38 protein-coding genes, 1 tRNA gene and 1 pseudogene are annotated in these 40,763 nt (G+C 72.0%); 23 read left to right on the forward strand and 17 right to left on the reverse strand.

The features are described from left to right. Positions 1-139: 139 nt before the first annotated feature. Together ABD296_RS35715 and ABD296_RS35720 are read right to left on the reverse strand one after the other, a co-directional pair. Positions 140-958: an S-methyl-5'-thioadenosine phosphorylase gene (locus ABD296_RS35715; RefSeq protein ID WP_344277791.1), complete on the reverse strand. Its 819-nt coding sequence runs from the start codon at positions 956-958 to the stop codon at positions 140-142. A 131-nt stretch (positions 959-1,089) separates the two neighbouring features. Further along, on the reverse strand, positions 1,090-3,219 hold the full coding sequence (locus ABD296_RS35720; protein ID WP_344277794.1) for an MMPL family transporter: 2,130 nt from the start codon (positions 3,217-3,219) through the stop codon (positions 1,090-1,092). Positions 3,220-3,471: 252 nt separating this feature from the next. Here ABD296_RS35720 and ABD296_RS50700 point away from each other — a divergent pair, with 252 nt between their 5' ends. After that, entirely contained in the window at positions 3,472-3,690 is a 219-nt protein-coding gene (locus tag ABD296_RS50700; protein ID WP_407061553.1) for a hypothetical protein, read from the forward strand. Positions 3,691-3,704: 14 nt separating this feature from the next. Here the strand turns inward: ABD296_RS50700 and ABD296_RS50705 are convergent. From ABD296_RS50705 to ABD296_RS35740, 4 genes and pseudogenes are all read right to left on the reverse strand, one after another. Further along, positions 3,705-3,890 (reverse strand): annotated as a pseudogene (locus tag ABD296_RS50705) (FmdB family zinc ribbon protein); the annotation flags it as partial. A 116-nt stretch (positions 3,891-4,006) separates the two neighbouring features. Further along, the gene (locus ABD296_RS35730; protein ID WP_344277799.1) at positions 4,007-5,494 is read right to left on the reverse strand and encodes a potassium/proton antiporter; all 1,488 of its coding nucleotides are present in this window, start codon (positions 5,492-5,494) and stop codon (positions 4,007-4,009) included. Positions 5,495-5,597: 103 nt separating this feature from the next. Continuing rightward, positions 5,598-6,587: a 2-hydroxyacid dehydrogenase gene (locus ABD296_RS35735; RefSeq protein WP_344277801.1), complete on the reverse strand. Its 990-nt coding sequence runs from the start codon at positions 6,585-6,587 to the stop codon at positions 5,598-5,600. A gap of 229 nt (positions 6,588-6,816) precedes the next feature. After that, positions 6,817-7,398, reverse strand: coding sequence for a 5-formyltetrahydrofolate cyclo-ligase (locus ABD296_RS35740; RefSeq protein ID WP_344277804.1), 582 nt, complete (start codon positions 7,396-7,398; stop codon positions 6,817-6,819). 33 nt (positions 7,399-7,431) lie between these two features. On the opposite strand from ABD296_RS35740, the gene galU reads away from it, so the two are divergent. From galU to ABD296_RS35760, 4 genes are read left to right on the forward strand one after another with little or no spacing between them, the layout of a single operon-like run. Next, entirely contained in the window at positions 7,432-8,367 is a 936-nt protein-coding gene (gene galU / locus ABD296_RS35745; RefSeq protein WP_344277807.1) for a UTP--glucose-1-phosphate uridylyltransferase GalU, read from the forward strand. A 40-nt stretch (positions 8,368-8,407) separates the two neighbouring features. Beyond that, positions 8,408-9,613 (forward strand): molybdotransferase-like divisome protein Glp, encoded by a 1,206-nt coding sequence (gene glp / locus ABD296_RS35750; RefSeq protein ID WP_344277810.1) that lies wholly within the window; start codon positions 8,408-8,410, stop codon positions 9,611-9,613. Continuing rightward, positions 9,610-10,089, forward strand: coding sequence for a cyclic pyranopterin monophosphate synthase MoaC (moaC, locus tag ABD296_RS35755; protein WP_344277812.1), 480 nt, complete (start codon positions 9,610-9,612; stop codon positions 10,087-10,089). The genes glp and moaC overlap by 4 nt, the downstream gene beginning before the upstream one ends. Before the next feature lie 8 nt (positions 10,090-10,097). Next, the gene (locus ABD296_RS35760) at positions 10,098-10,577 is read left to right on the forward strand and encodes a MogA/MoaB family molybdenum cofactor biosynthesis protein (protein ID WP_344277814.1); all 480 of its coding nucleotides are present in this window, start codon (positions 10,098-10,100) and stop codon (positions 10,575-10,577) included. A 37-nt stretch (positions 10,578-10,614) separates the two neighbouring features. Here the strand turns inward: ABD296_RS35760 and ABD296_RS35765 are convergent, their stop codons facing one another. Then, positions 10,615-11,400, reverse strand: a complete 786-nt coding sequence (locus tag ABD296_RS35765; RefSeq protein ID WP_344277817.1) for a DeoR/GlpR family DNA-binding transcription regulator — start codon at positions 11,398-11,400, stop codon at positions 10,615-10,617. A gap of 138 nt (positions 11,401-11,538) precedes the next feature. Here ABD296_RS35765 and ABD296_RS35770 point away from each other — a divergent pair, with 138 nt between their 5' ends. The 6 genes from ABD296_RS35770 (at position 11,539) to ABD296_RS35795 (ending at position 16,057) form a co-directional block, all read left to right on the forward strand. Continuing rightward, the gene (locus tag ABD296_RS35770) at positions 11,539-12,438 is read left to right on the forward strand and encodes an SIS domain-containing protein (RefSeq protein ID WP_344277820.1); all 900 of its coding nucleotides are present in this window, start codon (positions 11,539-11,541) and stop codon (positions 12,436-12,438) included. Next, on the forward strand, positions 12,435-13,541 hold the full coding sequence (gene nagA / locus ABD296_RS35775; RefSeq protein ID WP_344277823.1) for an N-acetylglucosamine-6-phosphate deacetylase: 1,107 nt from the start codon (positions 12,435-12,437) through the stop codon (positions 13,539-13,541). Before ABD296_RS35770 ends, nagA begins: the two co-directional genes overlap by 4 nt. Positions 13,542-13,617: 76 nt before the next feature. Further along, the gene (locus ABD296_RS35780; protein WP_344277895.1) at positions 13,618-14,238 is read left to right on the forward strand and encodes a GNAT family N-acetyltransferase; all 621 of its coding nucleotides are present in this window, start codon (positions 13,618-13,620) and stop codon (positions 14,236-14,238) included. Between the two features lie 224 nt (positions 14,239-14,462). Further along, positions 14,463-15,005, forward strand: coding sequence for a divisome protein SepX/GlpR (gene sepX, locus ABD296_RS35785; RefSeq protein ID WP_344277825.1), 543 nt, complete (start codon positions 14,463-14,465; stop codon positions 15,003-15,005). A 51-nt stretch (positions 15,006-15,056) separates the two neighbouring features. Beyond that, positions 15,057-15,130, forward strand: a tRNA-Ala gene (locus ABD296_RS35790). Between the two features lie 324 nt (positions 15,131-15,454). Continuing rightward, positions 15,455-16,057 carry a helix-turn-helix domain-containing protein gene (locus ABD296_RS35795; protein WP_344277828.1) on the forward strand — a complete coding sequence of 201 codons (603 nt, stop codon included), beginning with the start codon at positions 15,455-15,457 and terminating at the stop codon, positions 16,055-16,057. A gap of 196 nt (positions 16,058-16,253) precedes the next feature. Here ABD296_RS35795 and ABD296_RS35800 read toward each other — a convergent pair whose 3' ends face one another. Further along, positions 16,254-16,442, reverse strand: coding sequence for a TetR family transcriptional regulator C-terminal domain-containing protein (locus tag ABD296_RS35800; RefSeq protein WP_407061552.1), 189 nt, complete (start codon positions 16,440-16,442; stop codon positions 16,254-16,256). Positions 16,443-16,639: 197 nt separating this feature from the next. Between ABD296_RS35800 and ABD296_RS35805 the strand changes: the two genes are divergently transcribed. Beyond that, a complete protein-coding gene (locus tag ABD296_RS35805; protein ID WP_344277834.1) occupies positions 16,640-16,981 on the forward strand; it encodes an MFS transporter in 342 nt (113 codons plus the stop codon). A gap of 106 nt (positions 16,982-17,087) precedes the next feature. On the opposite strand, the gene ABD296_RS35810 is transcribed toward ABD296_RS35805, so the two are convergent. Together ABD296_RS35810 and ABD296_RS35815 are read right to left on the reverse strand one after the other, a co-directional pair. Continuing rightward, positions 17,088-18,923, reverse strand: coding sequence for a right-handed parallel beta-helix repeat-containing protein (locus ABD296_RS35810; RefSeq protein WP_344277837.1), 1,836 nt, complete (start codon positions 18,921-18,923; stop codon positions 17,088-17,090). Positions 18,924-18,984: 61 nt separating this feature from the next. Next, the gene (locus tag ABD296_RS35815; RefSeq protein WP_344277840.1) at positions 18,985-21,411 is read right to left on the reverse strand and encodes a glycoside hydrolase family 3 C-terminal domain-containing protein; all 2,427 of its coding nucleotides are present in this window, start codon (positions 21,409-21,411) and stop codon (positions 18,985-18,987) included. A 362-nt stretch (positions 21,412-21,773) separates the two neighbouring features. On the opposite strand from ABD296_RS35815, the gene ABD296_RS35820 reads away from it, so the two are divergent. Next, entirely contained in the window at positions 21,774-22,391 is a 618-nt protein-coding gene (locus tag ABD296_RS35820; RefSeq protein WP_344277843.1) for a TetR/AcrR family transcriptional regulator, read from the forward strand. 4 nt (positions 22,392-22,395) lie between these two features. On the opposite strand, the gene ABD296_RS35825 is transcribed toward ABD296_RS35820, so the two are convergent. Continuing rightward, on the reverse strand, positions 22,396-23,364 hold the full coding sequence (locus ABD296_RS35825; RefSeq protein WP_344277846.1) for a LacI family DNA-binding transcriptional regulator: 969 nt from the start codon (positions 23,362-23,364) through the stop codon (positions 22,396-22,398). A 253-nt stretch (positions 23,365-23,617) separates the two neighbouring features. Between ABD296_RS35825 and ABD296_RS35830 the strand changes: the two genes are divergently transcribed. After that, positions 23,618-25,885 (forward strand): glycoside hydrolase family 3 C-terminal domain-containing protein, encoded by a 2,268-nt coding sequence (locus tag ABD296_RS35830; RefSeq protein WP_344277849.1) that lies wholly within the window; start codon positions 23,618-23,620, stop codon positions 25,883-25,885. 29 nt (positions 25,886-25,914) lie between these two features. Here the strand turns inward: ABD296_RS35830 and ABD296_RS35835 are convergent, their stop codons facing one another. Next, positions 25,915-26,934: a phosphotransferase family protein gene (locus tag ABD296_RS35835; RefSeq protein ID WP_344277852.1), complete on the reverse strand. Its 1,020-nt coding sequence runs from the start codon at positions 26,932-26,934 to the stop codon at positions 25,915-25,917. After that, complete coding sequence (locus ABD296_RS35840) at positions 26,931-28,232, reverse strand: acyl-CoA dehydrogenase family protein (RefSeq protein ID WP_344277855.1); 1,302 nt, start codon at positions 28,230-28,232, stop codon at positions 26,931-26,933. The genes ABD296_RS35835 and ABD296_RS35840 overlap by 4 nt, the downstream gene beginning before the upstream one ends. 135 nt (positions 28,233-28,367) lie before the next feature. Here ABD296_RS35840 and ABD296_RS35845 point away from each other — a divergent pair, with 135 nt between their 5' ends. Both ABD296_RS35845 and ABD296_RS35850 read left to right on the forward strand, forming a co-directional pair. Next, positions 28,368-29,141: an SDR family NAD(P)-dependent oxidoreductase gene (locus ABD296_RS35845; RefSeq protein WP_344277858.1), complete on the forward strand. Its 774-nt coding sequence runs from the start codon at positions 28,368-28,370 to the stop codon at positions 29,139-29,141. After that, positions 29,141-29,797, forward strand: coding sequence for a TetR/AcrR family transcriptional regulator (locus ABD296_RS35850; protein ID WP_344277861.1), 657 nt, complete (start codon positions 29,141-29,143; stop codon positions 29,795-29,797). Before ABD296_RS35845 ends, ABD296_RS35850 begins: the two co-directional genes overlap by 1 nt. A gap of 33 nt (positions 29,798-29,830) precedes the next feature. Here the strand turns inward: ABD296_RS35850 and ABD296_RS35855 are convergent, their stop codons facing one another. Continuing rightward, on the reverse strand, positions 29,831-30,607 hold the full coding sequence (locus ABD296_RS35855; protein WP_344277864.1) for a VOC family protein: 777 nt from the start codon (positions 30,605-30,607) through the stop codon (positions 29,831-29,833). A 203-nt stretch (positions 30,608-30,810) separates the two neighbouring features. Here ABD296_RS35855 and ABD296_RS35860 point away from each other — a divergent pair, with 203 nt between their 5' ends. The 6 genes from ABD296_RS35860 to ABD296_RS35885 all read left to right on the forward strand — a co-directional run bounded on the left by ABD296_RS35860 (position 30,811) and on the right by ABD296_RS35885 (position 35,443). Continuing rightward, a complete protein-coding gene (locus ABD296_RS35860; protein ID WP_344277868.1) occupies positions 30,811-31,356 on the forward strand; it encodes a GAF domain-containing protein in 546 nt (181 codons plus the stop codon). A gap of 79 nt (positions 31,357-31,435) precedes the next feature. Continuing rightward, positions 31,436-32,131 (forward strand): GAF and ANTAR domain-containing protein, encoded by a 696-nt coding sequence (locus tag ABD296_RS35865; RefSeq protein WP_344277871.1) that lies wholly within the window; start codon positions 31,436-31,438, stop codon positions 32,129-32,131. Between the two features lie 120 nt (positions 32,132-32,251). Beyond that, positions 32,252-32,830 carry an STAS domain-containing protein gene (locus ABD296_RS35870; RefSeq protein WP_344277874.1) on the forward strand — a complete coding sequence of 193 codons (579 nt, stop codon included), beginning with the start codon at positions 32,252-32,254 and terminating at the stop codon, positions 32,828-32,830. 94 nt (positions 32,831-32,924) lie between these two features. Further along, complete coding sequence (locus ABD296_RS35875; protein WP_344277877.1) at positions 32,925-33,932, forward strand: ATP-dependent DNA ligase; 1,008 nt, start codon at positions 32,925-32,927, stop codon at positions 33,930-33,932. Positions 33,933-33,956: 24 nt separating this feature from the next. Then, positions 33,957-34,886, forward strand: coding sequence for an aminotransferase class V-fold PLP-dependent enzyme (locus ABD296_RS35880; protein ID WP_344277880.1), 930 nt, complete (start codon positions 33,957-33,959; stop codon positions 34,884-34,886). Positions 34,887-34,897: 11 nt separating this feature from the next. Beyond that, on the forward strand, positions 34,898-35,443 hold the full coding sequence (locus ABD296_RS35885; protein ID WP_344277883.1) for a YceI family protein: 546 nt from the start codon (positions 34,898-34,900) through the stop codon (positions 35,441-35,443). Positions 35,444-35,464: 21 nt separating this feature from the next. Here the strand turns inward: ABD296_RS35885 and ABD296_RS35890 are convergent, their stop codons facing one another. Beyond that, positions 35,465-36,169 carry a response regulator transcription factor gene (locus ABD296_RS35890; RefSeq protein ID WP_344277898.1) on the reverse strand — a complete coding sequence of 235 codons (705 nt, stop codon included), beginning with the start codon at positions 36,167-36,169 and terminating at the stop codon, positions 35,465-35,467. Positions 36,170-36,331: 162 nt separating this feature from the next. Next, positions 36,332-37,309: a helix-turn-helix transcriptional regulator gene (locus tag ABD296_RS35895; protein WP_344277886.1), complete on the reverse strand. Its 978-nt coding sequence runs from the start codon at positions 37,307-37,309 to the stop codon at positions 36,332-36,334. 97 nt (positions 37,310-37,406) lie between these two features. On the opposite strand from ABD296_RS35895, the gene ABD296_RS35900 reads away from it, so the two are divergent. After that, positions 37,407-37,958 (forward strand): DinB family protein, encoded by a 552-nt coding sequence (locus ABD296_RS35900; RefSeq protein ID WP_344277889.1) that lies wholly within the window; start codon positions 37,407-37,409, stop codon positions 37,956-37,958. A 21-nt stretch (positions 37,959-37,979) separates the two neighbouring features. On the opposite strand, the gene ABD296_RS35905 is transcribed toward ABD296_RS35900, so the two are convergent. After that, the coding region (locus ABD296_RS35905; protein ID WP_344277892.1) for a cation-translocating P-type ATPase at positions 37,980-40,763 on the reverse strand (2,784 nt) is incomplete at its 5' end.

Raw genomic sequence — 40,763 nt, forward strand, 5'->3', positions numbered from 1 at the left:
CCGGCGGGCAGGTCTCGGGCCGCCGCCAGGACGCGGACGGACGGCGCCGCCCCCGGCCGCAGCGCGGTGAGGGCCAGGCCCGCGGCGGCCGCGGCGAACAGCGCCGCCAGCGGTCGCCGCAGCCGGGCCGCTCGTGCGTTCACGGCAGCTCCAGCGGCAGTCGCATGCCGTCCAGGACCGCGGGGCAGGCGCAGCCGCGGTCGGCGGGCAGCGCCTTGACCACGTCGGCGACCACGTCGCGGAGCCGGCCGATGTTCTCGCCGAACACCCGGAGCACCTCGTCCATCGTCACGCCCTCGCCCTCCTCGATGCCGGCGTCGAGGTCGGTGACGAGGCAGAGCGGGGTGTAGCAGAGCGCCAGCTCGCGGGCGAGCACGGCCTCGGGGTGGCCGGTCATCCCGACGAGGGTCCATCCCTGGCCGGCGAACCATTGGGACTCGGCCCGGGTGGAGAAGCGGGGGCCCTCGATGACGACGAGCGTGCCGCCGTCGACGGGCGGCCATCCGGCGGCGTCCGCGGCGTCGACGGCGGTGCGCCGGCCGACCGGGCAGTACGGGTCGGAGAAGGAGACGTGGATCGCGGCGCCCTCGTCGTAGTAGGTCTGCGCGCGCCCGGACGTCCGGTCGACGAGCTGGTCGGGGACGGCGAGCGTGCCGGGCCCGAGGTCGGGGGTCAGGGAGCCGACCGCGCTGGGCGCGAGGACCTGCCGGACGCCCAGCGACCGCAGCGCCCACAGGTTGGCCCGGTAGGGGATCTTGTGGGGCGGGAAGCGGTGGTCGCGGCCGTGCCGGGGGACGAACGCGACGCGGCGCCCGGCGAGCTCGCCGACGGCGATGGCGTCGCTCGGCGGGCCGTAGGGGGTGTCGACGCGCACCTCCTCGACGTCGTCGAGGAAGGAGTAGAAACCGGAACCGCCGATGACCGCGATCTCGGCCGTGGGCTGCGAGTTGGTGGACATGCCGCCGACACTAACCAGCGCCGGGCGCCCGCGGCGGATCCGCCGCCGATTGTGGATAACTTCATGATCGGCGGGCGCGGCGGAGGGGCCCGGCGCTCCGCCGGACCCCTCCCGATCCCGTCCGCCCGGCGTCAGCCGACCCGGTCGAGGACCCTGGACCGGCCCGAGGCCGTCTCGCTCCCGGCGAGCCGGCCCGGCGCCCAGATCCGCCGTCCGAGGTCGTGCGACAGGGCGGGCAGCAGCAGCGACCGGACGATCAGCGTGTCGAACAGGACGCCGAACGCGACGACGAAGCCCATCTCCACCATGGACACCAGCGGCAGCGTCGCCATCGCGCCGAACGTGGCCGCCAGCACCACGCCCGCCGACGTGATGACCCCGCCGGTGACGGTGAGGCCGCGCTGGATGCCGCGCCGCGTGCCGAGGGCCTGCGACTCCTCCCGCACCCGGTGCATGAGGAAGATGTTGTAGTCGACCCCGAGCGCCACCAGGAACGTGAACGCCTGCAGGGGGAACCCGGTGTCGGTGCCCTCGAATCCGAAGCCGTGCCGGAAGATGAGGGCGCACGCGCCGAGCGAGGCCATGAACGACAGGACGACGGTGCCCATCATCAGCAGCGGCGCCACCAGCGCGCGCAGCAGCAGGACGAGGATGACGAAGATCACGCCAAGCACGATCGGGAAGATGACCTTGTTGTCGCGCGCGGAGGCCCGCTTGGTGTCCAGGGACGTTGCGGTGGTGCCGCCCACCTTCGCGTCCGCGGACGGGACGGCGTGCACCGCGTCCCTGAGCCGGTCGATGGTCTGCTCGGCCCCCTTACTGTCCGCAGGGGCCCGCAGGGTCGCCTCGTACATGACGTGCCCGTTCGCGTGGGAGGGCGGGCCGACCTGGGCGATACCCGGGGTGTGCTCCGCCGCCGCGGCAACCTGAGGCGCTGCGGACGCCTTCGCTATGACGACGGCCGGAGAACCGGAACCGGCGGGGTAGTGCCGGGAGACGGCCTCCTGCCCGGCGATCGAGTCGGGGCGTCCGGTGAACTGCCCGGCGTTGGAGAGACCGTCTGCCTTGAGCGAGCCTAGGCCGAAGGTAAGGCCGACAAGGAGGACCCCGGTGGTCAGCCAGATGACGCGCGAGCGCTTGGCCACGAGCGCCGCCACGCGCGACCAGATGCCGTGCTCGGCCTCGTACGCCTCCGGCTCCAGGTACTTGGCGTCGTAGCGCGGGACGAGCGGCCAGAACACCCAGCGGCCGAAGATGACGAGGAGGGCGGGCAGGAGCGTGACCATCGCGGCCAGCGCGGTGAGGACGCCCGCCGCGGCGACCGGGCCGAGCCCGGCGGTGGAGTTCAGGTCGGCGAGCAGCAGGCACAGCAGGCCGACGGCGACGGTGGCGGCGGACGCGATGACGGCGGGCGCGGCGCGGCGCAGTGCGAACGCCATGGCCTCGTGCCGGTCCTCGTGCCGGTGCAGTTCCTCGCGGTAGCGGGCGACGAGCAGCAGGGCGTAGTCGGTGGCGACGCCGAACACCAGCACGGTCATGATGCCGGAGCTCATCCCGTTGACGGTCAGGTCGGCGTACTTGGCCAGCAGGTACACCACCGACTGGGCGAGCCCCAGGGCGAAGACGGCGCTGAGCACCGGGATGAACCACAGCGCCGGGCTGCGGTAGATGATCAGCAGCAGCACGATCACGACGATGCCGGCGGCCATCAGCAGGAACCCGTCGAGGCTCTGGAACACGCCGAACTGGTCGGAGCCGGCGCCCGCGGGCCCGGTGACGTGCGCGGACAGTCCCGGCGGGGCCCGCTTGACGATGTCGCGCGCCTGGTCGACGGCGTCGGTCACGTCGTCGCTGTTGATCGGGACGAGGGTCTCCAGCGCCCGGCCGTCCCTGGCCGGGATCGGGCCCTGCGCCTTCTCGGCGCCCGGGAGGCGCTCGAACGCGGCCACGTCGGCGGCTGCCTTCGCGCGGTCGGCGGCGGTGATGCCGCCGGGACGCTCGTAGACGATGACGGCGAGCATCGTCTCGTCCTTCTGGAAGGCCTCCTGCAGCTTGACGACCTGGGTCGACTCGGCGCTGGCGGGCAGCCAGGACGCCGCGTCGTTCTTCTCCACGTCGGTGAGCCGTCCGGCGAGCGGGCCGAGGGCGGCCAGCAGCACGACCCAGACGGCCAGGACGACCCATTTGCCGCGGCGGCCGGCGATCAGCCCGGCGAGCCGGCGGGCCGGTGTGCTGGGGGGAGCCTGGCTCTGTGCGCGCATGGTCGATCTCCTGAGAGGTGTCCGGCGAAGTCGCGATATGACGCGACCACTTGCTCTCGACAAGAGTCTCTCGGTTGAAGAGAGAAAGCAAGTTATATCGCGAAATCTCGGGGACGCCTCAGGGTTCGACTCGGGGTAGCCCCAGGGGCCGGCTCAGGGAGCGGGCTCGCGGAACGGGGCCAGGAACGACGAAGGCCGGAGGAACCCTGCTCGGGTTCCTCCGGCCTCGGTGAAGCGCGGTGGTGCCGGGACGTGCCCGGAGGTCAGGCCACCTTCTCGGACGAAGACGACTTCGACGAGGAGCTGGAAGACGACGACGAGGAGTCGCTCGACGACGAGGTCGACGAGGACGAGTCGGACTTGCCGGAGTCGCTGCCCGACGAGTCGTTGGACCCGTTGCCGCTGGACCCGTTGGACGAGCTCCCCACGGTCGAGGACGACTTGCTGGAGCCGCGGCTGTCGGTGCGGTAGAAGCCCGACCCCTTGAAGATGATCCCCGCGGCGGAGAAGACCTTGCGGAGTTTGCCGCTGCACGCCGGGCATTCGGTCAGCGCGTCGTCGCTGAACTTCTGCACGACCTCCAGAGGCTCGCCGCACTCGGTGCAAACGTACTGATACGTCGGCACGGTTCCTCCTCGCTGACTCAGCCCGGAGCCGTCCCGGACTGGCACTCACTCTAGATGACTGCTAATGGTACCCATGGCTGCAACAGGATTCACCGCGGGTCTGTTCCCGAGCGCCGTGAGCCGCCTGTGGCAGGGCCGTACGGAATCCCCCGACCAGGGCCCTACGCGCCCGTCTCGCCGAACCAGCCTGCCAGCTTCCCGCGGCGGCTGATAGCGCGCAGCCGGCGTTCCGTGGTCTCGCGCACGGTGTCGGTGGTCACGACCAGCAGCGTGTCGCCGTTCTGCAGGGGCGTTGTCGGTTCCGGTACGAAGCTCGACCCGTCCCTTACGACGAGGGTGACGGACGCTCCGGCGGGCAATCGGAGCTCGAAGATCTCCACCCCGCTCAACATGGAGTCGGGCGGGATGCGGACTTCGAGCAGGTCCGCATGGAGTTCCTCCAGCGGCGCGGCTTCGACGTCCAGTTCGCGGGTCTGCTCGTCGGGCTTCAGCCGGCACCAGCGGGCGACCAGCGGCAGCGTGGGGCCCTGCAAGAGGGTGAACACCACGACGATGTTGAAGACGATGGAGAAGAGGCGATCGGCGCTCGGCACGTCCTTCACCATCGGGATGGTGGCCAAGACGATGGGGACGGCTCCGCGTAGCCCCGCCCATGAGGCGAACACCTTCTCGCCCCACGACAGCTTGAATCCGATAGAGGAAAGCACTACCGAGATCGGGCGCGCTACGAGCAGCAGGACGAACCCGATGACGAGCGCCGGGACGATCTGGCCGGGCAACGCGCTGGGGGATGCCAGCAAGCCCAGCATCACGAACAGCCCGATCTGGGCCAGCCATCCGATGCCTTCGGCGAAGCCCCGTGTCGCTGGACGATGCGGTAGGCGGGCGTTGCCGAGCACTAGCGCGCTCACATAGACCGCCAGGAAGCCGCTCGCATGCAGCAGCGTTGCGGCGCCGTAGGAGCCGACGGACAGCGACAGCACCGCGATCGGGTAGAGGCCGGAGGCCGGGAGGGCGACGCGGCGCAGCGCCTGCGCCCCGAGCCAGCCGATCGCGAAGCCGAGCAGGCCGCCCGCGATCAGCTCGTACACCATCACGCCGAAGAGCTCGGCCAGGTTGGGGGCGCCGCCGTGCTTGGCGCTGAGGGTCACCACGATGATGACGACGGGCGCGTCGTTGAAGCCGGACTCGGCCTCCAGCAGCCCGGTCAGCCGGGACGGCAGCGGCAGCCGCCGCAGCACCGAGAACACTGCGGCGGCGTCGGTGGGCGCGAGCACGGCGGCCAGCAGGAACGCCGGGCGCCAGTCCATGCCGATCAGCCACATGGCGGCGAGCGCCACCACCACGATGCTGATCAGGGTGCCGATGGTGGACACGCTGACCGCGGCGGGCACGGACGGCCGCACGTGGCGCCAGTTGGTGGTGAGACCGCCCTCGGCGAGGATCAGGACGAGGGCGGCGAGGCCGAGCGTCTCGGCCAGTTCGGCGTTGTCGAAGTCGATGTGGAGGGGACCGGACTCGCCGATGAGAAGGCCGAGGCCCATGTACGCCAGGAGGGTCGGCAGGCCGGCCCTGTGCGACAGCCGGACCGCGACGATGGCGCTGAGTACGAGCACGGCCCCGAGGAGTAGCCAGATGTCGAGCTGCACATCCCGCCCTTCGGGGTCGTCAAAGTTGAACTTTTAGCAATACTACAGAATCATGTGTCAAATGCACATTTGCGGTTGATGAACGGGACGTCTAGAACGTCCGTTATCTCCGTCTGACCTGCGGATCCACTCCGTTGACGACGTTCTGCACTGCGTGTCCCTGGACGGCCCGCGTGACGTTGTCCAGCAGCATCGTCACGATGTTCCGCTGCGACTGCGTCGTCCCGCCCGCGGCGTGCGGCGACAGCAGGACGTTCTCGTGCGCGCGCAGGGGGTGGTCGGCCCGAGGCGGCTCCTCGTCGAAGACGTCCAGCGCCGCGCCGGCGAGGCGTCCCGACTCCAGCGCGGCGAGCACGGCGTCGTCGGGCGCGATGCCGCCGCGCGCCACGTTCACCAGCAGCGCCTTGTCGGGGAGTAGCGCGAGACGTTCCGGGCCTATGAGGCCGCGTGTCTCGTCGGTGAGCGGTAGCGCGAGGACCAGGATGTCCGAAGTGGCGAGCAGATCGTCCAGTTCCCTGTACGTCGCCGAGGCCGATGTACGCGGGTGCCGCGTCCAGTAGGAGACCTCACAGCCGAGCACCTGGAACAGACGTGCTGCCTCTGCGCCTATGGCCCCGAAGCCAACGACCCCTACGCGCTGTGCGTGGATCTCCCTCGTCCCGCGCGCCAGCAGCTCCGCCTGCGGCCATTCGCCCGCGCGCACATGCCGGTCGCCCCAGACGAGATGGCGGCATAGCGCGAACGCGGCGCCGACCGCCCATTCGGCCACTCCGCGCGCGTTGGCACCGGCGGTGTTGGCCAGCGGTACACCGGCCTCCGCGAGAGCGGCGCCGTCGATGCTGTCGGTCCCCACGGCGGGCATCTGCACGAACGCCAGATGCGGCGCGGCGGCGACGGCCTCGGTGTCCAGCCTCAGCTGCGCGCTGAAGTCGCCGATGACCAGTTCCGCCTCAGGGAGCGCCGCGAGGAGCCCGTCGCGGTCCCTGGTCTGCGGAAACGTCACCTCAACGGCGTCGCCGAACGAGCCGAACAGGCCGCGCACGAGATCTTCGCCGAGGGGGGGCAGGGAAAGGATCCGCCAGGGCGCCGTCATCTCGAACCTCCCGGTGAGCCTTGCGTCCGACCGCGGTTCCCCCGAATCCGCGATCTTGCCGATACTCACCCTATGCGGCCGTCCGATACTGGCCATCACGCCAGGTCCTGCTAACCGTCGGGCCAGATCTGTGGGCCGGCCGGATACGCCTTCCGCGCCTCGGCAAGCCCCGGCCCGGCCGGGTGGCCCTCGGCAGGATCTTCATCCCGGCCGGGGGCCGTCCGGACTCTCAGGCGAAGCGCACCAGTCCCTCGGCCGGCGTCGCCGCCGCGCGCACCCGCCGGTCATGCGGCTCCGACGGCACCTCGTCCACGAGCTCGGTGTCGTACAGCAGCCCGACCGTCAGGATCGCGGGCCCCACGCGGGCGAGCGCCCGGTCGTACGAGCCGCCCCCGCGGCCCAGCCGCATCCCCGACCGGTCGATCGCGACCGCGGGAACCAGGACGACGTCCGCGCTGGCCACGGCCCCGGGACCGCGTGGCGGCTCGGTCGGCTCCAGGCATCCGCGCGGGCCCGGCGCCAGCGAGTCGGGGCCCTCGAAGGACGCCCAGTCGAGATCGCCGTCCGGCAGCAGGCGGGGCAGCAGCACGTACGCGCCGCGCTTCCACAGCGCGAACAGCAGGCTGCGGGTGTCCGGTTCGGTGCCGATGGAGGCGTATGCGGCGATCGTCCCCGCCATCTCGATCTCGGGCACGGACAGCAGCGCGTCGCGCAGCGACCGGGCCGCCGCGGTGCGCGCCTCAGGAGTCATGATCGCACGCCTTTCCAGGATCCCGGTGCGGAGGTCGGTCTTCGAAACGATGTCGTGCACGCTGTTGTCCTCGCGGATGACTAGGGTCTTTCCATGGTCGACATTGCACCCGTACTCAAGGCCGTGGTTCCGGCGGCGGGCCTCGGTACCCGATTCTTGCCCGCCACGAAGGCGACGCCAAAGGAAATGCTGCCCGTCGTCGACAAACCGGCGATCCAGTACGTCGTCGAGGAGGCGGTCGACGCCGGCCTCAGCGACGTGCTGATGATCACCGGGCGCAGCAAGCGGTCCATCGAGGACCACTTCGACCGGGCCTACGAGCTGGAGGAGGCCCTCAACGCCAAGGGCGACAGCGAGCGGCTGGCGGCCATCCGCGAGTCCGCCGACCTGGCGACCATGCACTACGTTCGGCAGGGCGAGCCGCGCGGCCTCGGGCACGCGGTGCACTGCGCCCGCCAGCACGTGGGCGACGAGCCGTTCGCGGTGCTGCTCGGCGACGACATGATCGACGCCCGCGACAAGCTGCTGCACCGGATGATCGAGGTGCGCGGCCAGTACGGCGGCAGCGTGGTGGCGCTGATGGAGGTGGAGCCCGACCAGGTCTCCGCCTACGGCTGCGCGGCCATCGAGGCCACCGGCGAGGACGACGTCGTGCGCATCTCCGACCTGGTCGAGAAGCCCGCGCCCGAGGAGGCGCCGAGCAACTGGATCATCATCGGCCGGTACGTCTGCGACCCCGCCGTGTTCGACGTGCTGGAGAAGACCCCGCCCGGCCGCGGCGGCGAGATCCAGCTGACCGACGCGCTGCGCACCCTCGCCGACATGCCGTCGGAGAACGGCGGCGGCGTCTACGGGGTGAAGTTCCGGGGCCGCCGCTACGACACCGGCAACAAGCTGGAGTACCTGCGGACCGTCGTGCAGTTCGCCGCCGAGCGCCCCGACCTGGCGCCCGAGTTCATCCCGTGGCTGCGCGAGTTCGTCCAGGCCCATGACGCCGCGGACGGCGTGGGCGGCCCCGGCGACGCGTGACGACCCGTCACACTGGGGCCGGGGGGATCAGAAAATGGGCATGAGAACGGTCGATGAGCATCTGACGGAGATCCTCGGCAGCGTCGCGGCGCTGCCGCCGCTCGACCTGGCGCTGCTGGAGGCGCAGGGGACGGTGCTGGCCGAGCCCGTCTCCGCGCCGGTTCCGCTGCCGCCGTTCGACAATTCCGCGATGGACGGCTACGCCGTCGTCGCGGCGGACGTCGCGGGGGCCACCGAGGCGGAGCCGGTCACGCTGCCCGTGGTCGGCGACATCGTGGCCGGCGACCCGGCCGTCTCGGCGATCCGGACGGGGCTGACCGCCCGCATCATGACGGGCGCCCCGCTGCCCGCCGGCGCCGACGCGGTCATCCCGGTGGAATGGACGGACGGCGGCGCCGCGACCGTCCGCATCACCCGTCCGGCACCGGTGGGCAACTACATCCGGCGCTCCGGCGAGGACGTCCTCGCAGGGCAGACGGTCGTGGAGGCCGGGACGAGGCTGGGCGCGAGGCAGCTCGGCATGGTCGCCGCCGTGGGGCACTCGCGCGTGGTCGTACGGCCGAGACCGCGCGTCGTGGTGGTCTCCACAGGGGACGAGCTGCAGGAGCCAGGGTCACAGCTCGCTCTAGGGCAGATCTGGGAGTCCAACAGCTACATGCTCACCGCCGCCGTCGTAGAGGCGGGCGGAGTGGGCTACCGGCAGGCGACCGTGCACGACGAGCCCGCCAAGGTCATGGAGATGCTGGAGGACCAGCTCTCCCGGGCCGACGCCATCATCACCTCGGGCGGGGTGTCCATGGGCACCAGGGACGTGGTGAAGGAGCTGCTGTCCGGCACGGGGACGGTGGATTTCCACAAGGTGCGTATGCGGCCGGGTAAGCCGCAGGGGTTCGGCCTACTGGAGGGAACGCCCGTCTTCACGCTGCCGGGCAATCCCGTAAGCGCGTACGTCTCGTTCCAGGTTTTCGTACGTCCCGCCTTGCGCGCCATGCAGGGATTGCCACCCGAACCGTTCCCGGCGGTCAGCGCCGTCCTGGCGGAGGACGTCAAGTCGCCCGCCGGGCTGCGGCATTTCCTGCGCGGGCGGCTGTCGTTCAACCGCGGCCACTACACCGTCGCACCCGCCGAGACGCAGGGGTCCCATCAGCTCGGCTCGCTCGCCATGGCGAACGCGCTGATCATGCTGCCCGAGGACGCCGAGGCACTGCCCGCCGGTTCGCACGTCGACGTCATGAGGTTGCCATGAGTGCCATGGGCACCGAGTTCTCCCACCTGGACGACAAGGGCGCGGCCCGGATGGTCGACGTGTCCGGCAAGGACGTGTCGGCCAGGACCGCGACCGCGACCGGGTTCGTCCGGCTTTCCGCCGAATGTGTCGGATTGCTGCGCGCCGGCGACATGCCGAAGGGCGACGCGCTGTCGGTCGCCCGCATCGCGGGGATCATGGGGGCCAAGCGCGTCCCGGACCTGGTCCCGCTCTGCCACCCGATCGCGCTGCACGGCGTCACCGTCGAGCTGGAGATCCACGACGAGGGCGTGGCGATCAAGGCGGTGACCCGCACCGCCGACCGCACGGGCGTGGAGATGGAGGCGCTCACCTCGGTCTCCGTCGCCGCGCTCGCGCTGGTCGACATGGTGAAGGCGGTCGACCCGGCCGCCGTGATCACCGACGTCCGGGTCGAGGAGAAGACCGGCGGCAAGACGGGCGTGTGGCGGCGGTGATCAGGGCGATGGCGGTCACCGTCTCCAACCGCGCGGCGGCGGGCGTCTACGCCGACAAGTCGGGCCCGGTCCTGGTCGAGCTGCTGGAGGACCTCGGCTGCCAGGTGGACGGCCCGGTCGTCGTGCCGGACGGCGAGCCGGTCGCCGGGGTGCTGCGGGACGCGGTGGAGCAGGCCTACGACGTCGTCGTGACGTCCGGCGGCACCGGCCTCACCCCGACCGACCGCACGCCGGAGATGACCCGGCTGGTCATCGAGCGCGAGGTCCCGGGGATCGCGGAGGCGATCCGGCTGGAGGGCCGCGACAAGGTGCCCGCGGCGATCCTGTCGCGCGGCCTCGCCGGCCTGGCCGGGCGGACGCTGATCGTCAACCTGCCCGGCTCGACCGGGGGCGTCCGCGACGGCATGGCCGTCCTCGGCCGCGTCCTGGCGCACGCCGTCGACCAGATCGGCGGCGGCGACCACCCCCGCCCGGGCGGTGCGGCCTAGATCTGGGTGGGGCGGCCTGGACCTGTTTCGAAGTGAACTAGACCTGGACGACCCGGACGCCGGCCTCGGTGAAGGCCGCGACGTCGGCCTCCGCGACGGTGCCGTCGGTGACCAGCACGTCGATCCGGTGCGTCCCGCAGATCCGGGCGAACGCGCGGCGGCCGACCTTCGAGCCGTCCGCGACCACGACCACCTGGTCGGCGCGCTCGGCCATCAGCCGGTTGACGTTCGCCTCGCCCTCGTTGTGGCAGGTCGCGCCGTGCTCGACGGCCACCCCGTTCACGCCGAGGATCGCCACGTCCAGCGTCACGTGGTCGAAGATCCCGGTCGCCAGCGGCCCGGTCAGCTCGTAGGACTGCGGGCGCGGCACCCCGCCGGTCAGCACGATCTTCACGTGCGGCCGGACGGCCAGCTCGGTGCCGATGTTCAGCGCGTTCGTCACGATGGTGATCGCCGGTGAGCCGCCCTCGGCGTGCAGGTCGGCGCGGGTGGCCAGCACCCGGGCCACCTCGGAGGTCGTGGTGCCGCCGTTCAGCCCGATGATCGAGCCCGGCCTGGCCAGCTCGGCGGTCGCGGCGGCGATGCGCTGCTTCTCCGTCGCGTTCCGCGCGGTCTTGTAGCGCAGTGGGAGGTCGTAGCTGACGCTCTGCGCGACCGCGCCGCCGCGCGTGCGGGTGAGCATCTGCTGCTGCGCGAGCTGGTCGAAGTCGCGGCGGATCGTCGCCGCGGACACCGCCATCCGGGCCGCCGCCTCCTCGACGCTCAGCCGGCCGGCGGCCGCGAGCAGTTCCAGCAGCGCGTTCCAGCGTTCGTGGCGTGTCACCCCGGCCCCTTTCCGGTACGCGGGCGGCCGCGCGGGACGGCTCAGGCCTGGATTCTAGCGATGCACCACTATGGTCTTTCGTGTTCAGATTTGCTATTGAACAAGCAAGAACACGCAGACTGCTGCAAAGGAGGGCCCATGGCGGAGCGCGGCGGCGGGCACACCGAGGCCGAGATCGCGTCCCAGCCCGGCCGGTGGCGGCGCGCCGCGGCGACGGCCGCGGACCTCGCGCCGGTGCTGCCCCGGCGCGGCGAGCGGGTCGCGGTGATCGGATGCGGCACGTCCTGGTTCGTCGCGCAGTCCTACGCGGCGATCCGCGAGGCCGCAGGGCACGGCGAGACCGACGCGTTCGCCGCGTCGGAGTTCCCGGCCGGCCGCCGCTACGACCGGCTGCTGGCGCTGTCCAGGTCCGGCACGACCACCGAGGTTCTGGACGTGCTGGCCCGCGTCCGCGGCACGACGCCCACCGTCGCGATCACCGCGGACGCCGCGACGCCGGTGATGAACGCCGCCGACGAGATCATCGTCCTCGACTACGCCGACGAGCGCTCGCTGGTGCAGACCCGCTACGCCACGACCCAGCTCGTCCTGCTCCGCGCCCACCTCGGCGAGGACGTCACCGGAGTGATCGCCGACGCCGAGCGGGCCGTCGCCGAGCCGCTGCCCGCCGAGGCCGTCCGCGCCGGCCAGTTCACCTTCCTCGGCAGCGGCTGGACGACCGGCCTCGCGCACGAGGCCGCGCTCAAGATGCGCGAGGCCGCGGGCGCGTGGACCGAGTCGTACCCCGCGATGGAGTACCGGCACGGGCCGATCGCGATCACCGGCCCCGGCCGCGTCGCCTGGATGTTCGGCGAGCCGCCGGCGGGCCTCGCCGACCAGGTCGCGGGGGTCGGCGGCACGATGATCACGACGTCGCTGGACCCGCTCGCCGACCTGGTCAGGGCGCAGCGGCTGGCCGTCGAGATCGCCCGCGCGCGGGGGGACGATCCCGACCATCCGCGCAATCTCACCCGCTCGGTCATCCTGGACGCCTCATGACGACGCTGACCAACGCCCGGATCGTCCTGCCGGACGGCGTCACGTCCGGCACCCTGCACATCGACGGCGGGCGGATCGCCGAGTCGTCCGCCGGGGACACGCTCGACCTCGAAGGCCGGTACGTCGTCCCCGGCTTCGTGGACATGCACGTCCACGGCGGCGCGGGCGCCTCCTACCAGTCCGGACGGGCCGAGGAGGCACGGCGGGCCGCCCTGTTCCACCTCGCGCACGGGACGACCACGACGATCGCGAGCCTCGTCACCGGCACGTCCGACGAACTCGCGAACGCCGTCACCGCCCTCGCCGACCTCGCCGCCGAAGGGCTCATCGCCGGCGTCCACCTCGAAGGCCCCTACCTCGCCCGCGACCGCTGCGGCGCGCACGACCCCGCTCTGCTGCGCGACCCCGACCGCGCTGAGTTCGCCCGGCTCGTCCACCTCGGCGCCGGCCACCTCCGCATGATCACCCTCGCGCCCGAACTGCCCGGCGCGCTGGACCTCGTCCGGGACGCCGCGGACGCCGGCGTCATCGCGGCCGTCGGGCACACCGACGCGCCCGGCGACACGGCCCGCGCCGCGTTCGACGCCGGCGCGACCGTCGCGACCCACCTGTTCAACGCCATGCGCCCGCTGCACCACCGCGAGGGCGGCCCCGTCGCCGCCGCGCTGAACGACCCCCGCGTCACCGCCGAACTGATCAACGACGGCGTGCACGTGGAGGCCGCCGTCGCCCGGCTGGCCCTCGCGGCCGCCCCCGGCCGCGTCGCCTTGATCACCGACGCGATGGCCGCCGCCGGCATGGGCGACGGCGACTACCGGCTCGGTGTCATGGACGTCCAGGTCCGCGACGGCCGCGCCACCCTCGCCGACGGGACGTCCATCGCCGGGAGCACGATCACGATGGCGGACGCGTTCCGCCGGGCCGTCACCCGCCTCGGCACGCCGATCGAGGAGGCCGCCGCGGCCGCGTCGCTCGTCCCGGCCCGCGCGCTCGGCCTCGACTCCCGCGTCGGCTCGCTCGAAGCCGGCAAGGACGCCGACCTCGTCGTCCTCAACGACGACATGTCGGTACAGCGCGTCATGAAAGGCGGCCGCTGGTCGTAAGGCGCCCGGTCGATTTCTCGGCCACAATTGATGGCGTCCGCAGGTGCTACCAGGGAATCATGGAACCGTGGAACGATTGAGGGGATGGCCGGTCACCCTCACCGAGGGCCCCGTCGGGTTGCGCCCGCTCCGGCACCGGGACGCCGCCGTCTGGCGTGAGCTGCGGGTACGCAACGCCGACTGGCTGCGCCCCTGGGAACCGACCAATCCCGAGACGCCGCTGTTCCGCAGCGGTCTCGGCCCCTACCTCAGCATGGTGCACACCATGCGCCGAGAGGCGCGCCAGGGCCTCGCCCTGCCCTGGGTCGTCACCCACGAGGACCGCTTCGCCGGCCAACTCACCATCGGCGCGGTCGTCTGGGGCTCGGCCCGCTCCGCCCAGATCGGCTACTGGGTCGACAAGCAGGTCGCCGGCCGCGGCGTCATTCCCACCGCGGTCGCCCTCGCCGTCGACCACTGTTTCTTCACCGTCGGCCTGCACCGGCTCGAGGCGAATATCCGCCCGGAGAACGCCGCCAGCCGCCGCGTCGTCGAAAAGCTCGGATTCCGGGAAGAAGGAATTCGCCGCCGCCATCTGCACATCGACGGCGCCTGGCGCGACCACATCTGTTACGCCCTGACCGTCGAGGACGTCCCGGGCGGCCTGCGGGCCCGCTGGCTGGCCGAACGCAAACAGGCATTTCCCCGGCGCACTTGAGTCCACGGTGACTTTCGTCGCGTAAATATCCTGCGATCGAGAAGACTCGGCAAACGGAGAGTAACGGCGGCATCGATCTCGCGACACACCGCCCCTTATGCTCGTCAACCTCTGACACCGGCTCGTACCGTGCGGGGCGTGACCCTGCTCCCATTGCACGCCCGCGCGCCGAAAGTCGGCCCGCCGATTCAGCGTGCCCTGGGACGGCCCGAGGCGGTGACCGCGTGAGCAGCGCCGTCCTCTACCTCGCCATCGTCGTGGTCTGGGCCATCGTCCTGGTCCCCATGTGGCTGCGCCGCGACACCGAGAACGCCGGCATCACCCGCCTCCTCCACAAGCGCGCCGACGAACTGGAGGACGAGGAGGAGGAACCGGCGGAGGAGCCCGCGGAGGAAGAGGAGACGGCGCCCCAGCGCCGCCCCGCCACCCGCGCCACCGTCATCGCCCGCCGCCGACGCCGCACGTCCGGCCTGACGGCCCTCCTGGTGACCGTCGTCGCGCTCGTCGCGTCCGGCCTGCTGCCCTGGTGGGCCACGCTGCCCCCGGCCCTCCTGCTGGGCGGCCACCTCACCCTGCTGCGCGTCGCCGTCGGCATGGACGCCGCCCGCCACCGCGCCGAAGCCGAGCGCCGCGCCGCCGCGCGCGCCCGCGCCCTCGAGGCCCGCCGCGCCGAGCAGGCCGCCGAACCCGCCGAGGTCATCGAACTCGTCGCCCTCGAGGAGGTCTTCGACCAGTACGCCGACGACCGCCGCGCGGTAGGCGAATGACCCCGGCGTGCGCGAGCACCCCCCGAAGTTTGCTAACCTTACGGAGTCCTTGGGGCTGTAGCGCAGTCCGGTAGCGCACCTCGTTCGCATCGAGGGGGTCAGGGGTTCAAATCCCCTCAGCTCCACCCAGGATTCACAGGTCAGAGGTCGGTTCAGGGTAGATCCCGAACCGGCCTTCAGCCATTTGTGCCCAAGCCCGAGCGCCCCAGGCGGGCGGGATCCATTCGTGGGCCCGATGGAGTATCCCAGTTCTGGAGCTGGGTTACCCGGCCGATCCCGACCTCGCCCTCGACTGGGAAGCACGGGCCTCGTCCGTCCGCCGGTACTTCGTACTGATCGACGTTGCTGGCCGGGGGTCATCGTGACCAGCTTCGTTGTCAGGGGCCGCTCCTTTTGGCGTTTTGGCAATGTTCTTTGCAGGAAGCGCAGAGGGTGGGCACGGTGGGGGTATGAACGACGACCTCGACGCCGTGGTGGCCGCGGTCGGACCCCGGCTGCGGGAGCTGCGCCGTCGCCGCGGCGTCGCCCTCACCGCCCTGGCCGAGACCACCGGCATCCCGATCAGCACCCTGTCCCGGCTGGAGTCCGGCCAGCGCAAACCGGGCCTGGAACTCCTGCTGCCTCTGGCCAGGGCCTACCGGGTGCCGATCGAGGAGCTGATCGGCGCCCCGGCCGAGCTCGACCCCCGGGTGTATCCACAGCCGTTCACCCGCAACGGCATGACCGTTGTCCCCCTGACCCGCAACCCCGGCGGGCTGCAAGCGTTCAAGCACATCCTGCCCGCCGGCCTGACCGACGGCCGCGAACCCGACCTCCGCTCGCACGAGGGATACCACTGGCTCTACGTCCTGCGCGGCCGTCTTCGCATCGTCCTGGGCGACAAGGACTTCATCCTCGCCGATGGTGAAGTCGCCGAATTCGACACCCACCTGCCGCACTGGTTCGGCAATGCCGACGGACACTCCGTCGAGTTCCTCAGCATCCTCGGCCCTCAGGGTGAACGCGTCCACATCAGGGCCCGCTACCGCCCCGACAACGCCCCTCCCCACTGAGCACGGTGCGCGGACTGCAGCGTCTGGACGCAGTTGGGCGATCACGGCGGCTTGGGCCCACAACTCGCGCCCGATTGGCGATGGTGTTTGGGCGTACCTGGTGACCATTCTTCGGTCAACGTCCGGGACCGGTCCTGGGAGCGCCGTTCAGGGGTGTCAGGGCGCCTTGTCGGGCGATGGCCGCGGGGGTTGGTGGTCAGGAAGGGTTGTGGGGGTGGGGCCCAGTGTTCGGATCGCGGCGGCCCTGGTGCAGCAGTGATCGCAGTGCCTGGCGGGTGACCTCGAAGGCGGCCTCGGTCCGCTGACGGACCTGGGCGTCGGTGGTGCCGAGTTCGGTGGCGGTGTTGACCACGAAGCAGCCTCGGCCGGACGGGCAGGAGACCAGTCCACAGCAGCCAGTCCTGCAGTACTTGGCGGACTGGACGGTCGGCGGCGTTCAGCCGTTGCTCGGCCTCAGCGGAATCGGTGGCCCGGTAGTGGTCGAGCGCGCGTAGGAACAGCGTGTGTTTGTCGGTGAACGTCCGGTACAGGTTGCTGGGGGTGAGTTCGAGTTCGCCGCCCAGATCACGTACCGCGGTGGCCTTGGGGACGTTCCTGCTGGTGACCGCGGAGCAACTGCCGATCGGGCTGCTGACCGCCCTGGGGCCGGCGCGGTCGGTCTCCGAGGGGACGGCCGGGCTGATGGTAACGGTACCCAGCCTGGTCGCCGCGGTCGCGGCGCCGTTGGTTCCGGTGCTCGTCGGCATGGACCGGCGACTGCTGCTGCTCGGCCTGATGACGCTCGCCAACCTGGCTTCGGCCCCGGCACCGGGTTTCGCCGTTCTGGTCTCCTCCTGGGTGCTGGTCGGGGTGGCGATCGGAGGCTTCTGGGCCGTCGCCAGCGGCCAACGTGTTCGGCGTCCTGCTCGGCACGCTGCTCGGTGAGTTCTCCGGTTAGCGCATCGCCTTCGCGACGCTGAGCGGCCTGGTCCTATCTGTCGATCGGCCTTGGCGCGCTGACCGGGGGCGTCATCGTGGACGCCTTCGCGCTTCAGGGCGTCCTGTGGCTCGGCGGCGCGTGCGTATTGGCGGTCTGGAGTGTCCGTGCTAATGGGAACCTGCGATGACCGCCCAGCCTCGCGCTTTCACGGGAGCTCAAACCGACTCTGGGCGAAGCCGATGGCCGGTGGGGTGGGGATGGGGTGGCCGAAGTAGTCGTGGGTGGCGGGCTGGGGGACGCCGGGGGCGATGGGGGTGCCGGCGTGGAGGGCGGGGGAATCGGGGCGGAGGCGGAACGCGGCGGCGGGTTGGAGGGGTGCTGCGGCTTGCCGGTGAACTTGGGGTCGGCATTGATGGCGTTGGTGCCGTAGGCGGGCATGTTGAAGAAGAGGTTGTTGGTGCAGGCGGTGCCGCAGTAGAAGTAGTGGTCGGCGCTGGTCTTGGGGTCGGTGGCGTAGACGATGTTGTTCTGGAAGGCAAACGTGCCGAAGAACGGGACGAGTTGCTTTGCGACTGCTTCGCTGCCCTCGGCGGCGACATTGGGTGTCTTGGCGATGATGGTGTTGTTGTACATCCGCACGCCGTTGAGGTTGGTCACGGCGGGGTCGTAGGGCGGGCCGCACGGTGGTGGCGAGAACAGGTGCGCGTCGTTGACGCTGAGGTTGTAGCGGATGTCGGCGTGGCGCGGGGATTGGGCGGCGCACAGCAGGATGAACCCGCCCTGGTTGCCGTGGGAGTAGTTGTACTGGACGACCGTGCCGTCCTGGTTGTAGTCGACGTCGTAGCCGGTGCCGTCGCAGCCGTCGGTCGGGCTGGGGCCGAAGTGCATGTCGCCGACGTCGTTGTACTGGATCACCGTCCGGTTGGCGTTCCAGGTCCAGATGCCCGCGCTGCAGTTTCGCACGGCCGGGTCCTCGTAGTCGCGGCCCACGAGGTTGCCTTCGCGGACGGTGTTGTCCTCGATGACCGCGCCGACGGTCCCGAGCGTCACGATGGCGTCCCCGGCGGGACGGATCACGGTGTTCGCGCGAAGAAGGACGTCGGTGGTGGCGGCGGGCCACGGCTGGTCCGCGGGCGGGCGCTGCTCGGTGTCGGTGCCGATGACCCAGATTCCGCTGCGGCTCACGTCGTGCACGTAGTTGCCTTGCAGGGTCAGGTGGGAGAAGCGGGCGTTGGGGCCGATCGCTTCGGCGATGATGCCGCCACCGGGTTTCCCGTGGTCGAAGCTGGGATCCGAGACGACGTCGTGGACGTCCAGGCCCTGCACCTTCACCCCCGTGACCTGGCCGTGTTCGGCGGTGATGTAGAGGCCTCGGTACAGCTGCGAGGTGTTGCCGGCGTTGGTGAGGTCCAGGTCCTGGACGGTGATGTAGGACTCGTCGGCCAAGCGCACCGCGGCGGTGGACCGTCCGGCGGCGTCGATCCGGGGCCGCTTGTGCGAGGGGTTGCCGTAGGCGCCGATCACGATGGGCTTGGCCGCGGTGCCGCTGCCGGTGGGCTGGAGCATTCCGGTGCAGGTGGTGCCGCGCTTCAGGAGCAGTTGGTCGGCGGGGGCGAAGGTGATGGCGTTCGCCTGCTGGAGTGTGGTGAACGGACGCGCCGCGCCGCCGTCCCCGGGACGGTGCGCGGAGCAGTCCAGGTACCACCGGCGGTGGGCCGAGTGCGGGAGTGCACTCGCCTGACGCGCGGCGGCGGTGAGGGAGGACGGACGGGGGCCGACCTGCTGCAGGGCTGCTTCGGTAGGCGGCGGGGCGGCCGTGGCGGCGGGTGCCTGCAGCGAGGACGCCGCGGCGAGCACCGTTGCGAACAGGGCGGCCTTCGTCCAGCGGACAGATCCGATCGCGAATCGTGCGGCGCGCACCGTGTTGAGGTTTTCGTGCTCTTCCATGTGCCCTCTCAAGGCCAGTGAGGCCGGAGCGAAACGGTCAGGTGCCGTCCCCGGCGGTGTGTCAGTGGAGCACTGTGGTCTTTCCGTGCAGAGGGAGGTTCTGGGAGGAGGGGCCGACCCAGATGTCGCGGGTGCCGGTGCCGGTGGTCCAGGCGTGGCGGGTGGCGTCCCAGTACTGGAGCCGGCGCGGGGCCACGGCGATGGTGACGCGGCGGGACTGGCCCGGACGCAGGTGGACCTTGCCGTAGCCGGCCAGTGAACGGACGGCCTGCTGGGCCCCGTGGACGTTGGGGCTCGCCCCGAGGTAGACCTGCGGAACCTCGTCGCCGGCGCGCTTGCCGGTGTTGGTGATGGTGAAGGCCGCGCTCAGCCCGTGCCGGTCGCTGCGGACCTTCAGGCCGCTGTAGGCGAAGTTCGTGTAGGACAGCCCGTGTCCGAACGGGAACAGCGTCTTCTGCTTCTGCTGGTCGTACCAGCGGTAGCCGACGTAGACGCCCTCGGAGTAGGTCTCCTGCCCGTTGACTCCGGGGAAGCGGTGCGGGTCGCCGCGGACCATGGTGTGCGCGTCGTCCAGCGGGAAGGTCTGGGTCAGCCGGCCGCCGGGGGCGGCGTCGCCGAACAGCAGCCGGGCGGTCGCGGCCCCGCCCATCTGCCCGGGGTAGTACATGTCCAGGACGCCGCTGACCTGCTTCAGCCACGGCATGGTGACCGCGCTGCCGGTATTGAGCACGACGACCGTGTTGGGGTTGGCCTTGGCGACGGCGGAGATCATTGCGTCCTGGCCGTAGGGCAAGGCGAGGGTGGACCGGTCGGCGCCTTCGGTGCCCTCGTCGTAGGCGAACACCACCGCCGTCTTGGCCTTCTTCGCGGCAGTGACGGCGGTGTCCAGGTCGGCGCGGGCCTGCGTGGGCGTCGTCCAGTTCAGTTGCAGTTCGAGCCGGCCGGGGATGTAGCCGGTGGCCTGGACGGTGATGCTGTGCGTCCCCTTGGTGAGGTGGACGCGCGCGGTCGCGTTCTTCAGCGCGTCGAATCTGAGGCTGCCGCCGGCGGTGACCTCCTTGCCGTCGACCTTCAGTGATGTGGTGCTCAGGGTCGAGCGGAGGGTGAGCAGGTAGTCGCCGTCCTCGGGGGCGGTGAGCGTCCGGGTCTGGTCATAGCTGGAGACCGGGAGCGCGTTGGCGCCGGTGAAGTCGATCGGGCCGCCCGACAGCGCCGAACCGGGGATCACCGTGCCGGTGGTGTTCAGGCCGGGGTGGTAGGAGACGTCCGCGCCCGTTCCCGCCCGCTTGACGATCTCGTCGCGCGGCACGGTCAACGAAGTGGGCGCCAGTTCCGAGCTTCCGCCACCGCCGATCACGGGTTGGGTCGCCGGTGTTCCGACGAGGGCGATGCTGCGGGCCGCCGCACCGGTCAGCGGCAGGGCGCCGCCGGTGTTGCGCAGCAGGACGGCGCCGTCTTCGGCCACCTTCTGTGCGACCCGGTCGTCGGCCGCCGTGTCCAGGGCCGGGCGCGCGGGCGGAGTGCAGCCGGCGCGCGGGCCCTTGGTGGAGGCGCAGCGCAGCAGGCCGAACCGCTCCATCACGCCGAGGATGCGCCGCACCGACCCGTCCAGCGCGGTGACCGGGATCGAACCGTTCTGGATGGCCGTCTTGAGCGGAGCGCCGAAGAAGTCGTCGCCACGTGGGGCGCCGGGCATGTCCTGGTCGAGTCCGTGGACGATGTCGGTGGGGCTGTGGGTGGCGCCCCAGTCCGACATCACCCAGCCGCCGAACCCCCACTGTTGCCGCAGGATGGAGTTCAACAGGGTGCTGTTGCCGCAGGAGTGCTGCCCGTTGAGCTGGTTGTACGAGCACATGACGGCGCCGGTGCCGGCCTTGGCGGCGGCCTCGAAGCCGGGAAGCTCGATCTCCTGCAGCGCCTGCTCGCCGACCTCGGCGTTGATCGTCCCCCGCTCGGTCTCCTGGTTGTTGGCGGCGAAGTGCTTGGTGGTGGCGATGGCGCCCGCGCTCTGGATGCCCTTGACCGCCTGGGCGACCGTGCGCGAGTTGACCAGCGGGTCCTCGCTGTAGGCCTCGAAGTTCCGTCCGGCGTAGGGGACGCGGATCGTGTTGACCATCGGGGCCAGCACCACGTCCATGCCCAGCGCCCGCGCGTCCCGTCCCAGCACCCGGCCGTACTCGCGCGCCAGCCCGTCGTCGAATGAGGAGGCCAGCGCGACCGGCACCGGCATCGCCGTGGCCGGCCGGGCGGCGCGGACGCCCGCGGGCCCGTCGGTCAGCCGCAGCGGCGGAATCCCCAGCCTCGGCACGCCCGGCACGTATCCGGACTCGCCGACGGTCTGCTGCTGCGGATCGTCCCAGCGCCCCTGGACGAACGACAGCTTCTCGTCCAGCGTCATCGCCGACACCAGGGCCGCCACGCCGCCCGGCGACGCCGCGGCCTGAGCGGTCAGGCCGCCCGCGGCGAACGCGGCCAGGCCAGTGGACACCGCGAGCGCACCGGCGGCGGCACGGCTCGTTCTCTGGCGCCCGGCGCGTCGGGCCCGTCCTCGTCGATAGCGGCTCACCGGGTCTCCTCGTGGGGGTGGGGCCGGCGCGGAGCCGGCCGGGAGGGGGAATTTCTAACAGCTGGTCGCTTTTCGTCGTGGACGCTAGAACCCGCCGGGACGCCAGAGAAGAGGGCGGGCCACCTTCGTGATCAGAGCGTTATCTTCGTGCAGGGGCAGCCCCGCCGAACCGGCCCACGCGCCCCGGGCACCGCTTTGAGCGCCCTTCGACGTCCCGCTACGCTGCCGGAACGACCGGCCGACGGCCCGGCCTGCGCCGCGTTGCAGTGAGGGGAAAGCGCGCCATGGAACCTGGGAAGGCGCGCGGCCCGTACGCCAAGACCAAGGCCCGGCGCGACACGATCGTCCGGGCGGCACGCGACGGCTTCGCCGAGCGCGGCTACGCGGCGGCCTCGCTGCGCGACATCGCCGAACGGGCCGGCATCACCCATACCGGGCTGCTGCACCACTTCCGCACCAAGGAAGAACTGCTCATGGCCGTCCTCGCCCAGCGCGACGCGGCCGAATGGGAACGGGGACTGGCCGGGGTCCCCGACCTGGACGCGCTCGCCCCCTATTTCGGTGACCTGCTGCTCCGCCATCAGCAGACGCCGGAGCTGATGCGGCTGTGGCTGGAGCTGTCCGCCGCCGCCTCCCGGCCGGAGCATCCCGCCCACGCCTTCTTCACCGACCGCCTGAAACAGGCACGCGCTCACGCCGCACACGGCATCGGCGCGCTCGCCGCCGAGGGACGGCTGCGCGACACCATCGACGCCGACACCGCGACGACGCTGTTCTTCGCCGTGCTCGACGGACTGCAACTCCAATGGCTGCTCGACCCCGGCATCGACATCGTCGAGCCGCTCAACCGCTTCCTCGACCTGATCCTCGCGCCGGACACACCGGACGCGCCGGGGCGCTGAAGCCTCAGGTGGAGGAGCGCTCGATGAGCCGGGGAGCCGGCTGGGCGGGCAGCGGATGCCGCTGGTCGCCGGTCAGCCCGGCGGCGATCGTTTCGGCGCGGCGGCGGCCGACCTCGTGGGCGTCGAAGCAGACGGTGGTGAGCGGAGGGCCGGCGAATCTGGCGGTGGGGATGTCGTCGGCGCCGATGACGGCAAGGTCGGCGGGCGCGCTGAGGCCCTGGTCGCGCATGCCGGCCAGTACCGCGATCGCGATCTCGTCGTTGTAGGCGCACACCGCGGTGACCTTGCGCGCCGTCCAGCCGGTCACGACACCGGCGGGGTCGTCCAGATTCACCTGCAGCACCACGGGCGGGACGAGTTCGGCGGCTGCGCAGGACGCGGTGACGCCCTGCAGGCGTGCCTCGGCCATGCGGATGAGGGCCGGGTCGGCGGGCATGGCGTAGCCGAGGCGCCGGTGCCCGCGCTCGATGAGGTGCTCGGCCTGCATGCGGCCGATCTCGTTCATGGCGGGCGCGACGTCCCGGACGGGCAGGACGACCTCCGCGCCGGCGCGGTGCAGGGCCTCGATGGTGCCGTCGTCGAACGGCTCCAGGCCGATGACGGCCGAGGCGCCGACGGTGGCGCACACGTCCGGAAGCGGACGTCCCCGCGATCCGGCCAGGTGGGTGACCAGGGTCAGGCCGTTGTCGGCGAGCGCGGCGTCGAGCTCTTCGATGAGCCGGCTGATCCCCGGTCCGATGGGCAGTGCGGAGATGGCGAGCAGGACGATGTCGCTGCGTCCGGCGGCCAGGGCGCGCGCCGAGGCGTGCGGGCGGTAGTCCAGGCGCCGGGCGGCTTCCAGGATGCGGTGCCGGGTCTCCTGCGGGATCGACTGGCCGGGCCTGTCGTTGAGCACGTAGCTGACCGTGGCGCGCGACACTCCCGCGGCGCGGGCCACGTCGGCGCTGGTGGGGCGTTTGGCGGGACGCGTCATGGGCCCTCTCGTCGCACAGGGCCGCCGGGCTGGCTGGCGCCGCCCATCGTAAGGCGTCGCCCGTCCGCGTGATCGGCGAGGTCCGCGCCCGGGCGACGACCCTTCGCGGCCGTTACGTGTCCGTTATGTGCCCTTGTCTTGCGGTCGGCTCACATTGTGGCATTAGCTGCTTACGCGCGTCACCGACGCGCGTAAGTAAAGCTGCCCTGGGTTCGGCGGCGAGCCTGCCCACGCACCAGACGAGGGGTTCTCCATGCGCGACAAAATCGATGTCCTGAGCGTCCTGGCGGCCCTGACCCTGGAGGAGAAGGCCGGGCTGCTGTCCGGACAGGGCGCCTGGGAGACGGCGGCGGTCGAACGCCTCGGGATCGGGTCGGTGACGCTGACCGACGGCCCGCACGGCGTCCGCAAGCACGATCCCGACGCCGAGCACTTCAGCTTCACCGCGAGCCTGCCCGCCACCTGCTTCCCCACGGCCGCGGCCCTCGGCTCGTCCTGGGACGTCGAGCTGCTCGCCGAAATCGGTGCGGCGCTGGGGGACGAGGCCCGGGCGGCCGGCGTCGGAGTGCTGCTCGGGCCGGGCGTCAACATCAAGAGGTCACCGCTGTGCGGGCGCAACTTCGAGTACCTCTCCGAGGACCCGGTGCTGACCGGACGGCTGGGCGCGGCGCTGGTGCGCGGCGTCCAGAGCCGCGGGGTGGGTGCGTCGGTGAAGCATTTCGCCGCCAACAACCAGGAGACCGACCGGATGCGGATCGACGTCCGGGCGGACGAGCGGACGCTGCGGGAGATCTACCTGGCCGCGTTCGAGCGCATCGTGACCGAGGCCCGGCCGTGGACGGTGATGGCGTCCTACAACAAGATCAACGGCGGCTACGCCGGTGAGAACCGGTGGCTGCTCACCGAGGTGCTGCGCGAGCAGTGGGGCTTCGACGGGCTGGTGGTGTCGGACTGGGGCGCGGTCTCCGACCCGGTCGCCGCGGTCGCAGCCGGCCTGGACCTGGAGATGCCGACGACCAACGGCGCCAGCGCGGGGCGGCTGGTGCAGGCCGTCCGGGACGGACGGCTGGACGAGGCGGTGCTCGACCGGGCCGTCACGCGGCTGCTCACGCTGCTCGACCAGGTGACCGGCGCGCCCGCGCCGGCCGCGCCGGTCGACGTCGAGCGGCATCACGCGCTGGCCCGCCGGGTCGCCGCCGAATCGGCCGTGCTGCTCAAGAACCAGGACGCGATCCTGCCGCTGGATCCGTGCGCCCACATGCATGTGGCGGTGATCGGTGAGTTCGCCCGCACGCCGCGGTTCCAGGGTGCGGGAAGCTCGCAGGTCACCCCGTCCCGGGTCGACAACGCCTGGGACGCCCTGACGGCCGCGGCCGGCGAGCACCTGCGGATGACGTTCGTGCCGGGCTTCGTCCTCTCCGGAGAACAGAAAGAAGACCTCTTGGACGAGGCGGTGCGCGCCGCGGCGGCGGCCGACGTCGCTGTGGTGTTCCTGGGGCTGCCCGAAGGCGAGGAGTCCGAGGGGTTCGACCGGGAGCACCTCGACCTGCCGCAGGTGCAACTGCGGCTGCTGGAGGCGGTGGCGCGGGCCAACCCGAACGTGGTGGTCGTCCTGGCCAACGGCGGCGCGGTCCGGGTCACCACCTGGGAGCGGCACGCCCGGGCCATTCTGGAGGGGTGGCTGGCCGGACAGGCCGGCGGCGGCGCGATCGCCGATCTGCTGTTCGGGCTCGCCAACCCCTGCGGTCGCCTCGCCGAGACCGTCCCGCTGCGCCTGCAGGACACCCCCTGCCATCTCGACTTTCCCGGTTCGGCCGGGACCGTCTCCTACGGAGAGCGCATCTACGTCGGATACCGCTACTACGACGCCAAGGACATGCCGGTCGGCTACCCGTTCGGGCACGGCCTGTCCTACACCACCTTCGCCTATTCCGACCTGGACGCGACGGTAGAGGGAGAGGGCGAGGACGTCGTCGTGCGGGTGCGGCTCACCGTGGCCAACACCGGGCCGGTGCCGGGCAAGGAGGTCGTGCAGGTCTACCTCGGCGACGCCGAGTCCTCCGTCGACCGGCCGGTCCGTGAACTCAAGGCGTTCGCCAAGGTCGAGCTGGCCCCGGGCGGGTCGGCGCCGGTGGAGTTCGCGTTGACCGCCCGGGACCTGTCGTTCTACAGCACCGTCCACGGCCGCTGGGTACTGGAGAGCGGCGACTTCGAGGTCGCGGTCGGCGCCTCCTCGCGCGACCTGCGGCTGACCGCCACCGTGGCGGTGACCGCCCCGCCGCTGCGCCACCCGCTCGACTGGCACTCGACCGTCGGGGACTGGCTGGCGCACCCGGACGCCGGTCCGCGGCTGCGCGAGGTGCTTTCCGCCGCCGAGGGGTCGGCCGTCGCGTCCGATCCGGCGATCCTGCGGATGGTCGAGTCACTGCCGCTGAACCGCCTGGTCCAGATGAGCCAGGGCCACCTGGACTTCTCAGACCTGGCCGAATTCGTTGACAGCCCGGCCGCGCGGCAGGCCTGACGTCCCTCGGCGCCAGGCCGGCTCGTCGCTCATGAGGTGTAACCGCTCGACTCGGCCAGTTCGGCGGCGCCCTCCATCAGGTCGAGGACGATGGGGCCGAACGCCAGCAGCTTCTCGTCGTCGCCCGCCCGCTGGTAGCCCTGCTCCAGCACCACGCCCAGCTTCCATCTGGCGAGGACGAGGTAGTAGTCAATGTCGTCGACCTGGCGGCCCGAGACGTCGGCGTAGTGGGCGAGGAGCTCGTCGCGCGACGGCATCCCGCGCAGGTCGACATAGGACGCCTCGGACGCCTCGGGCGCGCTGGTGTCCTCCGGCCAGCTCTGGATCATCCAGGCGAGGTCGAGCTTGGGGTCGCCGACGGTGCCCATCTCCCAGTCGACGATGGCGGCCAGCCGGGCCGGTGCGCCGTCGCGGAACATCACGTTGGCGAACTGGTAGTCGCCGTGCATGATGCCGGGCACGTAGTCCAGCGGGCGGTGGGCGCGCAGCCACGCCGCGGCGGCGTCGAAGCCGGGGAGTTCGCGGCCCTTGATCCGGTCGAGGAAGCGCGTCCAGCGGTCGACCTGGCGCTCGTGGAAGCCGTCGGGGCGGCCGAGGTCGTGCAAGCCCTTGGACTTCCAGTCGACTTTGGACAGCAGGGCGATGCCCTCGGCGAGCTGGTAGCCGAGCCCGGCGCGCGCCTGGGTATCGGTGTCGAAGGGTTCGGGCCAGCTCGTCCGGCCCATGGGGGACCAGCCGTCGACGAATCCCATGAGGTAGAAGGGGCGGCCGAGCACCGAGGCGTCCTCGCACACCGCGACCGCCTTGGTGTGCGGCACTTCGGTGCCGTCCAGGGCCTCGACGATGCGCCATTCGCGCAGGATGCCCTTGTCCCGGTCGGCGGGCGCCTCCGGCGGAGGGATCCGGATGACGCAGCGCTCGTCACCCCGGACGACCTCGTGGATCTCGTTCTGCGTTCCACCGGACAGCAGCCGGTGCTCGGTCGGGGCGCCCTTGCCGGGCAGCCCGGCGTCGTCCATCCAGGCGGCGAGCCGTTGAAAGTCGATCACAGGTTCCCCACCTCGTGTTCGATGCGGTCGGCGAACTTGGCCCGGGCGGCCTCGGCCTTTCCCGGGATCCATTCCGTGGGCCACCGGCCGTCGGTGGGCCGGTAGCCGCGCAGGACCTGCTTGGCCACAGTGACCTTGTGGACCTCGGTCGGGCCGTCGGCGAGGCCCATCACGCCGGCGCCGTGGATCATCTGGAAGAACGGCATCTCGTTGGTGGTGCCGAGCGCGCCGTGGACCTGCATGGCGCGCCAGGCGATGTCGTGCAGCACCGTCGGCATGACGACCTTGGCCGTGGCGATGTCCTTGCGGACCTTCTTGTAGTCGTTGTGCTTGTCGATCTGCCACGCGGTGTACAGGACGAACAGCCGGAACTGGACCAGCTGCGCGTAGGAGTCGGCGATGTAGCCCTGGACGAACTGCTTGTCGGCCAGCAGGCTGCCCTGCGTCTCGCGGGACAGCGCGCGTTCGCACATCATGTCCAGGGCCTTCTGTGCGAGCCCGATGGTCCGCATGGCGTGGTGGATGCGGCCGCCGCCCAGCCGGGTCTGCGCCACGGCGAAGGCCTGGTTCTCGCCGCCCAGCAGCGCGTCCGCGGGGACGCGCACGCCGTCGTAGTGGATGAGCGCGTGGAAGCCGTCGTTCATCGCCTCGCCGTACAGGCCGACGTTGCGCTCGATCTTGACGCCGGCCGTGTCGGTGGGGACCAGGAACATCGACATGCCCTGGTACCGGCTCACCTCGGGGTCGGTCACCGCCATCACGATGAGGAACGAGGCCACCTTGGCGTTGGAGGAGAAGTACTTCCAGCCGTTGATGACCCACTCGTCGCCGTCCTTGTCGGCCCGGCAGGTGAACCGGGTCGGGTCGGCTCCGGCGTGCGGCTCGGTCATCGAGTAGCTGGAGAAGATCTCACCGTCCAGCAGCGGCTGCAGGTAGCGCTCCTTCTGCTCCTCGGTGCCGTAGTGCGCGATGATCTCGGCGTTGCCGGTGTCCGGTGCCTGGCACCCGAACACGTGGGACGCCCATGGCGAGCGTCCGAGGATCTCGTTCAGCAGCGCCAGCTTGAGCTGGCCGTGGCCCTGGCCGCCCAGCTCAGGGCCCAGATGCGTCGCCCACAGCCCCTGCCGCTTCACCTCGGCCTTGAGCGGCTCCAGGATCCTGCGCTTGGTCTCGTCCCGGGGCAGGAAGGTCTCGTTCCCCCAGAGAAGATCGAGCGGTTCGACCTCCTCCCGTACGAACGCGTCCGCCCAGTCCAGCTTCCCCTGGTACTCGGGGTCGGTCTCGAAGTCCCATCCCATTGCACCCTCCTCTCGTTGGTGAGAATATCATTCTCGTAACGCAGAATACAGTTCTGATCTTGGTGGTGTGTGCCCGTTCACCGGGACTGGACGGGTGCTCTGCCCGGCGAGCCTTCGAATCGTCAGGATGGTGTGATGAGCGACCAACACGAGGTGCGCACCCCGGCCGAACTGTTCGACCTGACCGGCAAGGTCGCGCTCGTCACCGGCGGAAGCCGGGGGCTGGGCCGCGCGATCGTGCTCGGCTACGCCGCCGCCGGCGCGGACGTGGTGATCTCCAGCCGAAAGCTCGACGCCTGCGCTGCTGTGGCGAGGGAGGTCGAAGCGCTCGGACGCAGGGCGCTTCCAATCGCCTGCCACGTCGGGCACTGGGACGAACTCGACACGCTGGCGGAGCGGTCGTACGAGCATTTCGGCAAGATCGACGTGCTGGTCAACAACGCGGGAATGTCGCCGCTCGCACCGTCATCGGCGCAGACGAGCGAGGAGCTGTTCGACAAGGTCGTCGCGGTCAACTTCAAGGGGCCGTTCCGGCTGTCGGCGGTCGTCGCCGAGCGGATGGCGGCGGCGGACGGCGGCTCGGTCATCAGCGTCTCCAGCACCGGCGCGTTGCGTCCGTCGCCGACGTTCGGCCCGTATGCCGGATCGAAGGCCGCGCTCAATGTGATCAGCGTGGCCTTCGCGCAGGAATTCGCGTCCAAGGTGCGCTTCAACGTGATCTCACCGGGCGGGTTCTACACCGACGTCTCCAAGGGGTGGGCCGTCCCGGGCAGGGACGAGCCCGGCCAGCTTCTCCGGTGGTTCGGCTATGCGAAGGAGATCGTCACTGCGGCGCTGTACTACGCCAGCGACGCATCGTCGTACACGACCGGCTCACTGCTCAGAGTCGACGGCCTCGGGCCGGTCTGATGAACGAGAATCCAGCCCCGGGCCAGGTGGGCGACGTCGCGAGCCGGATCGCCCAGCGTGCCCTCGCGAAGCGAGGCGCCGACTACGCCGACGAGGTGCGCCGGCTGCTCGATGCCGCGCTCGACGTCATGAAGGAGCGCGGCACGGCGTCGCGTCCGCGTGTGGCCGACATCGTGAGCGCGGCCGGACTGTCGAACGAGGCGTTCTACAGGCACTTCCCCTCGAAGGACGCGCTGGTCGCGGCCCTGCTCGAGGACGGAGCCGAGCGCCTGTACAGCTACGTGGCCCACCAGATGGCCAAGGAGCCGACGCCGGAAGGGAAGGTGCGCCGCTGGGTGCAGGGCGTGCTCTCCCAGGCCGACGAGGAGATCGCCGCGACCACGCGGGCCGTGCTGTGGAACGCGGGCGCGGTGAGCGAGGTCGTCGGCTCCGTGCCGCCGACTCCGAGCGACCGCCTGGCCGAATTGCTGCCCGGACCGCTGCGCGAACTCGGCAGCGCCGACCCGGCCTTCGACGCGTCGCTGGCCGCCTATGCGACCTTCGGCAAACTGGGCGGCTACCTGTGGAGCGGAAGCGGTCCCACGGACGGCGACATCGGGCGCATCACGGCGTTCTGCCTCCGTGCGATCACCCCGATGGACGGTGGATCGACGTAGGGCCTGGTCGGGCATGCCGCCCGACCCGGACGATCACCTGTCCGGGTCGGCCAGGGTGATGAGGGCGAAGCGGACGCCCGTGGGGTCGGTCATGATCGAGAATCGGCCCAGGTCGATGTCGGCCGGCGGCACCCGGACCCGGGCGCCGAGCTCGACGGCCCTGCCGGTGGCGGCGTCGCAGTCCGGGACGTCGAAGTACGGGGTCCATTGGGAGGGACGGTCCGCGGGCCAGGTGTCGTCCATGACGACGGCGCCGGCCACGAGCTGGTCGCCGACCTTCCAGCGGGTCCAGGCCGGATGCCCGTCGTCGGCGTCCATGACCGACCAGCCGAAGACCCGACCGTAGAAGCGCCCGGCCTCGGCGAGGTCGCGGCAGGCCAGCTCGACGAAGCACGCGGCCGAGCGTTCACCGATCACCGTGGTCTCGCCCGAGGGGCCCGGTTGCCAAATGGCGAATTCGACGCCCTGGGTATCGGCGAACTGGGCTATCCGGGCCATCTGCGCGACGTCGGTGGGGTCGACGAGGCACCGGCCGCCCGCGGCCTCGACGGTCCCTACGCACGCGTCGACGTCGTCGACCCTGAAGACGCAGGTCCACGAGGGGGACTGGGTGTCGTCGGCCAGAGCCTGGACCCCGGCGATGCCCGGGCCGGAATCGCCTTCGGTGAGGATCTCGTAATCGGCGAATCCGCTGAACGTCAGCGTGTAGGACTCCCAGCCGAACAGGTCGCAGTAGAACGCCTTCGAAGCGTGCGAATCCGGGCTGCCCAGATCGACCCATGACTGCGTGCCATGGACGTCATAACTCATGACGGGCCGCACCTGATTCACAGCACAAACGCTAGGTGCGCCACCGTCATGCGATCGACCGGTCCGGTTTTCGGTTTCGCCAAGGATCAGGCGTTTTCGACGCCCCGCGGCGGGTCGTTTCTCCTCTGATCGGCTGGGTAGGGTGGCGTGGAGTTCCGCCGTGCGTCCGCGGACGATCCGTTCGACAATCCGAGGAAGCGATCATGGCGGACAACCCTGCCACCGGCCATTCCCGCGACGACCCGCCCGATGTCGGCCGGCCCGATGCCGGCCGGCCCGATGCCGGCCTGGCGATGGCCGCGGGAGGCGTGTCGCGGGCGTTGCAGTCCATGACCGTGATCTCGCAGGCCGACGGCGTGGCGTTGATGCTGGCCGACGGGCACGGCAGGTTGCGGGCGGTGGGCGGGTCCAGCGCCGAGGGCCTGGAGCTGCAGTACGCCGAGCAGTCCGAGCAGTCGGGGCCGGCGCACGAGTCTGTCGCCGCGGACCGTCCGGTCGCGGTCGCGGACCTGCGGCGGCACGGCGGCGCCGGCTACGAGCGGCTGGCGCGGCGGGCCGCCTCGGTGCGGGCCGTGCTGTCGATCCCGGTGCACGTCGAGGGCACCGCCACCGGAGCGCTCAACTTCTACCGGCGCACACCCTGCCGCTGGACCAGCGACCACATCGCCGTCGGCGAGCACCTGGCCGAGACCGCCGCCGACCTGCTGGTCGGCCTCGCGGCAGCGGCCCGCGAGCACCGCGAACGGTGACGTCCGCCCGCGTTCACTTTCAGGGCGTCACGGCACCTCGACGTCGCCGGACGCTCCCGAACACCCCCGAAGGGGTCTGATGCACATCAACACCGACGCCTTGCGCACCAGCCTGGAACAGCTGCGCAAGTCCCCGCACGACACCGATGTGGTCCGCGCGCTGGGGCGGATCGTCGGCTCGGTCGACCAGCTGTTCGGCTACGACGGCGCCGGGATCATGCTCATCGACGAGCACCAGCGGCTGATGTTCGTGGCCGCCTCCGACGAGGTCGGGAAGTCCCTGGAACAGGCCCAGGCCGACGCCGAACAGGGCCCCTGCCACGACACCTATGTCGAGGGCCGGCTGGTCACCACCAAGGACGTGCGCTCTGACGCCCGCTGGCCCCAGCTGGTGGAACTGCTGGACGAGCGGGTGCGGGCGGTCGCCGGGGTGCCGATCAGGCTGAACGGCAGCCCCGTCGGCACCCTGAACGTGTACCGCTCCGAACCGGCCGAGTGGGACGACTCCGACATCTCCGCGCTGCGCGCCTATGCCGGTCTGGCGGCCGATCTCGTGACGGCCGCGCTGTCGTCCCAGGAGAACAGCGTCACCGCCACGCAACTGCAGTACGCGCTGGACTACCGCGTGGTCATCGAGCGCGCCATCGGCTACCTGATGGCCACCCACGGCATCGACGCCGTCTCCGCCTTCAACCGGCTGCGCAAGCAGGCCCGCGACAGCCGCCGCCGCGTCGCCGATCTGGCCGCCGAGATACTCGGCGACGACGTCCACTGACCCTCGGCACCCCACCTGACCGACACGCCCCGAAGCCTGTCCCATCCGATCCGATCCACCTTGGTCCGGCCCCTGACCCCCGCCCGGTCCCGGAGATCTCGCACCGCTCCCGGAGGGCCCATGACCACTGCACGACGCCGTCCCGCACCATCGCAGACGCAGAACGCCTCATCGAAGCCACCGCCGAGGTCGCCGTCGCCGGGCCAGGCGCCTCGGACGGCACCGGCACCGGTCCCGACCGGCGCAGGTCACCATGACCCGGAACCGGCTCCGCTGCAGATCGGCGTCCACCACGACGGCAGTACGACGGTGCTGCGGCTGCACGGCGAACTGGACGTGGCCACGGCCGCCGGCCTGCACCGCCACATCGCCGTCGTCCTCAACGAGCACGACCCGCACCGGCTGCTGCTGGAACTGTCGGAGCTCACCTTCACCGACTCCAGCGGGCTGGCCGTCATGGTCTGGGCCCACCAGAGCCTGGACCGCCGCGGCCGCCAGCTGCGGCTGTACCACCCGCATCCGCGGGTACTGCGCATCCTGCAGGTCACCGGCCTGCACACCCGCCTGCACATCACCGAAAGCGACCCCAAGGTCACCCTGTTCCGACGGCACCTCGGCCAACACCGCGCAACCGGCTCACCGGACGGTGCTCGCGCCGGTTCGCCCGTCGCCGCCGATGTTCCTCCACCCGCGCAATGACCTGGCCATCGGCCTCTCAAGAAACCGGTCGCGGTGCTGTCGGCGCGGGGATGGCGGGTAGCCGCACACCACGAACCGGTTTCTGGGGGCGGCTATGCGCATCGGTGGGCCGGTCGTCCCGATGGCGGCCACGGCGATCGACCACATCCCGGACGAGTCGGCGTGCCCGGGCGGTTGCCGGTACGAGCCCAAATGGGACGGGTTCCGCGCGCTGGCGATCGTCAACGAGGACGGCGGCGTCCGCCTGTGGTCGCGGCGCCTGAAGCCCTTCAACGATGCGTTCCCCGAGGTCGTCCTGGCGGTGTTCGACGTCCTCCCGCCCGGAACGGTGGTGGACGGCGAGATCGTCCGCTGGGGACGAGACGGGCGCCTGGACTTCGCCGCGCTGCAGCGCCGCCATGTCGCCGGACGCCGGCGGCGCGACCTCGCCCTGGCCGAGCCGTGCCACTACGTCGTGTTCGACGTGCTGGAAGCCGGCGGAACCGACTACCGGCCGAGGCCGCTGGCCGAGCGTCGTGAGGCCCTCGAACGTCTGCTCGCCGACGTCCCGGACGCTTCCCTGGTCGTCCTGTGCCCGCAGATGCGCGACGCCGGCGAGGCCCGGCTGTGGTTCGAGATCCTGCCCGCCCAGGGCATCGAAGGCCTGGTCGTCAAGGCCGCCACCGGCCGGTACCGCGAGGGCAAGCGCGGCTGGTGGAAGGTCAAGCACCGCACCACGACCGAGGCCGTCATCGGCGGCGTCACCGGAAGCATCGACGCGCCCCAGACCCTGATCCTCGGCCGCTACGAGCAGAGCGGGCGGTTGCGCGTCGTCGCCCGCTCCGCACCGCTCACCCCCGCCACGGCCCAAGCGGTGGCCGCCCTCCTGAGGCCGGCCGGAGACGAGCATCCCTGGCCTGCCGAACTGCCCGCGGGATGGGCCGGAGGTATGCCCGGCGCCGAGAAGCCGACCCCGTACGTCCGTGTCGTCCCCGACCTCGTGGCGGAGATCAGCGTGGACGCCGCGACCGAGCACGGCCGCTGGCGCCACTCGGTGCGCTACCTCCGGATTCGAGCGGAGCTGCGTCCAACGGACGTCCCCAAGGGGCTCGATCTGGAGTGACCGCGCCCGTCTAGGCTCTTCAGGGTGAATCTGGACGAAGCGCTACGCATGTGGGACCCGGAGCCGGGATGGCTGAACACCGCGAGCTACGGCGTGCCACCGGAACCGGCGTTCGAGGCGCTGCAGAGCGCGCTGGCCGAATGGCGTCGCGGCGCCAACGGCTGGGACAAGTGGGACCGGTCCACCGGCCGCGCGCGCACCGCGTTCGCGCGCCTGGTCGGGGCGGCGCCCGACGACGTGGCCGTGGGCGCCTCCGCCTCGCAGGTGCTGGCCCCGGTCGCGGCCTCGCTGCCGCCCGGCTCGCGCGTCGTCGTCCCCGACATCGAGCAGACGTCGAACCTGTTCCCCTGGCTCGTCCACGATCTCGACGTGCGCACGGTGCCGCCCGCCGACCTGCCCGGCGCGATCGACGAGCGCACGGACGCGGTCGCGTTCAGCCTCGTCCAGTCCGCGACGGGCGAGGTCGCCGCCGCGGACGAGGTCGTCGCGGCGGCGCGGGCGCACGGGGCGCTCGTCGTCGCCGACGCCACGCAGGCGGTCGGCTGGCTCCCGGTCGACGCGACGTCCTTCGACGTCCTGGCCGTCTCGGCGTACAAGTGGCTGATGTGCCCGCGCGGCACCGCCTTCTGCTACGTGAGCCCGGCCGTGCGCGACCGCATCCGAGCGGCTCGCGGCGGCCGGCATCCGCGCCTCCGTCCGCAAGGGCGCGGCACGGCTGGCCTTCCACCTCTACACGACCGAAGTCGACGTGGACGCCGCCGTCGCAGCGCTGATCTGAGCTGCGAACCGAGCGTCCGACGCCCGCGTGTGGCGGGTCAGAAGGTGAACGCGTGCACGGCGCGGTGCACGGCCACAACGAGCCCGGTCGCGGCGATCGTTCTCCGGCTCCCTGGGAGCGCCTCACAATTCGAGCGCCTGTGTCGTCGTGCTGGCGGGCCTGAATTCTTTCCCTGAGGAGCCGAAGCATGACGACAGTGACCACGCTCAGCGAACTGACCGGCGACTACGTGCTGGACACCGCCCGGACGCGGATCGGCTTCGTCGCCCGGCACACGCTGACCACGAAGGTGTACGGCCGGTTCGACGAGTTCGAGGGCGGGGCGCATCTGGACGGCGGCGACCCGTCGAAGTCCAGCGCCAGGCTCACCATCCGGGCGGGCAGCATCCAGACGCGCAACCGGCGCCGCGACGAATACCTGTGCAGGACGTTCCTGGACGTGGCGGCCCATCCGGACCTCACCTTCGCCTCGACCGGGGTGAGGCCGTCCGGTGACGACGGCTTCGCGGTCACCGGCGACCTGACCGTCCGCGGGGTGACCAGGCCGGTCACCGTCGAGTTCACGCTGATCGAGGCCGAGGACGACCCGGCGGACGGCTTCCGGGTCCGCTTCGAGGGCGGCGTGCCGATCGACCGCGAGGACTGGGGCGTGAGCGGGAGCGCCCTGACGAGGGCCATGGTCAGGCCGAAGGTCATGCTGGAGTTCGACGTCACCGCGGTCCGGCGGCCGTGACGGGACGCCCGGCGCGGGCCCTCAGGTCACCAGGCCGTTGCGGTAGGCGTAGACGACCGCCTGCACGCGGTCGCGCAGGTCGAGCTTGGTGAGGATGCGCGACACGTAGGTCTTGACGGTCTCATGGCTGATGACCAGCGCCGCGGCGATCTCGCTGTTGGACAGGCCGTCGGCGATGTGGCGGAGCACCTCCAGCTCGCGCGGGGTCAGCGCGGTGCCGCCCGGCGCGCCGTCGGCGGGGCGGATCCGCGCCGCGTACCTGCCGACGAGCTGCCGCGTCACCTCGGGCGCCAGCAGCGCGGCGCCGGACGCGACGGTGCGGATGCCGTGCAGCAGCTGCGCCGGCGGGGCGTCCTTGAGCAGGAACCCGCTCGCCCCGGCGCGCAGCGCCTCGTAGACGTACTCGTCCAGGTTGAACGTCGTCACCACGAGGACCTTGACGGGGTCCTCCACGTCGGCCCCGGCCAGCAGGCGGGTCGCCTCGATGCCGTCGAGCACGGGCATCCGGACGTCCATCACGACCATGTCGGGGGCCAGCCTCCGGGCGAGGTCGACGGCGGCGCGGCCGTCCCCGCACTCGCCGACGATCTCCAGGTCGGGCTGGGCGTCGATGATCGTCGCGAACCCGGTGCGGATCAGCGCCTGGTCGTCGGCGACCAGGACCCGGACGGGCGCGGTCGCGACCGGGTCCCGCCGTGCGAGCGGGGCCGGCCCGTCGTTGGCGATCTCCACGGCGGTCTCCTTCTCGGCGGTGCGGGGGGCTGGGGCGAGGCGATGGTGCTGGGGGGCTTCGGCGGCCCGGGGGGAGCGCGGCCAGGCTTCGATCACTGGGAGAGCCTAGCGGCGGGCGGCGGGGCGGGGACGCCGCATCGGGCGGTCCGCCCTGCGCTAGGGGCGCGTCCCGGGGGCGGTCGAGGCGCGGTGGAAGCGGGTCGCCCAATCGTGGAGCAGGTCGGTCAGCTCGGGCGGGCGCAGGACGCGGAAGTCGGCGCCGAGGGTGCCCAGCGCCATCGCCGGCCACTCCAGGGAGTCGGTGACGAGGTGCACGCGGCAGTGCTCGGCGTCGATCTCCTCCACCGTGCTCCACCGGCCGATGCGCTCCCGGGCGACTCGGGCCGGGACGTCCACGAGGACTTCGACGTGGTAGGAGCGGGGTGCGCTGTCGATGCGGGTCCGGACGAACTCGGCGGCGTCGGCGACGGGAAGGGTGCGCGGGCGGAAACGGGCGCCGGTGCCCTGCGGATCGGTGAGCCGGTCGACGCGGAGGTTGCGCCAGTCGCCGCGCGTCAGGTCGTAGGCGACGAGATACCAGCGGCGGCCGAGCGAGACGAGCCGGTGGGGTTCGGCATGGCGGTCGGTGCGGCGGCCGTCGGCGGCGGTGTAGGTGAAGTGGAGCCGCTCGTTGTCGCGGCAGGCGAGCGCGACGGTGGTGAGGACGGCCGGGTCGACGTCGGTCCGGGACGGGCCGCCCCAGCCGGCGGTCACGGTCATGGCCCGCAGCGCCTCGACGCGGCGGCGCAGCCGGGCCGGCATCACCTGCTCGATCTTGGCCAGGACGCGGACGGAGGGCTCGGCGATGCCCTCCACCGGGCCCTGCGCGGCGGCCTGGAGCCCGACGGCCAGGGCGACGGCCTCCTCGTCGTCGATCAGGAGCGGGGGCAGCGCCGCGCCGGCGGCGAGCTGGTAGCCGCCGTCGACGCCGCGCTGCGCCTCGACCGGGTAGCCGAGCTCGCGCAGCCGGTCGACGTCGCGGCGCAGGGTGCGCACGGAGACGCCGAGGCGGTCGGCCAGCTCGGTGCCCGGCCAGTACCGGTGGCTCTGCAGCAGCGACAGCAGCCGCAGCGTCCGGGTGCTCGTGTTGGCCATGACCTCCATTCTCTCGCAATTCAGGTCAAAAAGTGACCGCTATGGCCCGTAGCGTGGACCTTGTCCGACGGAACGAGACGACCTGGAGGTCAGGCCCATGAACGACACCGCCGAGAAGACCCGCAACGGAGCGCCGACGATGACCGGCGAGCGCGCCGACCTGCTGGCGCTGCTGGCCAAGGCCCGGCACTTCCTGCGCTTCACCGTCCGCGACCTCACCGATGACCAGGCCCGGCGGCGCACGACCACGAGCGAGCTGTGCCTGGGCGGGCTGATCAAGCACGTCACCTCGTGCGAGCGGAGCTGGGTGGACTTCATCGTGGAGGGGCCGTCCGCCATGCCCGACTTCAACGCCATGACCCAGGAGGACCTCAAGCGCCATGCCGAGGACTTCCTGCTGCTGCCGGACGAGACGCTGGAAGGCGTGCTCGCCGCCTACGACGAGACCGCGCGCCGGACCGAGGAACTGATCGCCGCGCTCCCCGACCTGGACGCCGCCCAGCCGCTGCCCAAGGCGCCCTGGTTCGACGAGGACGCGTCCTGGTCGGCCCGGCTGGTGCTGATGCACGTCGCCGCCGAGACGTTCCAGCACGCCGGGCACGCCGACATCATCCGCGAGTCCCTGGACGGCGCGAAGAGCATGGGCTGACCGGCGAAGCGCAGCGCGGCGTCAGCGGGCGGGCAGGAGGCGCGGCGCGGCGGCGGCCCCGATCGTGGCCGCCGCCGCCGACGCCGTGACGACCGTCCAGGCGCCCGGCCCGAGCGGGGTGCAGCCGAAGAACCCGCTGATCCCCGGCGTCTCGATCACCGCGAACAGCGCGGCGGCGGAGACGGCGCAGGTGGCCATGACGAGCGGGCTGCGCCAGCGGGAGATGAGGGTCTGGCCGAGCTGGGCGCCCACCAGCGACGCGAGCGCCATCGTCGACGCCCTGCGCCGGCCGCCGGGGACGAGGCTCGTCAGCCGCCCGAGCTGCCAGGACACCAGGGCCGCGGCGGCGGTGGCGGTACCGCGCACGGCGAGGACCCGCCGCATGTCCTTGCCGGTGAAGCCGCGGACCGGCTCCCCGCCGAGCGGCGCCGCGTCGGGTCCCGAGCCGGCCGGGGTGATCGCGACGGCGAGCGCCGGGAGCATGTCGGTCAGCATGTTCACCACGAGCAGCTGCCGGGTGCTGAGCGGCGCGTCCCCGCTGAGGGCCGTCCCGAGGACGGTGAAGGAGACCTCGCCCGCGTTGCCGCCGACGAGGATCGCGGCGGCGTCGCGGACGCTGTGCCACAGCGCGCGGCCCTCCCGCAGCGCGTCCAGGATCAGCGCGGTGTCGGGCGCGGTGAGGACGAGGTCGGCGGCGGTGCGGGCGGCGCCGGAGCCGCGGCCGACGACGGCGATGCCGACGTCCGCGCGGCGGATGGCGGCGGCGTCGTTGGCGCCGTCGCCGGTCATCGCGACGACCCGGCCGGCCCGCCGCAGGTCCTTGACGATCCGGACCTTCTGCGCGGGGGAGACGCGGGCGAAGACCGCGGCCCGCTGGACGGCGGCGATCCGGTCGGCGGCGGGCATCGCGTCGAGCTCCGCGCCGGTGAGGACCCGGTCCGCGTCGGGGATGCCGAGCTCGGCGGCGACGGCCGCGGCGGTGTCCGGGTGGTCGCCGGTGATCATGGTGGTGCGGACGCCTGCGTCGCCGAGCCGCTGCACGGCCTCCTCGGCGGTGGGGCGCGGGGTGTCGGCGATGCCGATGAAGCCGAGCAGCGCGAGGTCCTCGACGTGCTCGGCGATCCGCCCGCGCACCGAACCGGCATCGGCGACGGGCCGCTCGGCGATGGCGAGCACGCGCAGGCCCTGCCCGGCCAGCCGCCGCACGGTCGCGGCGGCGGCGCGGCGCCGGGACGCGGTGAGCGGTTCGTCGCGGTGCGCGGAGGCGTGGATCCGGGTGCACTTGGCCAGCAGCACCTCGGGCGCGCCCTTGACCGCGAGGACCGTCCGGTACCCGTCGTCGCCGAGGGAGGCGGAGAAGCCGCGGGTGGTCTCGAACGGCAGCTCCTCGTCCAGGGTCCAGCGGTCGTCCGGCGGCAGGGCGTCGACGCGGTCGAGGACGGCCCGGTCGGTGGCGTGCGCGACCTGCCGGCTGCGCGGCGGCGGGCAGGCGCGCGCGGCGGTGCGCAGGATGCGCCGCTCGGCGGCGCCGCTGAGCGGGTGCGGGCGGGTCGGGCCGGCCGCGCGGACGAGCCGGAGCCGGCCTTCGGTCAGCGTGCCGGTCTTGTCGAAGCACAGGGTGTCGACCCGGCCCAGCGCTTCGAGCGCGCGGGTCGAGCGGACCAGGACGCCGAGCCGCGACAGCCGCCGCGCCGCCGCGAGCTGCGAGACGGTCGCGACCAGCGGCAGGCCCTCGGGGACGGCGGCGACGGCGTCCGCGGCGCCGGAGCCGAGGGCGCGCCGCAGCGGCAGGCCGCGCAGCATGCCGAGGACGGTGACGGCCGCGCCGCCGAGCAGCGTGGCGGGCAGCGCCTGGTGGGTCAGCTCGGCCAGCCGCGCCTGCATGCTGGACGAGGCGTCGGCGGTCCCGGCGAGGGCGGCGGCGCGGCCGGTCTCGGTGGCCTCGGCGGTGGCGACGACCAGCGCGACCGCGCTGCCGGCGACGACCGTGGTGCCCTCGTACAGCATGCAGTGCCGGTCGGCCGGGTCGGCGCCGGGCGACGGTTCGACGTTCTTGTCGACGGGCACGGACTCGCCGGTGAGCGTGGCCTCGTCGACCTCCAGCGACTCGGCCCACAGCAGCCGGGCGTCCGCCGGGACGACGTCCTCCGAGCGCAGTTGGACGACGTCGCCGACGCGCAGCCGGCCGGCCGCGATCTGCTCGGCGTCGGCGGTCCGCAGGTGCGCGAACGGCTCGTCGCCCGGCTCGGCGACGGCGCGGGCGCGCAGCCGGCGGGCGCGGACCTGCTGGCCCAGCATCAGTTCGCCGAGGGCCTTCTCGGCCCGCATCCGCTGCGCGCCGCCGATCAGCGCGTTGCCCGCCATGACGCTGCTGACCAGCAGCGCGTCCACGCTGGAGCCGACGACGGCGGAGGCCGCCGCGCCGAGCGCGAGCACCGGGGTCAGCGGGTCGTCGAGTTCCTGCCGGACCGCGGCGGCCAGCCGCAGGCCCGCCTTCCCCGGCCGGACGAGCATCCGGCGCAGCGGCGCCGCCGCCGGGCGCGGTTCGCGGTCCGCCTCGGGTTCGGCCGCGGTGCGCGACAGCCGCCGGACCGCCTCCTCGGCGGTGAGGGCGTGCCAGGCGTCGCGGACGACGGGGGCGGGCAGCGGCCGGTGCACCAGCCGCCGGGCGCTCAGCCCGTTGGCCAGCATCGCCATCAGGGACGCCGCGTCCACCGGCGGCAGGTCCTGCCAGGACGCGGCGGCGCGGCGCAGCGGGCCGCCCGCGCTGCTGATCGCCGGCCGCCGGCCCCGGCGCCGCGCGGG

This window comes from Actinomadura napierensis (assembly GCF_039529375.1).
Taxonomy (GTDB): Bacteria; Actinomycetota; Actinomycetes; order Streptosporangiales; family Streptosporangiaceae; genus Spirillospora; species Spirillospora napierensis.

Bases quoted from the DNA above. Each gene is read 5' to 3' on its own strand.
- ABD296_RS35715 (WP_344277791.1), bottom strand. From the start codon at position 958: ATGTCCACCAACTCGCAGCCCACGGCCGAGATCGCGGTCATCGGCGGT.
- moaC (WP_344277812.1), top strand. From the start codon at position 9,610: ATGAGTGCCATGGGCACCGAGTTCTCCCACCTGGACGACAAGGGCGCG.
- glp (WP_344277810.1), top strand. From the start codon at position 8,408: ATGAGAACGGTCGATGAGCATCTGACGGAGATCCTCGGCAGCGTCGCG.
- ABD296_RS35875 (WP_344277877.1), top strand. From the start codon at position 32,925: ATGCGCATCGGTGGGCCGGTCGTCCCGATGGCGGCCACGGCGATCGAC.
- ABD296_RS35760 (WP_344277814.1), top strand. From the start codon at position 10,098: ATGGCGGTCACCGTCTCCAACCGCGCGGCGGCGGGCGTCTACGCCGAC.
- ABD296_RS35720 (WP_344277794.1), bottom strand. From the start codon at position 3,219: ATGCGCGCACAGAGCCAGGCTCCCCCCAGCACACCGGCCCGCCGGCTC.
- ABD296_RS35770 (WP_344277820.1), top strand. From the start codon at position 11,539: ATGGCGGAGCGCGGCGGCGGGCACACCGAGGCCGAGATCGCGTCCCAG.
- ABD296_RS35895 (WP_344277886.1), bottom strand. From the start codon at position 37,309: ATGGCCAACACGAGCACCCGGACGCTGCGGCTGCTGTCGCTGCTGCAG.
- ABD296_RS35870 (WP_344277874.1), top strand. From the start codon at position 32,252: ATGACCACTGCACGACGCCGTCCCGCACCATCGCAGACGCAGAACGCC.
- ABD296_RS35840 (WP_344277855.1), bottom strand. From the start codon at position 28,232: ATGGGATGGGACTTCGAGACCGACCCCGAGTACCAGGGGAAGCTGGAC.
- ABD296_RS35850 (WP_344277861.1), top strand. From the start codon at position 29,141: ATGAACGAGAATCCAGCCCCGGGCCAGGTGGGCGACGTCGCGAGCCGG.
- nagA (WP_344277823.1), top strand. From the start codon at position 12,435: ATGACGACGCTGACCAACGCCCGGATCGTCCTGCCGGACGGCGTCACG.
- ABD296_RS35845 (WP_344277858.1), top strand. From the start codon at position 28,368: ATGAGCGACCAACACGAGGTGCGCACCCCGGCCGAACTGTTCGACCTG.
- ABD296_RS35735 (WP_344277801.1), bottom strand. From the start codon at position 6,587: ATGACGGCGCCCTGGCGGATCCTTTCCCTGCCCCCCCTCGGCGAAGAT.
- ABD296_RS35825 (WP_344277846.1), bottom strand. From the start codon at position 23,364: ATGACGCGTCCCGCCAAACGCCCCACCAGCGCCGACGTGGCCCGCGCC.
- ABD296_RS35810 (WP_344277837.1), bottom strand. From the start codon at position 18,923: ATGGAAGAGCACGAAAACCTCAACACGGTGCGCGCCGCACGATTCGCG.
- ABD296_RS35820 (WP_344277843.1), top strand. From the start codon at position 21,774: ATGGAACCTGGGAAGGCGCGCGGCCCGTACGCCAAGACCAAGGCCCGG.
- ABD296_RS35865 (WP_344277871.1), top strand. From the start codon at position 31,436: ATGCACATCAACACCGACGCCTTGCGCACCAGCCTGGAACAGCTGCGC.
- galU (WP_344277807.1), top strand. From the start codon at position 7,432: ATGGTCGACATTGCACCCGTACTCAAGGCCGTGGTTCCGGCGGCGGGC.
- ABD296_RS35900 (WP_344277889.1), top strand. From the start codon at position 37,407: ATGAACGACACCGCCGAGAAGACCCGCAACGGAGCGCCGACGATGACC.
- ABD296_RS35885 (WP_344277883.1), top strand. From the start codon at position 34,898: ATGACGACAGTGACCACGCTCAGCGAACTGACCGGCGACTACGTGCTG.
- ABD296_RS35860 (WP_344277868.1), top strand. From the start codon at position 30,811: ATGGCGGACAACCCTGCCACCGGCCATTCCCGCGACGACCCGCCCGAT.
- ABD296_RS35795 (WP_344277828.1), top strand. From the start codon at position 15,455: ATGAACGACGACCTCGACGCCGTGGTGGCCGCGGTCGGACCCCGGCTG.
- ABD296_RS35830 (WP_344277849.1), top strand. From the start codon at position 23,618: ATGCGCGACAAAATCGATGTCCTGAGCGTCCTGGCGGCCCTGACCCTG.
- ABD296_RS35855 (WP_344277864.1), bottom strand. From the start codon at position 30,607: ATGAGTTATGACGTCCATGGCACGCAGTCATGGGTCGATCTGGGCAGC.